Source organism: Bacillus sp. FSL R10-2201, from assembly GCF_038008665.1.
Classification (GTDB): Bacteria; Bacillota; Bacilli; order Bacillales; family Bacillaceae_G; genus Bacillus_A; species Bacillus_A mycoides.
The window spans coordinates 5,003,501-5,061,171 of record NZ_JBBOZP010000001.1; the positions used below are offsets into that span (position 1 = coordinate 5,003,501).

60 protein-coding genes (2 of these 60 running past the window's edge) are annotated in these 57,671 nt (G+C 37.3%); 4 read left to right on the plus strand and 56 right to left on the minus strand.

Features of this window, described 5'->3' with window-relative positions; translation table 11 throughout:
- On the plus strand, positions 1–437 hold the 3' portion of the coding sequence (locus tag NSQ69_RS26040; RefSeq protein ID WP_341099821.1) for a glycosyl transferase family 2. It extends 385 nt beyond the left edge of the window; only the last 437 of its 822 coding nucleotides appear in the window; the start codon falls outside the window, past its left edge; the stop codon is at positions 435–437.
- Positions 438–926: 489 nt separating this feature from the next.
- On the opposite strand, the gene NSQ69_RS26045 is transcribed toward NSQ69_RS26040, so the two are convergent.
- The 28 genes from NSQ69_RS26045 to nuoA form a co-directional block, all read right to left on the minus strand.
- A complete protein-coding gene (locus NSQ69_RS26045; protein WP_341099822.1) occupies positions 927–2,624 on the minus strand; it encodes a heparinase II/III domain-containing protein in 1,698 nt (565 codons plus the stop codon).
- Positions 2,625–2,678: 54 nt separating this feature from the next.
- On the minus strand, positions 2,679–5,435 hold the full coding sequence (locus NSQ69_RS26050) for a glycosyltransferase (protein WP_341099823.1): 2,757 nt from the start codon (positions 5,433–5,435) through the stop codon (positions 2,679–2,681).
- Positions 5,428–6,774, minus strand: a complete 1,347-nt coding sequence (locus tag NSQ69_RS26055; protein WP_341099824.1) for a class I SAM-dependent methyltransferase — start codon at positions 6,772–6,774, stop codon at positions 5,428–5,430. Before NSQ69_RS26055 ends, NSQ69_RS26050 begins: the two co-directional genes overlap by 8 nt.
- A 24-nt stretch (positions 6,775–6,798) precedes the next feature.
- The gene (locus tag NSQ69_RS26060) at positions 6,799–8,109 is read right to left on the minus strand and encodes a glycosyltransferase (RefSeq protein ID WP_341099825.1); all 1,311 of its coding nucleotides are present in this window, start codon (positions 8,107–8,109) and stop codon (positions 6,799–6,801) included.
- The gene (locus tag NSQ69_RS26065) at positions 8,060–9,301 is read right to left on the minus strand and encodes a glycosyltransferase family 4 protein (protein ID WP_341099826.1); all 1,242 of its coding nucleotides are present in this window, start codon (positions 9,299–9,301) and stop codon (positions 8,060–8,062) included. Before NSQ69_RS26065 ends, NSQ69_RS26060 begins: the two co-directional genes overlap by 50 nt.
- 286 nt (positions 9,302–9,587) lie before the next feature.
- Positions 9,588–10,589, minus strand: coding sequence for a rod shape-determining protein (locus NSQ69_RS26070; RefSeq protein ID WP_341099892.1), 1,002 nt, complete (start codon positions 10,587–10,589; stop codon positions 9,588–9,590).
- A 161-nt stretch (positions 10,590–10,750) separates the two neighbouring features.
- Positions 10,751–11,023, minus strand: a complete 273-nt coding sequence (spoIIID, locus tag NSQ69_RS26075) for a sporulation transcriptional regulator SpoIIID (RefSeq protein WP_002089714.1) — start codon at positions 11,021–11,023, stop codon at positions 10,751–10,753.
- Positions 11,024–11,496: 473 nt separating this feature from the next.
- Entirely contained in the window at positions 11,497–11,895 is a 399-nt protein-coding gene (locus NSQ69_RS26080; RefSeq protein ID WP_341099827.1) for a triple tyrosine motif-containing protein, read from the minus strand.
- Between the two features lie 179 nt (positions 11,896–12,074).
- The gene (locus NSQ69_RS26085) at positions 12,075–12,209 is read right to left on the minus strand and encodes a hypothetical protein (protein WP_002016211.1); all 135 of its coding nucleotides are present in this window, start codon (positions 12,207–12,209) and stop codon (positions 12,075–12,077) included.
- Positions 12,210–12,350: 141 nt separating this feature from the next.
- On the minus strand, positions 12,351–13,346 hold the full coding sequence (locus NSQ69_RS26090; RefSeq protein ID WP_341099828.1) for a peptidoglycan DD-metalloendopeptidase family protein: 996 nt from the start codon (positions 13,344–13,346) through the stop codon (positions 12,351–12,353).
- Between the two features lie 162 nt (positions 13,347–13,508).
- Complete coding sequence (locus NSQ69_RS26095; protein WP_033731102.1) at positions 13,509–14,213, minus strand: ABC transporter permease; 705 nt, start codon at positions 14,211–14,213, stop codon at positions 13,509–13,511.
- The gene (locus tag NSQ69_RS26100; protein WP_002167336.1) at positions 14,213–15,055 is read right to left on the minus strand and encodes an ABC transporter ATP-binding protein; all 843 of its coding nucleotides are present in this window, start codon (positions 15,053–15,055) and stop codon (positions 14,213–14,215) included. Before NSQ69_RS26100 ends, NSQ69_RS26095 begins: the two co-directional genes overlap by 1 nt.
- Before the next feature lie 179 nt (positions 15,056–15,234).
- Positions 15,235–16,242 carry a LytTR family transcriptional regulator DNA-binding domain-containing protein gene (locus NSQ69_RS26105; protein WP_341099829.1) on the minus strand — a complete coding sequence of 336 codons (1,008 nt, stop codon included), beginning with the start codon at positions 16,240–16,242 and terminating at the stop codon, positions 15,235–15,237.
- 102 nt (positions 16,243–16,344) lie between these two features.
- The gene (spoIID, locus tag NSQ69_RS26110; RefSeq protein WP_341099830.1) at positions 16,345–17,364 is read right to left on the minus strand and encodes a stage II sporulation protein D; all 1,020 of its coding nucleotides are present in this window, start codon (positions 17,362–17,364) and stop codon (positions 16,345–16,347) included.
- Positions 17,365–17,617: 253 nt separating this feature from the next.
- Entirely contained in the window at positions 17,618–18,922 is a 1,305-nt protein-coding gene (murA, locus tag NSQ69_RS26115; protein WP_002068497.1) for a UDP-N-acetylglucosamine 1-carboxyvinyltransferase, read from the minus strand.
- 39 nt (positions 18,923–18,961) lie between these two features.
- On the minus strand, positions 18,962–19,666 hold the full coding sequence (locus NSQ69_RS26120) for a YwmB family TATA-box binding protein (protein ID WP_002139032.1): 705 nt from the start codon (positions 19,664–19,666) through the stop codon (positions 18,962–18,964).
- Between the two features lie 51 nt (positions 19,667–19,717).
- On the minus strand, positions 19,718–19,954 hold the full coding sequence (locus NSQ69_RS26125) for a DUF1146 family protein (RefSeq protein ID WP_002016201.1): 237 nt from the start codon (positions 19,952–19,954) through the stop codon (positions 19,718–19,720).
- A 208-nt stretch (positions 19,955–20,162) separates the two neighbouring features.
- Positions 20,163–21,677: an NADH-quinone oxidoreductase subunit NuoN gene (gene nuoN, locus NSQ69_RS26130; RefSeq protein ID WP_341099893.1), complete on the minus strand. Its 1,515-nt coding sequence runs from the start codon at positions 21,675–21,677 to the stop codon at positions 20,163–20,165.
- Between the two features lie 7 nt (positions 21,678–21,684).
- Positions 21,685–23,187 carry an NADH-quinone oxidoreductase subunit M gene (locus NSQ69_RS26135; RefSeq protein ID WP_088293227.1) on the minus strand — a complete coding sequence of 501 codons (1,503 nt, stop codon included), beginning with the start codon at positions 23,185–23,187 and terminating at the stop codon, positions 21,685–21,687.
- On the minus strand, positions 23,184–25,046 hold the full coding sequence (gene nuoL / locus NSQ69_RS26140; RefSeq protein WP_341059355.1) for an NADH-quinone oxidoreductase subunit L: 1,863 nt from the start codon (positions 25,044–25,046) through the stop codon (positions 23,184–23,186). Before nuoL ends, NSQ69_RS26135 begins: the two co-directional genes overlap by 4 nt.
- A 29-nt stretch (positions 25,047–25,075) precedes the next feature.
- Positions 25,076–25,390: an NADH-quinone oxidoreductase subunit NuoK gene (gene nuoK / locus NSQ69_RS26145; protein ID WP_000100081.1), complete on the minus strand. Its 315-nt coding sequence runs from the start codon at positions 25,388–25,390 to the stop codon at positions 25,076–25,078.
- Positions 25,383–25,907, minus strand: coding sequence for an NADH-quinone oxidoreductase subunit J (locus tag NSQ69_RS26150; protein WP_001012819.1), 525 nt, complete (start codon positions 25,905–25,907; stop codon positions 25,383–25,385). Before NSQ69_RS26150 ends, nuoK begins: the two co-directional genes overlap by 8 nt.
- The gene (gene nuoI / locus NSQ69_RS26155; RefSeq protein WP_002016193.1) at positions 25,904–26,323 is read right to left on the minus strand and encodes an NADH-quinone oxidoreductase subunit NuoI; all 420 of its coding nucleotides are present in this window, start codon (positions 26,321–26,323) and stop codon (positions 25,904–25,906) included. The genes NSQ69_RS26150 and nuoI overlap by 4 nt, the downstream gene beginning before the upstream one ends.
- 25 nt (positions 26,324–26,348) lie before the next feature.
- A complete protein-coding gene (nuoH, locus tag NSQ69_RS26160; RefSeq protein ID WP_002068471.1) occupies positions 26,349–27,350 on the minus strand; it encodes an NADH-quinone oxidoreductase subunit NuoH in 1,002 nt (333 codons plus the stop codon).
- On the minus strand, positions 27,350–28,450 hold the full coding sequence (gene nuoD, locus NSQ69_RS26165) for an NADH-quinone oxidoreductase subunit NuoD (RefSeq protein WP_262449959.1): 1,101 nt from the start codon (positions 28,448–28,450) through the stop codon (positions 27,350–27,352). Before nuoD ends, nuoH begins: the two co-directional genes overlap by 1 nt.
- 3 nt (positions 28,451–28,453) lie before the next feature.
- A complete protein-coding gene (locus NSQ69_RS26170) occupies positions 28,454–30,019 on the minus strand; it encodes an NADH-quinone oxidoreductase subunit C (RefSeq protein ID WP_340897904.1) in 1,566 nt (521 codons plus the stop codon).
- Entirely contained in the window at positions 30,016–30,534 is a 519-nt protein-coding gene (gene nuoB, locus NSQ69_RS26175; protein WP_002089729.1) for an NADH-quinone oxidoreductase subunit NuoB, read from the minus strand. Before nuoB ends, NSQ69_RS26170 begins: the two co-directional genes overlap by 4 nt.
- Positions 30,525–30,893 carry an NADH-quinone oxidoreductase subunit NuoA gene (nuoA, locus tag NSQ69_RS26180; RefSeq protein ID WP_000179270.1) on the minus strand — a complete coding sequence of 123 codons (369 nt, stop codon included), beginning with the start codon at positions 30,891–30,893 and terminating at the stop codon, positions 30,525–30,527. The genes nuoB and nuoA overlap by 10 nt, the downstream gene beginning before the upstream one ends.
- Before the next feature lie 306 nt (positions 30,894–31,199).
- Here nuoA and NSQ69_RS26185 point away from each other — a divergent pair, with 306 nt between their 5' ends.
- A complete protein-coding gene (locus NSQ69_RS26185; protein WP_341099833.1) occupies positions 31,200–33,929 on the plus strand; it encodes a putative bifunctional diguanylate cyclase/phosphodiesterase in 2,730 nt (909 codons plus the stop codon).
- A gap of 17 nt (positions 33,930–33,946) precedes the next feature.
- Here NSQ69_RS26185 and NSQ69_RS26190 read toward each other — a convergent pair whose 3' ends face one another.
- The 19 genes from NSQ69_RS26190 to NSQ69_RS26280 all read right to left on the minus strand — a co-directional run bounded on the left by NSQ69_RS26190 (position 33,947) and on the right by NSQ69_RS26280 (position 48,628).
- Positions 33,947–34,600: a DUF975 family protein gene (locus NSQ69_RS26190; RefSeq protein WP_002016276.1), complete on the minus strand. Its 654-nt coding sequence runs from the start codon at positions 34,598–34,600 to the stop codon at positions 33,947–33,949.
- Between the two features lie 44 nt (positions 34,601–34,644).
- Positions 34,645–35,430, minus strand: a complete 786-nt coding sequence (locus NSQ69_RS26195) for a DUF975 family protein (protein WP_341099835.1) — start codon at positions 35,428–35,430, stop codon at positions 34,645–34,647.
- A gap of 317 nt (positions 35,431–35,747) precedes the next feature.
- Positions 35,748–36,149, minus strand: coding sequence for a F0F1 ATP synthase subunit epsilon (gene atpC / locus NSQ69_RS26200; protein WP_002016279.1), 402 nt, complete (start codon positions 36,147–36,149; stop codon positions 35,748–35,750).
- Positions 36,150–36,169: 20 nt separating this feature from the next.
- Positions 36,170–37,579 (minus strand): F0F1 ATP synthase subunit beta, encoded by a 1,410-nt coding sequence (atpD, locus tag NSQ69_RS26205; protein ID WP_002016281.1) that lies wholly within the window; start codon positions 37,577–37,579, stop codon positions 36,170–36,172.
- 245 nt (positions 37,580–37,824) lie between these two features.
- The gene (gene atpG, locus NSQ69_RS26210; RefSeq protein ID WP_002016283.1) at positions 37,825–38,685 is read right to left on the minus strand and encodes a F0F1 ATP synthase subunit gamma; all 861 of its coding nucleotides are present in this window, start codon (positions 38,683–38,685) and stop codon (positions 37,825–37,827) included.
- Positions 38,686–38,974: 289 nt separating this feature from the next.
- Entirely contained in the window at positions 38,975–40,483 is a 1,509-nt protein-coding gene (gene atpA, locus NSQ69_RS26215) for a F0F1 ATP synthase subunit alpha (RefSeq protein WP_002016284.1), read from the minus strand.
- 11 nt (positions 40,484–40,494) lie between these two features.
- Positions 40,495–41,037 (minus strand): F0F1 ATP synthase subunit delta, encoded by a 543-nt coding sequence (gene atpH / locus NSQ69_RS26220; RefSeq protein WP_002130060.1) that lies wholly within the window; start codon positions 41,035–41,037, stop codon positions 40,495–40,497.
- The gene (atpF, locus tag NSQ69_RS26225) at positions 41,034–41,540 is read right to left on the minus strand and encodes a F0F1 ATP synthase subunit B (RefSeq protein WP_002016287.1); all 507 of its coding nucleotides are present in this window, start codon (positions 41,538–41,540) and stop codon (positions 41,034–41,036) included. Before atpF ends, atpH begins: the two co-directional genes overlap by 4 nt.
- A gap of 129 nt (positions 41,541–41,669) precedes the next feature.
- Complete coding sequence (gene atpE, locus NSQ69_RS26230; RefSeq protein WP_000052064.1) at positions 41,670–41,888, minus strand: F0F1 ATP synthase subunit C; 219 nt, start codon at positions 41,886–41,888, stop codon at positions 41,670–41,672.
- A gap of 56 nt (positions 41,889–41,944) precedes the next feature.
- Positions 41,945–42,664, minus strand: coding sequence for a F0F1 ATP synthase subunit A (gene atpB / locus NSQ69_RS26235; RefSeq protein WP_000399874.1), 720 nt, complete (start codon positions 42,662–42,664; stop codon positions 41,945–41,947).
- A 7-nt stretch (positions 42,665–42,671) separates the two neighbouring features.
- The gene (locus tag NSQ69_RS26240; protein WP_002016288.1) at positions 42,672–43,064 is read right to left on the minus strand and encodes an ATP synthase subunit I; all 393 of its coding nucleotides are present in this window, start codon (positions 43,062–43,064) and stop codon (positions 42,672–42,674) included.
- Complete coding sequence (locus NSQ69_RS26245) at positions 43,064–43,288, minus strand: AtpZ/AtpI family protein (protein ID WP_002089742.1); 225 nt, start codon at positions 43,286–43,288, stop codon at positions 43,064–43,066. Before NSQ69_RS26245 ends, NSQ69_RS26240 begins: the two co-directional genes overlap by 1 nt.
- 26 nt (positions 43,289–43,314) lie before the next feature.
- Positions 43,315–43,428: a DUF4024 domain-containing protein gene (locus NSQ69_RS26250; RefSeq protein WP_000232963.1), complete on the minus strand. Its 114-nt coding sequence runs from the start codon at positions 43,426–43,428 to the stop codon at positions 43,315–43,317.
- 374 nt (positions 43,429–43,802) lie between these two features.
- Positions 43,803–44,432 carry a uracil phosphoribosyltransferase gene (gene upp / locus NSQ69_RS26255; RefSeq protein WP_002034907.1) on the minus strand — a complete coding sequence of 210 codons (630 nt, stop codon included), beginning with the start codon at positions 44,430–44,432 and terminating at the stop codon, positions 43,803–43,805.
- Between the two features lie 272 nt (positions 44,433–44,704).
- Positions 44,705–45,946: a serine hydroxymethyltransferase gene (gene glyA, locus NSQ69_RS26260; protein WP_002016291.1), complete on the minus strand. Its 1,242-nt coding sequence runs from the start codon at positions 45,944–45,946 to the stop codon at positions 44,705–44,707.
- A 253-nt stretch (positions 45,947–46,199) separates the two neighbouring features.
- Entirely contained in the window at positions 46,200–46,772 is a 573-nt protein-coding gene (locus NSQ69_RS26265; RefSeq protein ID WP_002130064.1) for a TIGR01440 family protein, read from the minus strand.
- Between the two features lie 66 nt (positions 46,773–46,838).
- On the minus strand, positions 46,839–47,282 hold the full coding sequence (gene rpiB, locus NSQ69_RS26270) for a ribose 5-phosphate isomerase B (RefSeq protein WP_000869917.1): 444 nt from the start codon (positions 47,280–47,282) through the stop codon (positions 46,839–46,841).
- Positions 47,283–47,378: 96 nt separating this feature from the next.
- Positions 47,379–47,819, minus strand: a complete 441-nt coding sequence (locus NSQ69_RS26275) for a low molecular weight protein arginine phosphatase (RefSeq protein WP_002130066.1) — start codon at positions 47,817–47,819, stop codon at positions 47,379–47,381.
- Between the two features lie 311 nt (positions 47,820–48,130).
- On the minus strand, positions 48,131–48,628 hold the full coding sequence (locus tag NSQ69_RS26280) for a PTS sugar transporter subunit IIA (RefSeq protein WP_002016294.1): 498 nt from the start codon (positions 48,626–48,628) through the stop codon (positions 48,131–48,133).
- 387 nt (positions 48,629–49,015) lie between these two features.
- Here NSQ69_RS26280 and NSQ69_RS26285 point away from each other — a divergent pair, with 387 nt between their 5' ends.
- Together NSQ69_RS26285 and NSQ69_RS26290 are read left to right on the plus strand one after the other, a co-directional pair.
- Positions 49,016–49,402 carry a DoxX family protein gene (locus NSQ69_RS26285; protein WP_002068579.1) on the plus strand — a complete coding sequence of 129 codons (387 nt, stop codon included), beginning with the start codon at positions 49,016–49,018 and terminating at the stop codon, positions 49,400–49,402.
- A gap of 167 nt (positions 49,403–49,569) precedes the next feature.
- Positions 49,570–50,181 (plus strand): flavin reductase family protein, encoded by a 612-nt coding sequence (locus NSQ69_RS26290; protein ID WP_002034901.1) that lies wholly within the window; start codon positions 49,570–49,572, stop codon positions 50,179–50,181.
- 550 nt (positions 50,182–50,731) lie between these two features.
- Here NSQ69_RS26290 and NSQ69_RS26295 read toward each other — a convergent pair.
- The 9 genes from NSQ69_RS26295 to NSQ69_RS26335 form a co-directional block, all read right to left on the minus strand.
- Complete coding sequence (locus tag NSQ69_RS26295) at positions 50,732–51,010, minus strand: DUF3935 domain-containing protein (RefSeq protein ID WP_002016297.1); 279 nt, start codon at positions 51,008–51,010, stop codon at positions 50,732–50,734.
- Between the two features lie 81 nt (positions 51,011–51,091).
- Positions 51,092–51,223, minus strand: a complete 132-nt coding sequence (locus NSQ69_RS26300; RefSeq protein WP_002139014.1) for a hypothetical protein — start codon at positions 51,221–51,223, stop codon at positions 51,092–51,094.
- Between the two features lie 19 nt (positions 51,224–51,242).
- On the minus strand, positions 51,243–51,791 hold the full coding sequence (locus NSQ69_RS26305; protein ID WP_002016298.1) for a manganese efflux pump MntP: 549 nt from the start codon (positions 51,789–51,791) through the stop codon (positions 51,243–51,245).
- Positions 51,792–51,868: 77 nt separating this feature from the next.
- A complete protein-coding gene (locus NSQ69_RS26310) occupies positions 51,869–52,909 on the minus strand; it encodes an L-threonylcarbamoyladenylate synthase (RefSeq protein ID WP_002016299.1) in 1,041 nt (346 codons plus the stop codon).
- A 108-nt stretch (positions 52,910–53,017) separates the two neighbouring features.
- Complete coding sequence (locus NSQ69_RS26315; protein WP_002016300.1) at positions 53,018–53,476, minus strand: mechanosensitive ion channel protein; 459 nt, start codon at positions 53,474–53,476, stop codon at positions 53,018–53,020.
- A 49-nt stretch (positions 53,477–53,525) separates the two neighbouring features.
- Positions 53,526–54,386 carry a stage II sporulation protein R gene (spoIIR, locus tag NSQ69_RS26320; protein ID WP_016093640.1) on the minus strand — a complete coding sequence of 287 codons (861 nt, stop codon included), beginning with the start codon at positions 54,384–54,386 and terminating at the stop codon, positions 53,526–53,528.
- A 244-nt stretch (positions 54,387–54,630) separates the two neighbouring features.
- A complete protein-coding gene (gene prmC, locus NSQ69_RS26325; protein WP_341099837.1) occupies positions 54,631–55,482 on the minus strand; it encodes a peptide chain release factor N(5)-glutamine methyltransferase in 852 nt (283 codons plus the stop codon).
- The gene (gene prfA / locus NSQ69_RS26330) at positions 55,482–56,549 is read right to left on the minus strand and encodes a peptide chain release factor 1 (protein ID WP_002113060.1); all 1,068 of its coding nucleotides are present in this window, start codon (positions 56,547–56,549) and stop codon (positions 55,482–55,484) included. The genes prmC and prfA overlap by 1 nt, the downstream gene beginning before the upstream one ends.
- Before the next feature lie 722 nt (positions 56,550–57,271).
- Positions 57,272–57,671, minus strand: partial view of a thymidine kinase gene (locus NSQ69_RS26335; protein ID WP_002016305.1) — the 3' portion only. 185 nt of this gene lie beyond the right edge of the window; the window shows 400 of its 585 coding nt (coding positions 186–585); its start codon lies off the right edge, out of view; it ends in the stop codon at positions 57,272–57,274.

The window sequence follows — 57,671 nt, forward strand, 5'->3', positions numbered from 1 at the left end:
TCTTGTTTTATGGAAGTTCTGGAGGTGGATTTATGTCTCTAGCACTAGGTGGATTTATACAAGGATCAAAAGTTCTTGTCAACAATCCTCAAACCATTGTAAATAATTATTATGAATCACATGTTGATCGTTTATTTAAATTTTCTCATCCACAATTAAACAAACAGGAAATTCTAAAGAAATTTCCAGAACGTTTAAATATTTTAGAGCTATACAAAAAAAAGAATTACGTTCCAGAAATTTATTATTTACAAAATATTTCTTGCGGACATGACATGAAAAATCACGTGACTCCTTTTGTTTCTGGATTAAAATCCTTAGGTGAAACTATTAAGTTTAATCAAGTACACTTTGATTTCTATTTTGATAAAGAATTAGACCATAATCCAGTAGATTTAGAAAAAACATTATACTATATATATAAAGTGAAATCTTGATTACTATAAATCACTTCAATATCTCATTTTTTCAATACAATTAACTCTACTTAGATTATTAAAATTAAGAAATAAATATGCATGCTTTGCTTTTTTAATGTTTATTCTCCCCTAAAAGATCCTTGTATAACAATCCTTTAGGGGGAATAAACATTAAAAAATATTACGCTAATTTAACAATATAGTAATGTGCCTTTTCCCTTCTCTTCTACAAATAAGCTTGACTTCAATCTATAAGAAAGAGCAGATCCCCCTCAAATATTAGTTTTATCCTTATACATTTCAATACTTAGTGAAAAAAGCATTTTTTCATTTCTTATAATTTATTAATTAGGTTTTAATACAATTATGAAAAAACTTTTCTCTTAAAGATTTTCTTCATAATTGTATAAGTTATTACAAAATGAGGTGTATACAACAAACATTATATTATTTGTTTCCATACAAATTAAAGGACAGATGGTATGCCCCTTCCTTTGATATCCTGCTTTAAACATAGAATCGAATAATCTTATTACCAACTTCAATAGAAATTAAGCGATTTACCTTATCAAAACTTGCAAAGTTAAAAGTATCAATAGCTTCTTCTCCAAGTTTAATAGCAGTAAGGAAATAATCAGAGTTAACATTCTTAGAAAATTCCAACTGATTTATTTCTGTTGTTTTTCCAAATTGTTCAGAGATAATAGCCTTAGGTGGATTAATTTGTCCCTTATGGATATTCACATTATCAATATCATTAATTTGCTCAAATTCTATAATTTCATTATCACTAGTCATTCTAATCTTCGAGTCCATAATCTCTTGTATTTCTATGTGTGGAGCCAAATTAAAGTATTGTGATACATCTACAAAGTTATCACTTAAAATTTCATCTAAAATAATTACTATATTAGGCTTTAGGAATATGACTGTTCTTTTAAACAATACATCTTCATAACCACCATTTATCCCTTGAACCATATCCATTTTATGTGTCGAAACGAATGAAGTAGTTTTGATTTTCCGACTTGCGCCTTGGAATTTATCAAATGTATATCTTTCATTAGGAAAAGCAATAGTATTATGCGCCTGAGGTGAAATAACATAACTCCTTACTGGCGAGCGACCATAACTATATTTTCCAGGGTCAACTAGAATGTCACGCCCTTTATAAAAAATATTTACTGATAAGTCATCATAATGCTTATGTGTAGTAGTACCATAACCACAAACAAATGATAGCCATGTAGAATCTTCAGGATTATTATCATCTTTTGATTGCATGACGGTAATTCCAGCTACTTGATCATGAAAACTCTCATAAATTTTATTTTGTGCACCTATTGGAAGTAATCCAGAATCCCCAATAGCAGGTGTCAATCCATTAGGTTTTACAATATACTTAAAGTATTCATCTGACATTTCCATTCTTCGGACTACATCTTCCCCTAAAGTTAAACCATTTTTATTCAAGAAATTTTCAATAGACTTGTATAAGTTTCTTACAATTCTATGATACTCTGGAGAATTTTCTAGATGCACACCTTGTTGACTATAACTAAAATAGAATGTATCTTTTAAACGCCAAATACCTTTTTCAATCCACCTATCCGATTCTGGATGATCTAAAATAATCCCTAACATGATTAAGGCACGATCCATCATAATTCCATGGTTGTTTTTATGGTAATTATTATCATCAAAAAGATATTTACCATGTGTAACTAGCAATTCAATATACTCTTCTTCTTTAATAGGTAGTTTTTCTTTCGCTATTAATGCTAGATAAACCAAATTATGTGTCCGATAAGCAGTAGGATGATCATACCAAAGCATTTTATTATTCGGTTTCGTTTTTTCGTAATTCATCCAAGATAAGAAAATTTCTTTTGCCTTTTCTATATATTTCTCGTCATTTGTCTGCTCATACGCGTTTAATAAGTGACATAGAACATTTAAAGCATGCATATATAATTGGTATGTATCTGGTGCTGTATGATGGCGGTAATTCCAATCTATCCCTTCCTTAAAATCAATTACATCCAAACTATTAAAAAAGTGAAATTTATTATTTAAAATAAGATTAGCAACCCGTAAAGTATCTTTAGACGTTTTGTAAATTTTAATAATCTGATTTGTTTTCAAATTCTTCAAATGTACTTTATATTCCACAAGCACTCTTCCTCTCATGTAAATCATTATCATCGTAATTAGTAACAAAGATATAAGTTAGTAAACTTATATCTTTGTATAACAATCCTATAAAACCATATATTCTTCTTTTATTGATGTATAATCTTTATTCTCATGCCACTTAGCAAAGCGAATAAGCTCGGGATCCTTCAATTTTACATCTTTCTTATACAAATCAAAGATTTCAGCAATAATTTTGATTGATTCTAGTGCTTCATCCTTTTTAACTTTTTGCAGTTTAGCTAAATACCAATTTTTAAAGTAATATTCGAATCTTCTTTCTAGATAGTCCTCTAAAATACCATGTCTTCTGAGTGCCTCTACCCTACGTTTTTCTAAAGCATGATATTTTTCATAAAACCTTTTTGAAATACTATTTACTGTTGATCCAGAAACAGCTGCATAATAAACATGTACATCTAAGTTAACAGCCTTCACTTTATCTGAATGTAGCATTAGTTCATGGAAGAATAATGTATCTTGTCCAGCTGCTCCTACAACCATACGTAATGAATTATTATCAATAACCTCTCTTCTAGCTACTAGCGCTTGAATGCTTGCTGCTTTGAACTTACTGCTAATTAGCAACTCTTTTGTCTTTCCCTCTACTATATCCTGTTTATTATGCTGTACAACCGTTCTATAATAATTTAAACGCATAGCTTTATCTGATAAGCGGAATATATTTCCTACGACGAAATCATAATCATTATTATTAATTTCATCATAAAGCTTCCGATAAGCATCATTTACTGCTTCATTGTCGGGATCTAAATAAGTAATATATGGTGCTGTTGATAATTCAAACCCCTTATTACGTGGACGTGAAGCACTAGCACTTCCTCCATCATTAAAGAAATAAGAACTTACATTACAATAATCTTCAGCCAATCGGCTTACAATTCGAGGTGTATAATTATCAGTGGACCCATCATCGACAATAATAATTTCCATATCCTCAAACATACTACTACGCTTCAAGCTGCCAAAACATTTATTTAGTAAATAATCACCATTATTGTATGTTGGTATAATTACAGACAATTTATAATCTTTCGGTTTTTTCACCTGTTCTTTTAAAGAACGATTATTAAACTCAAAACAATCTATACTATAGCCATTTGGAAGCTCTACAGCTCCTGTCATTCTTAATAGATCTTTTGTAGCATACGATTCTGTCCAAAATACTGTTCTGTGCTTATCATACATCGTTGTAACATAATCATGTTGCACACCAGAAACAAGTATATCTTTTTCGTAATAAGCTTCTTTTGTAACATAATCGCAATTCGTGTACTTAAATGCATTAATCATGTCTTCAAGATAAAATTCTCGATATTCTTTATCCTCACTAAAGAATGCCACAAAATCATACTGTTTTTTTGAATGTTCATTAAATTCATTTTCTAACATTAAATCTTTGTTTGGATATGTTTGTTTTTCAAACATTTGCTGAATATGCTCAGATTTATCTTTAACAACTACAGCCACTCTTCTTTGAATCTTTTGAGATGAATAACCTATAGTGTCTAGCAATTGCTCTAAACGATGAAATGTTGTTTCACTCGTCATTACTTTACGAACACCATACATTTGATGCTTATACTTTTCTTCCTCTGTAAAACCATTTAATATATCTTGAACCTCATTTTTATCATGAACTAAAAATACATTAGGAAATTTATTATTAATAGCTGTACTATAATTAGATAAAAGAATGTTCCCTAATGCTTGCAACTCATATACACGATTTGCAAACATGGTTTCACTATATTTTACAGAATTTAAGTTAATGGCCCAATCGTATAGCTTATGTAATTTTTGTAAATACCCATGCTCTACAGAAGGCGAAACATACTTTGTATACTCTTTAGGGAAGAAGTACTGAGCATTATTTAATTCATAGTTTCTATCAATAATTTTCAGGCCTGCTTCTCCATCAAGAATACCATCGAATATCATTCTTGTATCTTCTTGTCTATGCGGATATTTATCATACCAAGAACCTGCAAATAAAACTTCTTTTTGTTTAGTAAACTTTTTAATTCCTATGGGGTTATGGTAAATAGGATTTACTCCAAAGTTTAAGACATTTACATTTTCATTTTGACAGTCTTTTTTATAATCCTTTACAACTTCTTCAGCAGTAGTAAAAATATAATCACATTTTTTTGCTAATTCAATAAAGCGTTCGTAGTTAACAGGATCTTCCTTGGAATAAAAAACAACTTTTACGCCTTTTTCCTTATATATTTTAATGATTTCAAATAGCTGTTCACGACGTTTGCGAGACTTTGGATTTCCCAGACCTCTCCATTCTAGATTCAGACCTTTCCAAGTCGTTGCAATAAAAAAGACATCCAATTTATTTGCATACTCTCGATAATTTTCAGGTGTAATATAAATAAAATTAGCAATACCATTAAATGAATTATATAAAAATTCATCCGCAATGATACCAATCTTCACCTTTGCCTTTGGATAAAATTTACTCCCATTACTTTCTGGAAGTTCTTCCAACATATATTTAATTCTATTAAAATATTCCTTATCACAATTTCTATTGCGATGATCAATGTATTCGGCTTCGATATTTTTTCCCTCTACTTTTAGCTTTGGAGCTTCAATGGTTTGAATGCTAGAAACAGGCGTCTTCTCAATACGTCTTGTATTTTTCTCTTTTATCGGTATTTCCTGCTTAAATAATTTTAATTCTTCTTTTTCTATTTCTATTAATTTCACTTCGGATATAATATCCTGTCGAAGTGAAATTTTTCGTTTTTTAATGTTATTTAATCTCTGATTTATCGAATCATTATTCAAATTTTTCCCCTCCAAAACTTTTTTTACGCCATTGCCAATAAGATAATGTGACTTTTCCAAGTTTTGAATGACTTAAAGCATCATGTCTGTTTGAGATTTTTTTATGTTCGTTCAATAATTTCTGATAACTTTTCAGCAATTTCTCTTCTTTTTTATAAGCTTCTAATAGCTCTTCTTGTATTTTTACAGTTTGCTCACGGGATTCAATAGTTGCTTCTTTTTTCTCTAATATAATATCCCTGTATTGCTCTAGCCCTCTATTTGCTTCAACAAACTTTTCATTTAAGGCTTTATGTTGTAATCCCTGACCTTTTATCGCCTGTTGAAAAGCACGATTTTCCTTTCCTTTCTCAACCACAGTCTTATTTAGGGCTGTCACTATAATATCCTTATGTACTAACTGCTTTTTAATCTCTATTAAGCTAGCATCTTTTTCGAGGAGTTTTTCATCTTGTTTCTGTAATATTTCATTTAATTCATTAATCTTATTAATCTTTTCTTCTAATGAACTGCTAAATGTTTTATGGAAATCCCTTTGTTGCCCCAATTGTTTCCGTAGCATCTGATTTTCTTTTTGAAGATCATCATTTAAAGATTTAAAATCCCTAAGTTCTTTTTGAACGTTGTCAAAACCGTTGCGCTCTTTTTCTATTTTCTCAATATATTGTTGCTTTGTTATTAATTTTTCTGTATAACTACATTCCATATTATAAAAATTCTCTTCTAATTTTATAATTAACTCTTTGTTTAATGATAACTCATACTCTGCTTCACTAGCCTTTTTAATAACCACTCCGAGGGAATCACCGATAAATTCTATTTCCGTGATTACTGCCCCTTCTACAGGTAATTTAAATACATCCATTAGATAATATGCTTCTTCATTGTTTAGTGAACCGTTTACTCCAAATGGAACTGTAATAATGATTCTGCCTTGATTATTTAATAAACGCAGAGCTTTTTTTATAAATTTATGTGGATCCATTCCATTTTTAAAAATTCGATTCATAATAATGCAATCATATTTCCGTTTATTAAAGCGATAATCTAGAAATTTAACCACTTTAAATTCCACATGTTTCTTAGTACGATTAGATTCTTTCTGAAGTATTTTCCTCGCAGAATTAATTGCCTCCCGTGAAACATCTATCCCAAGGACCTGTTTCCCTTCTCTACCAAGTAGCGTTGAAACAATTCCTTGAGAGCAATCTATATCTAGCACTTTCCCACCGATGGCATTTTTGTATATCCAACTTATACGATTATCAAATTCATCAATTTTTTTTTCTTCCTTCTCTTCATCATTTACCTCTGTCATATAAGTTAAAGCTTTTCCCATGGAATCTCACCTCTTCTTTATTAATTAAATCTTTTTTCCAAGCACTTCTTTATAAAGTTGTAAAAAGACTTTCTTCTCCAATTCCCAATTATATATCTCTCTTGCCTGAAAACAATTTCTTGTCATTTCTTCTCTCTTTTCCGGATTATCTAGTAAATTATTGACTCCTTTTGCAATTGAAGCTGGATCATGAGAATCAACGCAAACCCCTATATTTTCTTTTTCAACTACCCCTTGTATTTCAGGGAAACTACAGGCAACGACCGGTACACCACTCATCATATATTCGAATAACTTATTGGAAGAAGCGGAATAATGATTAAAACAAACATTATTTAGTAATTGAAATCCTAAATAAGCATTTTTTGTATAGTGGCTCAACTCCTGCACCGGTACTTTTTCCACAAACTTTACTCGATCCTCTAACTCCATATCTTTTACCATTTGTTGTAACTCCGGTTTAATACGTCCATCCCCGATAAATACTACGACCCCTCTTTTAAATAGAGGAACTGCCTGCACCAATTTATCAAGACCACGTCCAATTTGAATCCCGCCTTGATATAGAAGAATTGGCTCATTTTTTGAAATGTTTAATATCCCATGTAAATCTATTGAATTACTCATTTCCGGGAGCGAAACAAATGGATAGTTATGAATTACTTTTGGATAAAACCCATATAACTCTTCTGTATACTTTGCTCTTGTATGATTTTCCATAATCATCACATCACAAAATTTAATAAAAAACTTCTCCATAATCCCATAAATATTACTATTGTATCCTGTCCTACTCGTCTGTACTTCATGCGAGTCATAAATAAGCTTTTTTCTGTTCAATATTTTCGCACATATAACCCCTTGTAGTAGCGTATTTAAATCATTCGAATGGTATATATCATACTTTTTTTTAAAACCTGCTCGAATCATTCTAAGCAATATCGTCCCTCTCACAAAAAAAGTTGCTATCTTTCTCTGCGAGAGTAAAAAGGTCAATAATAGTAAACTAACTGTTGCTATCGGAAACTTCCAAATTCCTAACATTACGAAAAGGCCAAATGCCGCAATTATAGCGGAATTTTTCATCGCTACCCTTTTAACACGTTTGGCCAATCCAAATACTTTCTGTAATGTTGGAACTCTATTTTTTACACGAGTTACCGTAAATCCTTTTTGGTGCTGTTCCCACATAGGAAGATCAACTTGCTTCCAATCATGAATACAAATTAAATCCACTTCATATCCAGATTCAGATAAAGCCGTACATTCTCTTAATACACGTGCATCATTTGTGAAGTGATTCCATACAAACATGCAAACTTTCTTCTGTGACATCTCTTTCCTCCAATATATGTACTAAAGTTTCAATATTGGTTTTCCAACGTAATGTTAGGAAAGCATATTGATATCCATTCTCCCCTAGTTGATTCTGCAACTGTTTATCCTGTGCCAATTTGATAATATAATCCGCTAATTCAGCAACCGTTCTTTTTTCAGTAACAAAACCACACTGTGCTTCTTCAATGACCTTTTTTGCATAGCCATCAACATCTGCAACAATTGGTTTTCTCATACCCATGTAATCCATAATTTTCCCAGGGAAAACTTTTTTAAATACTTCTTTTTCTACTAAACTTACATAAGCTATATCTGCAGCAGCAATTTCAGCAAGAGCACCTTTACGATTTTTCGGTTTAATCAATTGAATATTGGAAAGCTGCCTTGCTTCAATGCTCTCTCCAATATCCTTTCTTTGATAGCCATATCCAATAATTTTAAACGAAATATTTTTATACTCTTTCAAATACTCTGCAACCGAAATTAATTTTTTAATATCTTGTGCCAATCCTATATTACCAGTATAAATAACGGTTAATTGATTACTACTTCTCTCCTTTGAAACGATAGATAGTTCCTCTTCTGTCAAAGAGTTAGGTATAAACGAAATACGCTTTGGCGAAATACCTTTAGAAGTAATATACGGAATAAAACCTCTACTATTAACAACAATTTCATCGGCTGCATGATATATTTTATACTCTAATTTATATGCAAATTTCAATATCCATTTTTTATCAAAAAACCCTATCCCAATTAAAGATTCCGGCCATAAATCTCGTACATCTAAAATTAATTTCGCTTTCATTTTTCTTTTCGCAAACATACCTGCTACAGCGATAAAAATGGATGGCGTGGAAACAAATACATAATCATATTTCTTTTTCTCTTTACATATTGCCAAAATCAATCTAATAGCAACTTCTATGTATAGCAGCAATCTTCGGAAGAGGTTCCGTGTATATTTCCGTGTTTTCGGATGAATGCGTACTGTATCTTGTTCTATATTCTCATCATACCAATAATTTGAATCTTTATATAAATTACGATTTGGATAGCTAGGATCAGAAGTCAATACCGTGACATCATAACCTCTTTCCTTTAATTCTAAGTATATATTTTTTTGCCTATTAGCCGCGCTACCTATTTCTGGATAAAAGTTTTGTGTTACTATTAAAATTTTTTTCATACTAAACTAATCTCCGCCCACCTATGATGTTAACATCACTTTAATAACCCAAATTATTTACAATCTAAAAGTGAATATCTTTAAAAAATTATATAAAAAGTAAGATTTATACGTCTCTAAGAATACTATGAAACATGCATGAGTTAAATACCTTTTTGTAAATTTACACATAGACATTTAACGATATTAACCCCTCGAGTGAATGTATGTGTAATATTAGAACATAATAAAATACCTATACAAAACTGAAATATATATTCAAGTTTTGCATAGATATTATCGAATTTTATTTCAACATACGTTTTGGTAGTTTATCAATATTCTCTAACATAATACCTGTACCAATAGCAACACATTGCATTGGGTTTTCAGCGATTAATACTGGTACCTTTAATTCTTCTGCTAGAAGCATGTCGATACCGTGTAATAAAGCTCCTCCGCCTGTTAGAATAACACCGCGGTCGATAATGTCCGCAGATAGTTCTGGTGGTGTGCGCTCTAGTACGCCTTTTGCAGCTTGTACAATGATAGCTGCGTCTTCTTTTAGTGCTTCTGTAATCTCTTCAGAGCATACTGTAATTGTACGTGGTAAACCTGTTACCATGTCACGTCCGCGAATTTCAAGCTCTTCACTACGTGCACCTGGGAATACTGTACCAACTTTAATTTTAATATTTTCTGAAGTACGTTCTCCAATTAATAGCTTATACTTACGTTTAACGTAGTTTAAGATTTCCATATCAAACTTATCGCCAGCCATTTTGATAGAGGAAGAGGTAACAATATCACCCATAGAAAGTACGGCAATATCTGTTGTACCTCCACCAATATCAACAACCATGTTTCCGCTTGGCTGGAAGATTTCCATACCAGCACCAACTGCGGCTACTTTTGGTTCTTCTTCTAAAAATACTGTTTTACCACCTGAACGTTCAGCAGCCTCACGAATTGCTTTTTGTTCTACAGATGTGATATTTGTTGGACAGCAAATTAAAATACGAGGTTTTGAAAAGAAGCTCTTCACGTCCAATTTGTTAATGAAATACTTTAACATTGCTTCTGTAATTTCGAAATCTGCGATTACACCATCTTTAAGTGGACGAATTGCTACAATATTACCAGGTGTACGTCCCACCATACTTCTTGCTTCTTCACCTACTGCTAATACTTTTCCACTATTACGATCAATTGCCACAACAGATGGCTCATTTAATACAATACCCTTACCTTTAACATGAATTAATACGTTAGCCGTACCTAGGTCAATTCCGATATCTCGCGCAAACATTCCCGTCATTTCCTCCTCGATATTCAAAATCAGGTTACACCCGAATTCTTTTACACCTAATTTCTGATTTTATCATAAATTTAACAGAAACGTAATATTCGCAAAAAGAATTCTTCTGAAAAATATTACCGAATTCACAAGGAATGTTTGCTATTTTAGATTTATTGGCGCACAGGGTTTTCTGTATCTTCTTTTCGGTACTTTTGCTTTGTTGCTTCTCCACCTCTTAAATGACGAATAGACTTATGATAATCAAGAATTTCTTTCACTTCATTTGCCAGCTCTGGATTAATTTCTGGCAAACGTTCTGTTAAATCTTTATGGACTGTACTCTTTGATACCCCAAACTCCTTTGCGATTACACGCACTGTCTTTCTTGTCTCCACGATATACTTGCCAATCTTGATAGTTCTCTCTTTGATGTAATCGTGCACACCACTCGCCTCCCTAAATTGGATGTGAGAAGTGTGAAATGAGACTCGCTGCATACGACTATGAAGTAAATGTGAGTGCTGTTTGTAAGCGTTAAACATTCTTGGATTTATAATGAAATGATTCACGATTTCTCACCTCAAACACTCTCTTTGCATTGGTTTATACCATTGTATTGCCCGCACTACTGATATATGCTACAAGTTGAGTATTTTTAAGGATGAAAATAAATAAACCCAAATATAGACCATCTACTTAGGATTTTTTTCTTAGACTATCTTAGTTATTATCATTCATAAACTTTCAAAATAATTATACAAACTAGCAAACAAGTATTCATCATTTATTACTTTTAGCTAAACATAAAAAAGGATTGACTTTTACTAAAAAGCCAATCCTTTTCTAATATATTCTTAAGCCTAGATAAGTGTACTACGCTACATTTGTTAAGCTTAATTCGAAAAACACATGAAAATTATTTTTCCACCTTTATTTCTTCTGTAAATCTTGAATTCATTTTTCCGTTCTTATCCCTCACATACACTTTGACCCTATATGTACCAGATCCCTCTATATCATATGTTAAAGAAGGGTTTGATTGGTAACCAATCTTTTTGATAACTTCTTCACCCTTATGGATATAATAAGCGTACTCTACACCCTCTCCCTCTACTTTTGTATCAACTTTTAATGTCTTCTCATTCACTTTATTAATCTTCACTTCATTAATTACTAAAGGCTTAGCTTCTTTATTCTTTTCGCCCTTTTTATTTTGCTCTACTTTGTCCTTCGTATTTCCTTTAGCAGGTTCATTTCCACATCCAGAAATCAACAGTGCTGTAGCAAATAATGGAACAATTGCTTTTTTAAACATTCTTACTCCTCCTTAAATCCATTACAACTTACAACAAATTATAACAAAAGACACTCGATACTTACATTATTAAAAAACTAATTTCATTAATTTTTTAATAATTTTTTTATAAAACAGCAACCACAACAAACGCATCTAGTATAATAGCAAACAAAAAAACAACGCCTTCATAAAAGGCGTCACTCTTCTCGCTCATACTCTTCTTCTAACAACTGATGGTGGGGGACTTCTTTCTTACCGGCAATATAATAATATAAAGCGAATAAAACAAACAATAAAATGATAGCAATCGACAGAACAGATAAAAATGACACAGTATCCCCTCCCTTTTGTAATATATATTCGAGAATCTCGTCATTTTTCCTTGTTATTGCAACTTTTTTCTCGAAATTGATTATTTTTATATAAAAATAAAAAAATCAGCTCTCCTAATGAGAACTGATTTTTTCACTTTATTATTCTTGTGAAGAAGAACCGTTAGATGATTCTGTAGAACCATTCGTTGATTTTTCTTCTTTTTGAGATTTGTCATCTTGTTTGCCGTTCGTCTCTTTATCACTAGTCGAACCGCTTGTTGATTTCTCTTCTTTTTGAGATTTCTCATCTTGTTTACCGTTCGTCTCTTTATCACTAGTCGAACCGCTTGTCGATTTCTCTTCTTTTTGAGACTTATCTTCTGTTTTACTTTCTGGTTTCGTGCTTGTTGACTTTTCTTCTTTTTGAGATTTGTCATCAGCTTTTTTACCAGAAGCATTTGTCGCCTTTGCAGCACCTGCATCAGCTTTAATTTCTGCTACTGATTTATTTAAATAACGCTCAGGGTTCACAGCCACATTGTCTTTACGTACTTCAAAGTGAACGTAAGAACCTGCATCTTTATTCATTGCATTTAGACCTGATTTTCCTAACACTTCACCTTGCGCGACTCTTGCACCTTTTTCTACTTTCACACTGCCTAAGCTTTGATAAGATGCTGCTACACCATTTCCACTATCTACTGTTACAACATAACCAAGAAGTGAATCTTTTTCAGCTTTCGTTACTGTACCACTTAAAGCAGCTGTAACATCAAATTCTTTTCCGTTTTTCGCAGCAATGTCAATTCCTTTATTCGGGGAATATGTGTTGTTATAAAAGACAAGTGCTTTTTCTTGTTCCGCCTCTGATGCTGCATCTTCATAGAATTTCTTCTGTACTACTACTTCTGCATTTACTGCAGCTGGTATTTTCACTACTTCTGAAGATTTTGTTACTGGTACTGCCGGATCTTCCGTTTGTGTATACGGTGTTGCTTGATCTTGGTTCGGAGCTTTCTTTGGATTAGCTCCCTGGAACCATAGCGCAACCATTAAGATTACCGCTGCACAAGCAATGTATAGTGCCGGAAACACCCATCTTTTTTGAAATAAATGTACTACTTTTTGCGACTTTTTACTATTTCTTCCTCGCATTCCATCATCACCTCAGCAATCATTTTGAACAATATTCACTCATCCTATACAACCTATAACTAATTACTTTTCGACAAAATCTGTAAAAATATGTATAGGAATTGCAAAATTTCCGAGGAAATGATAGAAAAAGGAAAAAACTGAGCACTTTTGGCTCAGTTTTTAGTCTAATTGTTTCTTTTTATATACGATTAAACATACAATAAGCGAAATGATAAGCCAAACTGCAATATTTAATACATGCCCACCAATACTACTAAATCCTGCCCCACCTACTAAGCTGTTAATTGCTTTTACAATATGAGATGTTGGAAGATATTCAATCATCGTCTTAATTGTTTTATTTTCAACTAGTGACTCAAATTGTACAGCTAAATACATCGTCATTAAAATAGGCATTCCAATTAATGATGTTTGTGGTACAGAAGATGCAAGTAATCCGATCATTGTTCCAAGCACGATAAATAAAATAGTTCCACATAGGAATATCAATCCTACCAATGGAAGATTGATATTTAACTGATCTAAAATGAATAAATTTGCAATACAAATGACCATCGTCAGACCCGCTGTTAATAAACTCTTTCCAAGAAGAACTTCAACAGATGATGCTGGTGATAACATTAACACACGTAGTGTATGTTTTTCTTTTTCTTCTGCGATTACCATAGATTGAACAAAGCCTGCGACAAATAGGAAGGCCGTTATAGTAGTAGTGCCTAACATTTCCTTTCCCGCTCCAAATCTGCTAAATAAAAATGAAAATATAATTGGTAAAAATGCCATTAACAACACTTGTGAATTCGTCTTAAAATCTTGTACTTCTTTTCTAAAAATAGCTGATACACGTCTCATTGAAAATGTCATTATAATCCCCTCCCAGTAACTTCAATAAAGATATCACCTAAAGTTGGTTCGTGTGAATGAATGGATAGTAATTCTCCTTTGTTCATCCATTCTGAAATACGTTTTGCACCTAATTCGTCTTTTTTCACTGTTTCTTTTTGTTTATCTTTTAACACAACTTGTATTTGATCTTTCGCGTATTTTAATCGCAAGTTTTCTGGTGTATCAAGCGCTACAATTTCTCCGCCGCATAGAAAGGCAATACGGTTACAAAGCGTTTCTGCTTCATCCATGTTGTGCGTCGTTAAGAAAATCGTTGTTCCTTCTTTATTTAAGTCTTTTAAGATTTTATGAATGTTTTGTACGTTTACTGGATCAAGTGCAGATGTTGGTTCATCTAAGAAGAGGATATCTGGTTTGTGAAGGATCGCTCTCGCTAGTGTGACACGCTGCTTCATTCCTTTTGACAATTTTTTTACTTGTGTTTTTTTATCATCCAATAAGTTCACTTGTGCTAGTATTTCATCGATTCGTTCTTTTTTACAATCGTATAAGTCACAAAATAATAGTAAGTTATCATAAATGCTAAGTCTTTCGTATAAGCCGCTATTGTCTGTTAAAATACCGATTCGTTTGTAATCGATGCTGCTTGGTCCTGTAATGTCTTTCCCCAACACTCGTACCGTTCCAATGCTATGAAGCAATTGAGATGTTAATATTTTTACGGTTGTCGTTTTTCCAGATCCACTCGGTCCGAGGAATCCAAAGATTTCTCCTTGCTTTACCTCAATATTTACATTTCGAAGGGCCGTTTTTCCATCGAAACTTTTCATTACATCTTTCATTTCAATTGCCAATGTCATTTCGTCATCCCCTTTGTTTTTCTTTTTATAGATGAAAGCCGCTTTAGCGCTTTTCGTTTGTTTGTTTCGCTTTTCTTGACTCAATCATATGAAAAACAAAGGGTAGGCGCAGTAAAATACCGGTAAAAGGAGTATTTTTACCGGTGAATGAATCCTATTTTAAGCTTATCGGAGCATTTTCATAGCCCAATTACACCTTTTAATTCATCCATTCGTCCTTTTGAAAGCGGGATTGAACTTTTTCTTTCGTCATCCAAAATTAAACTAAAACTATTACGTGTCCACGTAATGACTTCTCGTACTCTTTGTAAATTAACGAGGTACGAGCGATGACATCTGAAGAACCCGAATCCTGTTAATCTCGTTTCTAATTCACTTAATGTTAATGCACATACGAAATCCCCTTCACGCACATGAATATGTGTCACTCCACTTTGCGTTTCAATGAAATGGATCTCCATCGGATCCAGTAAAATGATTTTATCATTCACTTTCGCTGGTATTCTTTCCAGTTTCATTTGCGGAATCATTTGAACTACTTTTTCTTCATCGACTTCTTCAACTTCCTCTTGCTCTATTTCTATCTTTTTCACACCATCGTTGTTTAATATGTACACATCTTCTGTCAGCGAAAGGGCATCTGATAAAAAGGAGGACGTAATAAAGATTGCCTTTCCTTGCTCTTTCATTTTCATAATCGCTTTTCGAATAATGATCGTACTCTCTGTATCGACATTTTGCTCTGGCTCTTCTAAAATAACTAAATCCGGATTATGAATCATAACTCGCCCAAGATGAAGACGGCGTTTCTCTGAAAATGATAGTTTTTCTATTTTAACGTTCAACTTATCTAGGAGACCGACATATTGTACTACTTCTTCCATACTCATGTTAGATTCATAAAGCCCTAATATAAACTTGAAGTACTCCCTAACTTTCAAACGATCGTATGCTTCATCTTTCAAAAAACAAAAGCCGATGCGGGAATAATTCTTCTTTCCAATCGCTGTGCCTTCAAATAGTACATTGCCAGTTGAAGCTTCTTCTTCACCGATAATGATGCGGTGCAACACTTTAGCTGTATGATTATTGCATTGCAAAACAACACATTGTCCTTTTTCAACCTCCAGTTCAATTGCCGGTAACTGGTTCGTCTTCCCTACCTGTTTCAACTCCAGTAGCGCCATTCTGTCTCCCCCAAATGTTTTTCCCTAATTATACCAAATGATTAATGGAAGATTATGATATTTTAAACAAAAAAGAAATAGGTATCAGGAAACCCCTGACACCTACTTCTTCACCATCAATTTTCCTTCATAATCATTCATCGTCTTTATTTCAATGCCTTTATAGTAATGAGCGACTATCTCTGTATATTTCTTACCTTCCGCTGCCATACCATTCGCACCGTACTGGCTCATACCGACGCCGTGACCGAATCCTTTCGTTGTAACGGTGATGTTATCCCCTTCTTGTTTCCACGTAAAGTCTGAGGAGCGTAAATCTAACTTTTCACGAACTTGTTTTCCTGTTAATATTTTCCCTTGGAACTCTACATCCTTTACTCGCTTTCCTTCCGTCAGGTCTTTAATATTACCAACCTTTCCGTTTGCTAGTACTTTCACACCGAGACGTTTTTGAAAATCCGCTACTGTGAATTTTTGCTCACTCGTAAATTTTGGAGAGGCTTGATCCCACGGACTATCTACACTCTTTAAGTACGGATAATCATTCCCCCAATAATCAGCTGCATTTTCTGTTCGTCCGTTACTCGTTGAGAAGAAGGATGCTGAAATTGGTTTTCCATCATACGTTAAAACTTGTCCTGCGGTTTTCGAAACGGCTTCCTCAATTTTCTTTAAATTATTTTCGTAGTTATTACCCCATTGTTTCTTCAATTCCTCTTTGCTTTTGTACACTTGATCTTTCACCGTATCTGTCACGTCCGCATTGTTTTTCTTACCTCCGCTTAGCATGCGCTGCACTACAAATGTTCTTGCTGCTAATGCCTGCGCCTTTAGCGCCTCTATTTCAAAGCTGGCATTCATCTCAGAAGCTACTACACCGGCCACATACTCCTCCATAGGTAATGTCTCTACCTTCTTCTGCTGATCACGATATACAGCAACTTGAACCGCTGTATCCACTTTCCCTGGAGCTGGTATACTTTCTATCGCTGGAGGAGTTTTAGAAGCTGCTTCTTCCCCTACTTTTGCTTTCGCAAACGGAATAACAAGAGCAGCAGGTACAATGATAACGAGCGCTATTAAGAGCGCTACTGTAATGAAAAGTGGCTTTGAAAATTTCATCCTATTCCCCCAATATAAAGTTGGATTCCTTTCATTCTTATGGAAATACGGGATCTTTTAGAACATACTTGGGGGTATCGGTATAAAGTGAAACTATAATCAGTGGGGTTTTACTGACCGCAAATAGTGGAATAAAACAAAAATTTTCTAAATATTTTCACTGAGACGTGCATAAGTATGGAATTTATTGACTATAACAGTAATAACCCAAAAAAAATAGCCCCTATGTCAAAAGACATAGAGACTACTTCAATTAAGCGTGAAGATCAGAAACTTCTTGTTCTTTCACTTCTTCTACTTTTTCGTTTACACGTTCAATAGTTGCACCTAATGCAGCTAATTTCTTATGGAAGTCTACATAACCGCGGTCAAGATGTTTTAACTCTGTTACACGAGTATAACCTTCTGATACTAAACCAGCTAAGATTAATGCTGCTGCAGCACGTAAATCAGTTGCGCCAACTTCAGCTCCTTGCAAGCTACTTGGACCGTTCATAATTACAGAACGACCTTCGATTTTAATATCAGCATTCATACGACGGAATTCTTCAACGTGCATAAAGCGGTTTTCGAATACCGTTTCTGTAATCATACTTGTTCCATCAGCATGTAGTAATAATGCCATCATTTGTGATTGCATGTCTGTTGGGAAACCTGGATGAGGCATAGTTTTAATATCAACCGCTTTTAACTTATCTGGGCCGATAACACGTACACCTTCATTTTCCTCAATAATTTTAACACCCATTTCTTCCATTTTCGCTGTAATTGAGCGTAAATGTTCAGGCACAGCATTTTCAATTAAGATGTCTCCACCTGTAATTGCCGCTGCAACCATGAATGTTCCTGCTTCAATACGGTCAGGAATAATAGGGTGGTTTGCACCATATAATTTTTCAACGCCTTCAATACGAATCGTTCCAGTTCCAGCTCCGCGTACTTTCGCTCCCATTGCATTTAAGAAGTTAGCTAAGTCAACGATTTCTGGCTCTTTCGCTGCGTTTTCAAGGACTGTTGTCCCTTTTGCTAATGTAGCTGCAGACATAATGTTTTCTGTCGCGCCTACGCTTGGGAAGTCTAAATAAATTTTAGCTCCTTTTAGTTCGCCCTCTACGTGTGCCTCAACAAATCCGTTACCAACTTTTACTTTCGCTCCCATTGCTTCGAAGCCTTTTAAATGTTGGTCAATTGGACGTGAACCAATTGCACATCCACCAGGAAGTGCAATACGAGCACGACCGTTACGTGCTAATAATGGTCCCATTACTTGAACAGATGCACGCATCTTACGTACATACTCAAATGGTGCTTCAATGTTTAATTCTTTAGAAGAATCGATTGTTACTTGGTTATTTTCAAATACGACTTCAGCATTTAAATGACGTAATACCTCGTTAATTGTGTATACATCAGATAATACTGGTACTTCAGATAGTACATTCTTTCCGTCACTCGCTAATAGGGCTGCAGCGATTATAGGTAATACAGCATTTTTTGCGCCCTCAACACGCACTGTGCCGCTTAACCGCTTTCCGCCACGGACGATGATCTTTTCCAAATTATTCCCCTCCGTGTCCTTTTTTCAGTATCTATTCACTCAATACTCAGAAGTTATGATCGGTGTGCCAACCACAATTGTATCTTTGTTGTTTGTAGAACGTATTGCTATTTGCACATTTATTTTCTCTCTATTTGTTGAAAGAGCGTCATTCCACTTTTTATTATATGCGGAGACTGATACAAATGCTCTTTCTTCTATCTGTTCGATCGCTCTTGCTGAAAGATCTTTCAAAACCTGATTGGTTTTATTTTGCAAAACACCTTCAATCTTATCATTCAGTACACCTTGAACACAAGTGTAAATTATAGGTTTTTCACTAAAAATTTTATCCATGTTCTGAACGTACTTCGGGTCCCATTTCGCCCCGCTCACTTCAAAAATAATAAAAGTGTTTTCTTTAGTATTTTCCTTACTCCAAGTTACTACTATTCGTTCTTCATGTGAAGAAGATTTTTTATAGGATGTAGCTTTATATCCATCTGGAGATTGTTCTAATTCCCAACTTTCGATGTTTGCCTCTTCTTTCACATCGTTTAACAATTTTTGAAACGTATGTATATTAGAAATTGTTTTCGTTTCTCGTGCTAACCATGACCACCGCTCTACTTTTGCATCGTTCTTCTCTAAAGCTGCAATCATGCTCTCCATTTTCTGTTCATCGCTTATAGGTTTCATCTCTTTATATCCAACCAAAAATAAAACAACACTTACGATAACAATAAGAATGGCTTTAAACTTCAATTTCATCCCCTCCTATCCCCATTGTTAACGGAGATATGAGGTTCTATACACTTACTTTACTAAATACGTTAAACTCTTTGAATAGCCTAAATAATCAAGGAAAAAGTTACTTACAGATGTCCCAATTGCAATTGTAATTAGGATAAGTAATACCCTCGTCTGCATCACTTTTCCAGACTTCATTAAGCGCTCAATGTGAATACCTTGTAAGGCCCACCACGTAATGGTAATAAACAATAAATGCGAAACAATGGCAATCAGTGCTTGTTGCCCTAAAAGATGTGCCAAAAAATCGACCCCTTTTTTTGCTTGGCTACTACTTACGCAAAATGTAAAAAACGATACCATAAATAAGTAGGAGCCACACTTTTTCAAACGAAAATAAGCATCTTACATCGTGATTTTCTCTCGGAAAACATATGCCTATAGACGTTTTCATTTGCTGTTACTCCAAAATAAAAAGCGTAGAGTACGGACTCTACACCTTTTATTTCCACTATTGTACCACGTTCCCCAAGAAGAAGAAATCCTTCATTAATGGAAAATGTTCATAAAAGAAATTGTAACCAATCATCGGCATAATCCCTAGTATTACAATTGAAATTGCGCAAAGACTCATGACAATCTTTATATTTAACGGTAATCGGAGCTTTTCTTCTGTCTCTCCCTTGCGGAAAAACATTTGCTGTAATATTTGGAAATAATATATGAATGAAATAACCGTCGTCCCCATCATAATAGAAGCTAATACGTAATGAGCAGGTTCAACATGAAGTGCCCCTAAAAAAATGTTAATTTTCCCGATGAAACCTGCTGTCCCCGGTATTCCAGCTAACGATAAAATAAAGACCGTCATCACTATAGCTGTAAAGGGGGCTCGCTTATATAACCCTGTAAAAATCGTCATGTTTTCCTTATCATTTTGTAAGATTAATCCGTGGATGATTGCAAATGCTCCTATATTCATAAGCATATATGCAAGCATATAAAACCACATACTATCCATCGTAAACTGTGATAGCGCTACAAGAGGGACTAGCAAATACCCAGCATGCGCGATACCTGAATAGGCAAATAGACGTTTTACGTTGTATTGCTTTAATGCTACTACGTTCCCAACAATCATCGTAATACTAGCTAGTACCGCAATGTATATACTCATACGCCCGTACAAAGATTGTGCGTCTCCTTGGATTGCCACACCTGCAAACACCATAAGAAACAAACGCGTAATGAGTAGAAAACCAGCAATTTTAGAAATCGTTCCGAGAAAAGCAGTGACAGGTGTAGCGGCTCCCTCATACACATCTGGTGCCCACATATGAAATGGCACTGTTGCAATTTTGAATGAGAGTCCAACGAGCAAAAGTAGAAATGCGAGAGCTAACAATAACTGAATGCCCCCAGCCAATCCTTGCGTAAATACCTTTTGCATTTCCACTATGTTGGTCGACCCTGTAATACCGTATAAATAACTCATTCCAAAGAGTGTAATTGCTGTTCCAATTCCTCCGTTAATGACATATTTCATTGCAGCCTCATTCGATGCGCGGTTTCTTTTTCGGATTCCTACTAAAATATAGGAAGAAAGCGAAAGCAACTCTAAACCAACGAACAATGTGATGAAATCAACGCTAGACGCCATGAACATCGCTCCAAGAAGCGCCATTAAAAACAAATAATAGTATTCTCCTTTATCTTGAATAGGCTCCTTCTTGTCATCGCTTATTGCCATACATAAAATGAGAGCTGCTCCGCCTAATAACAACGTTTTAAATCCTTTTGAAAATCCATCTAGTACAAACGATCCATTTAAAATATCTCCTGCCGGTTCGCTGTATAGCGAAATTAATGACACGATTGCTAACAGGGCAGCGGCAATTGCACTAATCGCTACGTACCTATGGTTCAGCTTAAAAAATAAATCACATATGGAAAGAAGGATGGCAGCCCCTAGAATAATGAATTCTGGTACCATGAGATGCCATGATAAGCTAAGTAACGTGTTCATATCCATCCTACTTCACCCCCAATGTTTTCAATGTAGTTTGAAGTGGATCCCCTAGTAGTTCTGGCATTACCCCAATTGCAATAATACAAACGATAAGCACTATAACAGGAACGTACTCCCATCCGTGTATATCAAATTTCGCTTCCCATTCTTTCTTACCAAATATCACTTGAAGTGTCGCTCTTAATACGTATACAGCGGTTAAAATAATTCCAATTACACCGACGGCGGCGATAACAGGTTTCCCTTGGAATAAACCGAGAAAGGCAAGGAATTCGCTAATAAATCCGGACATCCCTGGCATTCCAAGCGATGCCATACCGCCCGCTAGGAAGAAACCGCTAAGCACCGGAACACTTTTGGCAAGTCCACCAAGTGCTGTAATATCCGAAGTCCCGAAACGCTCTTCAATAATGCCAAGCAAGAAGAAGAGTAAGGCCGCAATTAAACCGTGAGACACAACTTGGAACAATGCCCCTTGTATACCTGGTGCATTTAACGCCGCCAGCCCCATTAATACAATGCCCATATGCGAAATACTAGAGTAAGCAAGTACCTTTCTAAAGTCCGTTTGGATGAGTGCTAGAAAGGCCCCATACAATAAATTAATTACCCCTAAAACCGCAATTAGCGTTGCAAAATCACGAAAATATTCTGGGAATAATCCTTTCCCGAAGCGAACAATACCGTACGCGCCAATCTTCAGCAAAACCCCCGCGTGAAGCATAACTACAGCAGGATGCGCTTCTATGTGTACATTGACCATCCAGCGATGCAAAGGGAAAACAGGGAGTTTAATCGCAAAAGCAATCATTATGGCAAGAAACAAGCCGAACTGTACGCTACTTGAGACGGCCATTCCTCCCCCAGCACCTACACTCGTTAATATTTCTTTAAGCTCCGCAATATTTGTTGTACCTGTTTTCGCAAATAAAACCGAGAAAACGATAAGTAAAATAGCTGATCCAATACCGTTATATATTAAATAACTATATGCAGCCTTTTCACTCGACAATTTCCCCCACTTGCCAATTAATAAAAACATTGGTGGCAACGTAATCTCAAAGAACATGAAGAACAACATTAAATTTTGAGCAGCGAAGACACCGAGCATACCTATTTCTAGCATGAGTAACAGCATGTAGAATGCTTTCAAATTTCTTTTAATAGAAAATGCCGCAATAGCTGCAAGCATCGCTAGAAGGGCTGTGAGCACCATCATTACAAGCGATAAACCATCAATGCCGAGCTCGTAATAAATTGAAAACCACCTTTTGTCCACTGCTGTGAAATCCCCAAATTGAATCCATTTCACCTTTTCATCAAATATCGATAAGCTCTTTCCTGAAGCGTATGTACAAGCAAGGACGATAGCAATTCCAAATGGAAGCGCCGTTCCGAATAAACCAAGCGCCTGCACTGTACGCGATTCTCGTTTCGGCGTTAATAAAAGCAAGAGAATTCCTAAAAGCGGGGAAAAAATGAAGAACGTTAATAGCAATCCATTCACCGTAAATCCCCTCCCGTATATAACAAAATAATTAGGAGCACTGCGAGCGAAACTGCTGTTACAGTTCCATACACTTGTACATTCCCGTTTTGAAGCCGCGATCCTAGTCCACTCATACCTTTAACGAGTCCAGCAATTAAAACTGCGATTCCTTCTACAACGTATACTTCAAATAAGCGAAGCACATGAGCGATTCCTTTCGTAATAGGAAGTACTGCCGCATTGTATAGTTCATCCACATAATATTTTTCTTTCAAAAGGTTATAAAAAGACGTCCCTTCTCCGCCGGCCCAATCTCTAGAGATAGATTTCTTGCCATATATGAAATATGCGAGGGCAATTCCCGCAAATGAAACGAGCGTCGCAACAACCATAATCCAAACAGGTCCATGCACTTCCTTCACCTGGAATCCTATATCTTTCGTAAGCCAATCCCCAAGAAACATTCCGAACCACGGTGTATTTATATAACCTGCCACTACCGCAAGGACACCAAGGACAATCATCGGATACGTCATGGTGCGAGGCGATTCATGCACCTCTTCCTTCGTCTTCGTTTCCCCCGTAAAGACAAGAAAATATAGACGGAACATATAAAATGCTGTTAGAAATGCCGCAATTACTGCTAAAACGAATAGAAAGTAATTGCCATTCATCCAAGCCGCCGCTAAAATTTCATCTTTACTAAAAAATCCAGAAAGAAGGGGAACACCACTAATTGCAAGTGTGCCTATTAAAAATAGTGCACCGGTTACTTTCATCTTTTTCTGTAAACCGCCCATTTTATTAATGTTTTGCGTATGGACTGCATGAATTACACTTCCTGCTGCCAGGAACAATAATGCTTTAAAAAAGGCGTGTGTCGTTAAGTGAAAGATACCAGCTACATAACCAGCCGAGCCTAGCGCAAGCATCATATACCCGAGCTGACTAACTGTAGAGTAAGCAAGAACCCTCTTAATATCAGTTTGCACTAGACCGATAGAGGCCGCAAAGATTGCGGTGAAAGCCCCAACGATTGCCACAGTTTGCATCGCTACCGCACTTGCTGAAAATAGCGGGAACATCGTCGCTACTAAATATACGCCGGCTGCAACCATCGTTGCCGCGTGAATAAGCGCCGAAACAGGCGTCGGTCCTTCCATTGCATCTGGCAACCATGTATGAAGCGGGAACTGACCCGATTTCCCCATCGCACCGATAAAAATTAATATCGCCGTTATTGTAATCATAGAAGGAGAGAGGTCGCCCGTATGAATCGCTTTAAAAATCGCGTCATATTCAAAACTACCTGCGTGCCAAAAAATTAATATCATCCCAATAAATAGCCCAACATCCCCAATGCGTGTCATAATAAAAGCCTTTTTCGCAGCAGCCTTCGCTTCTTCTTTAAAGAAATAAAAACCGATAAGTAAAAACGAACCAAGGCCGACTAACTCCCAAAATATATAAAGCTGTAATAAATTCGTCGATATAACTAGCCCAAGCATCGCAAAGGTAAAGAGCCCTAAATATGCATAAAAGGTTGGTAATCTGGTGTCACCTTTCATATAACCTTTTGAGTACACATGTACAAGAAAACTCACAAGTGTAACGATAAACAACATTAAAGCCCCTAATGCGGTAACTTCAAAACCAAATGATATATCTATATCTCCTACCCTAAGCCATACCCACTTATGCTTCACTGCCTCGGATGAAAATCGTTCTATTAGTACCACTACCGCGGATATAAAGGAGAGAAAGGTAAAGAAAATACCTAGTACACTACTTCCCTCTCTAATTTTCTTCCCGAACACAATAAGTAACAAAAACGAAACAAGCGGGAAAAGCGGTATGAGCCATGCATAATCGATCATTGTTTCCTTCCCCCTTTTCGGTCACAATGCTATCCTTTGAGCGTATCCATCTCATCTACATGAACTGTCGGGCGATTACGGTACAAAGCAATCAAAATTGCAAGACCTACCGCTGCCTCCGCTGCCGCTACAGACATCGTAAACAGCGAAAAAATTTGTCCTGTTAAATTCGGAAACAAGCCTAATTTACTAAACGCTACTAGATTTAAATTGGCGGCGTTTAACATCAATTCGATACAAACTAGTACAATTACTGTATTTCGCTTTGTTAAAGCTCCAAATAAGCCGATGCAAAACAAAATAATCGCAAGTGTTAAATACGCAGAAGCCGGAACGCTACTCATGGGAATCCTCCTCTCCCTCATCCTTCTTCGCAAGGATAATCGCTCCTACAAGTGCTACAAGTAAAATAACTGAGGTTAATTCGAATGGAATAATATATTTTGAATAGAGAAGTGTACCGATTTGAAGTGTGTTATTTTCATGGAGAGGTAAACTTCCTTGTGTGCTTTGATTTGAAAAATCGATACTATTAACAGCGAAATACATAACTGCTCCAAATGCTACAACCGCAAAGAAGATAATCCATTTTCGAAGAGTAAGGCGCGATTCATTTTCCGCGTTATGTTTCGTTAACATAATGCCAAAAATCATAATAATAGTGATTGCACCAGAGTAAAGTAAAATTTGTGCCACTCCGATAAATTCGGCTGATAAGAGAAAGTACAAACCCGCAATGCTAAGGAACGTAAGCACAAGGGCCAGCATCATATGCATTACTTTCGTTAAATTCAGCATAAGAACGCCGCCGATAATCGCAGACAAGGATAATATAAAGAAAGCTACAAACTCGCCGTTCATGCTTTATTCTCCTTCCTGATGTTCTCGTCGTTCTCGTCAAGCCACTGCAAATTTTTAAATAAATCATCACGTGAATACTCTGCAAGTTCAAAGTTATTTGTCATTACAATCGCCTCTGTCGGGCAAACTTCTGTACATAAATCGCAAAGAATACAAATTTCAAAATTAATATCATACGTGTCGATAATTTTCCCTTTTTTCGTAGGATCAGGATGTTTTTTTCCTGTTAATTGAATGCAATCTGTCGGACAAATGTTGGAACACTGATTACAAACAATACATTTCTCTGGATAAAACTTTTGAATACCTCGAAATCGGTCTGGTAATGGCAACGGTTGATTTGGATAATCATACGTCACCTTTTTCTTACTCAAATTACTAAGCGTATATTTTAACCCTTTAAATAGTCCTTTCATCTCTTACTGGCACCCCCTTTATAGATTAGAAGAATAGCTCCTTAATCAATGCCGTTAAGAAAATATTTGCAAGTGCGATTGGTAATAATACTTTCCAACCAAACTCCATTAACTGGTCACCTCTTATGCGCGGGAACGTAACGCGGAACCAAATCAATAGAAAGACCACACTGCTGAATTTCAAAGCAAACCATACGGCTCCTGGAATAAACCCAAGGAACATAACTGGATTCCAGCCTCCTAAAAAGAGTACTGTAATTAAAGATGACATCCCGAAGAAATACACATACTCTGAAAGCATGAAAAACGCCCATCGAAAACCTGAGTATTCCGTATGGTATCCTGAAACAAGTTCTGACTCCGCTTCGGGTAAATCAAACGGTGTCCTATTTAACTCTGCAACTGCCGCGATTAAGAAAATGACGAAACCGATTGGCTGTGCGAAAATGTACCATACCTTTTCCTGCGCCGCTACAATTTCATTCAAGTTAAGACTACCAGCTAACAAAACGACGCCAATTACACTCATCACAAGTGGAATCTCATAAGAAATCATTTGCGCTGCCGCACGCATCCCTCCTAAAAGGGAATATTTATTATTTGATGCCCATCCCCCAGTTACAACTCCGATCGTCGTAATCCCAGAAACAGCAATGTAATACAGTAATCCTACACCAATATCCGCGAACTGAAATTTATCAGTAAACGGGATAACCGCGAGCACCATAAATGCTGGTGCGAATGCAATAACAGGTGCTAATATAAACAACGGTTTATCAGCAGCTTTCGGAATGCTATCTTCTTTTAATAATAGTTTCAAAACATCAGCTACCGTTTGGAGTAAACCGAACCGGCCCCCAACTTGGTTTGGTCCAATCCGCCCTTGCATAAATCCCATCACTTTCCGTTCTGCCAAAATACCGTATGTAACGAAGCCAAGGACTGCAAATAATAGAAGCACCGCTAATCCGAAAAAAATGAAGAAATTCGTCCAGCTTGAAGGTGATTGTAAGAGCGTCTCAATCATTAGCCGTCAACCTCCCCAAGTACAATATCAACCCCACCTAAAATCGTAATTAAATTGGCGATGTTTTCACCTTTCAATAACTTCGGTAAGATTTGCAAATTATAAAAAGACGGTCTACGAAATTTCAAGCGGTACGGCTCTTTCTTTCCATCACTAGCAATATAACAGCCAATCTCTCCCCGCGGTGACTCTATACGGACGAACGCTTCTCCCTTAGGTGCTTTAATAATTTTCGGCACTTTCGCCAGCACAGCGCCGTCTTTCGGGAACTGCTCGGCTGCTTGCTCAATAATTTTCAATGACTCCTCAATTTCCTCCATCCGGCAAACGTAGCGATCCCAAGCATCTCCCGAGATCCCAACAGGAACATCAAAGTCAAAACGATCATAAATAGAATACGGCTCATCTTTGCGAAGATCAAAGCGGACTCCCGTGCACCGCAAATTTGCGCCGCTTAAAGAATACGAGATCGCCTCTTCCGCGCTATATACGCCAACGCCTTTCACACGATTTAAGAAAATTTCATTTCCGCTAACGAGGTCGTGGTAACCTGCCAATTGCTCTCTCATATACGGAACAAACTCTTTCACCTTTTCAATCCAGCCGTCTGGCGCATCCCACTTCACGCCGCCGACTCTCATATAGTTGAAAGTAAGCCTTGCACCGCACAATTCACTTAATAAATTTATAATCATCTCTCGTTCACGAAAGGCATATAAAAATGGACTAACCGCTCCTATATCAAGCAGGTTCGTTCCCCACCAGACGAGATGGCTCGCAACTCTCCCAAGCTCCATCGCAAGCACCCGTAAATATTCAGCACGCTCTGGAATCTCAAGATCCATCATCGTCTCTACAGCGTGGCAAAGGACGTAATTATTCGTCATTGCTGATAAATAGTCCATTCGATCTGTATACGGGATAATTTGTGTATATTGCAAGCTCTCAGCTATCTTTTCTGTTCCGCGATGCAAATATCCGATAACCGGTGTAGCCTCTTTAATAATTTCTCCGTCAATCTTAATCACAAGCCGAAACACACCATGTGTACTCGGATGCTGCGGCCCTACATTTAAGAGCATCTCTTCCGTACGGATCACAAGCTACACCTCCACATCATACGGTTCATAATCCTTCCTAAGCGGATACCCCACCCAATCATCCGGCATTAAAATGCGGGATAAATTAGGATGACCTTCAAATACAATACCGAGCAAATCATACGTTTCACGCTCCGGCCAATCTGCCCCTTTCCAAAGCGGCGTCACCGATTTTACTTGCGGCGCTTCCCTATCGAGCTTTACCTTCACTGCTACTGACTGTTTCTTTCCATATGAAAATAAATGAACGTATACTTCCATATGTGTCACAAAATCTGTCGCATGTAGCTCTGACATATAATCAAAAGCAAGCCCCTCATGGAATCGCATTAATTCCATCACTTCATAATATTTCGAAGGCTCCGCCACAAGCGTTGGAACATCTTTTGAAAGCTTATTAATATAGGAATCTACTAATGCATATTCTCCTATCCTCTCCTTAACAATCTCCACATAGCGATTTAAATATGGTTGGTTAACTGATGGTTCTTCCTGCTGCAGTTCGTCTTCTATCTTATTTACAGATCCCTTTGCCCTTGCCGCAGCAGCGGCTTTCGCTTTCGCGGCTGCAATTGCCTTTGCTTTCTCATCTCCAGAATCCCCCTCACCTTGTGAGGCTTTCTGCTTCACTAACGCTGCTGCTTTTGCTTTTGCAGCTGCTACAGCCTTTGCCTTCGCTTTAGCTTTTTCTTCGTCCGTTACTTCTTCTGATCCTTCTCGCTTTTGCTTCGCTAATACCGCTGCTTTTGCTTTTGCAGCTGCTGCGGCTTTCGCCTTCGCTTTGGCTTTTTCTTCGTCCGTTACTTCTTCTGATCCTTCTCGCTTTTGCTTCGCTAATACCGCTGCTTTTGCTTTTGCGGCTGCTGCGGCTTTCGCCTTTGCTTTAACTTTTTCCTCGTCCGTTACTTCTTCTGATCCTTCTCGCTTTTGTTTCGCTAATACCGCTGCTTTTGCTTTTGCGGCTGCTGCGGCCATTGCCTTCGCTTTGGCTTTTTCTTCGTCCGTTACTTCTTCTGATCCTTCTCGCTTTTGCTTCGCTAATGCCGCTGCTTTTGCTTTTGCAGCTGCTGCGGCTTTCGCCTTCGCTTTGGCTTTTTCTTCATCCGTTACTTCTTCTGATCCTTCTCGCTTTTGCTTCGCTAATGCCGCTGCTTTTGCTTTTGCAGCTGCTGCGGCTTTCGCCTTCGCTTTGGCTTTTTCTTCATCCGTTACTTCTTCTGATCCTTCTCGCTTTTGCTTCGCTAATACCGCTGCTTTTGCTTTTGCAGCTGCTGCGGCTTTCGCCTTTGCTTTGGCTTTTTCTTCGTCCGTTACTTCCTCTGATCCTTCTCGCTTTTGCTTCGCTAATACCGCTGCTTTTGCTTTTGCAGCTGCTGCGGCCTCCACCTTCGCTTCTTCTACATTAATCTCCTTATCTTTTGGTAGCGCTTTCTCTTTTTCTCGATGTTCTCCTTCAAGTTTAGACATTTCCGCCCCATGTTTCGCAGCAAGACGTTTTCGCGCTTCCTCTTTCGCATGACGGGCTGCTTCTCTTTTCATACTTTCTAAGTCTTTATTTGGATCACTCATTTATTCGTCACCTGCTTCCCGGTCCTCGCCTCGTAACGAATTTTTTCTTTTAATTTATTAATTCCATAAATTAAAGCAGCAGGATTTGGAGGGCATCCAGGAATATACACATCAACTGGTACAATTTGATCTACACCTTTCACAACAGCATACGAATTCACATACGGACCACCGGCCGTTGCACAAGATCCCATCGCAATTACCCACTTCGGTTCAGGCATTTGATCATATAGGCGCCGAACAATAGGTGCCATTTTCTTCGTTACCGTTCCTGACACAATCATGACGTCCGATTGTCTTGGTGAAGTCCGAAAAAATGACCCAAATCGATCTAAATCGTAATGTGATGAGCCTACTCCCATCATTTCAATCGCACAGCATGCCAGTCCAAATGTCATCGGCCATAAAGAGTTGCTCCGCGCCCATCCCTTCAACTGTTCCAATGTAGAAAAAAAGATATTCCTTTCTAATTCCGCTCGCTCCTGTGGGTGTAATTCCTCAAAATTTATAACCATTGTAACACCTTCTTTTTCCAAGCATACGCTAATCCAACTAGCAACATCACAACAAAAATGAGCATTTCAATCAGTGCAAATAAACCAAGCTTGTCATATGCAACAGCCCATGGGTATAAAAATAAAGTTTCTACATCAAAGATGACGAACAATAAAGCGAAAATGTAATAACGAGCATGAAACCGAATATTTGCATCATGAAAAGGCTCAATTCCACTCTCATACGTCGTCGCTTTCGCTGCACTCGGTTTGTTTGGACGCAGCATTTTCCCTAATGTAAGAGCCACTACCGGCAGCAATATACCTAATAGCAAGAAAATCAAAACGATCATATAACTATTTTCATATACACTTGCCATTGTGAAACCCTCCCCCCTGAATTAAGAACAAGTTCACATAGTAAACAATATGTCTTACTTGCATTATTTATTATTTTTAAATTTTTCTAAATAATGCAACTATTTAATTCATTATAGCAAACTTCAAATTCCTATGTCGATATATTGGGAACAGAAACAACAATTAATACTTGCTGAGCAAATCTATTTTTACAACTCATTATAAATGTGTAAAATAAATATAGAAATTCTATATGTTTTCAAGCAATCATAAAAAACATAAACTACAAAAAGGTGGTTCTTATGTATATACAGTGGGTGATATAAATGAAAAAACAAACACATGTAAGTATTCTTATAAGCATTTCATTATTGTATATAGCTATTCATTACGTATCAATGTCCGTTTTATATGAGTACGCACTCCCATTTCAAATATTAACTGGAATAAGTACCATATTAATTGATATTACAATTTGCAGTTATATATTTTATTTTTCAAATATAAAACAAGGGTTATCTCGTTCGTTTTGGATAACATTAACTATCGGATCCTTCTCTTATTTCATCGGCGATATAGTAGTTGCTTATCAACGCTTAATTCTGCATGACTACTATACATTCGTTGATCCATCAGACTTTTTTTACTTATTATTTTTAATTAGCTTTGCATTTGCCTTTCTATATGAAATTATTTATGGCCGAGATTTATTGGAACAGCTTTTTACGATATGTGATATTTGTATTATTGTTACTGCTCAATTTACTTTAAGCTACTATTTACTTATTGAAAGAACCATTCATATTTTTACAACATCATATATCGACATGTTTGTTCAACTCACGTATCCAATGGCTGATCTACTCTTTCTTTTAATAGGAATCAACCTTTTATTCAGACCATTATCCTTACTACCAAAGCAAGTTGGTGCTCTTCTTGGCAGTGCTTTAATTTTGTATGCTACTACGGATTCTATTTATGCTTATATAAAATACTTCCAGCCTGAGCACTCTATGTTCACAGTTGCTCCATTATATCAAGTAACCTTATTATTGGTAGCAATCGCTTGTATACTTCACACAAAAGAGCCCGAAAAACAAGAACAAATATTACTAACGCCTCAATTTGGTGAATCAATCCGATTATCATTACCGTATATTTCTGTCGTGATGCTTATTGTTTTTATATTGGTCGAAAATGTTTTTGCACCTATCGTAGTAATTGGACTTATGGTAACTTTCGCCTTCGTTCTCATACGCCATACGTTAGTTCGAAGACAAAATAAAATATTATTGCTAGCACAAATGCAATTCAGTTTAGAACTCGAGAAACAAATCGAACTACGTACAGAAGATTTAGTAGAACAAAAAAATGAGTTATATCATAACCAACAAATGTTTAAATCTTTATATGAGCATCATCCAGATCCAATTTTCACATTAGATTTGTACGGTAATTTTCTCAATGTGAACAACGCTGGAACTACTTTACTCGGTTATCAAACGAATGAATTATTAAACCAACCATACTATTCACTTATGTATGAACAAGATTTGGAAGAAATCATTAATGCCTTTCATCACGTGAAAAAAGGGAAATCTATTTCTTTAGAAATACGGGCATATCATAAAAATAGAGATATTTACTACTTACATGTTACAGCTGTTCCCATCTTTTTAAAGGAACATATTTCTGGGGCCTATTTAATGATTAAAGATATTACAGAAAGCAAGCAGCAACAAGAGCAAATTAATTTCCTAGCATATCACGATACTTTAACGGAACTTGCGAATCGCCGTTCATTTCATCAACACTTAGAAAAGGCAATTGCACGAGCAAAAATATCAAAAAGACCTTTTGCTGTTATGTTTCTCGATTTAGACCGTTTTAAAGTTATTAACGATACTCTCGGTCACCGGGTAGGAGATCTTCTTTTAATTGCTGTAGCAAAAAGACTAGAACGAATATCGACGTCAAATATGAAACTTGCTCGGTTAGCTGGGGATGAATTCACAATTCTTATAGAAGATTATAAAGAAGATAGAGATGTACAAAAAATAGCTGATATGATTGTACTATCTATGAATGAGCCATTCGAAATTGAAAATCAACATTTACAAATCTCGCCAAGTATCGGGATTGCAATATACCCAGAAGCAGGCGAAGATCCGTTATCTATTTTACAACATGCTGATATGGCCATGTACGAAACCAAAAATAAAGGAAAGAATGGTAGCTCACTTTATACGAAAGAGTTATATAAAAAAATGGAGCGAAAAGCTCGAATTGAAAAAGATTTACCACTTGCTTTAGTAAATAAAGAATTCTTTCTCGTCTATCAACCACAAGTTGACATTACAACGAATAAAATCATCGGTGCCGAAGCTTTAATCCGTTGGAAACATCCACTATTAGGTGACATTTCACCATGTGAGTTCATTCCAATTGTGGAAGAGACTCCGCAGGTCATCCCACTTGGGCATTGGGTGCTACGAGAGTCTTGTCGTCAACTAAAAATATGGCAAAGTTTTGGATACACAAACTTAAAAATGAGTGTCAATTTATCAGCGAAAGAATTTCAACAAAATCAATTAATCGAAAATATTTCACAAATACTAAAGGACGTTAAAATTGACCCGAAAGATGTAACACTTGAACTAACAGAACGAATTGCGATGATTGATGAAAAAGAAACATTATCGAGACTAAAGCAATTAAAAGAATATGGTATTCAAACGTCCATTGATGACTTCGGTACCGGCTACTCTTCTCTTGCTTATTTATCAATTTTCCCTATCGATACATTAAAAGTACCAAAAGAATTTACACAACTAGCCGATCATCGGCCTGAAGAAAGAGCCATCGTTTCCACTATCCTTTCCCTTGCAAATACTTTAAATCTCTCTGTCGTTGCTGAAGGAATTGAAACAGAAAAACAGCTTAAGTTTCTGCAAAAAAACAACTGTAAATACATGCAAGGTTACTATTTCAGTAAACCTCTAACAAGTAAACAGTTTATAAAATTCCTACAAAAAACACCCAGTATGAACCAATAGTTCACACTGGGTGTTTTTTAAAGTGTCGGAATTCTTTTTTCGTAATATTCTTCTGCAATCTCTTCGTAAAAAGCTGCTGTCGTTGTATAAAAATATGGAATCAGCCATAAAAATCCAATCCCTAATGTAATACAACTTAATATAAACCAACCAATAAAACTTAAACATAAAATGAAATACTCCATCTTATGTCCAGCCATCATACGACGACTTTCTGTAATAGCTTGATTTATTGAATACTCAGGATGATCATTTATAATAAAATACGTCATCGCATAAGAAAATGATTTAATAATGCCCGGAATAATAAATAGTAAGCACCATAAGAAAATATAAATGTTTACTACTATATATAATAAAAATGACTTTATAAACTTACTTCCTTCCGTAAACCATCTGAATATATGCCCAATACGCGCTTCTTTTTCACGAATTATATATAGTGCTAAACAATAACCACCTAGCGTTAATGGACCTACCATCAATATTGTAATAACATCTACTGAAAGTGAGTTATCTACTTCTTTCCAATCCCAAACCTGAGAGAAAATGAAATCAACACTAAAACTAAAAGCTGAAATAAGAATCGAAATAAGTAATGTTGCCCCAACAGCTAAGCCCCATTTTCCTTCTAGTGAATCTAGTGCTTCTCCTTTTAAATCACTAATCATAATTAGCCTCCAATACGTAATAATTCTATTAGTATAGCATGTTCCTACTGCAATTCACCTTTTGCAATATAGCGATAAAAATGTGCTGTCGTTGTACCTACATATGGACTAAGCCAAAGAACTCCTATTCCAAGAGTAAGAATTGCTAAAATAGCCCATCCTATGAAGCTAAGCCATAAAAGAAATAAATCTAGTTTATGCCCCTTCATAAAGTTCTTACTTTCTTTCATCACCTGTGAAACGCTATAATCTGGATTTTCAACCATAACATAATACGTCATCGCATAAGAAAAATACATCACAATCATTACAACAATCGAAATAGCTAATAGTACAAAGAAAGCAATTGTTAACGATACATTCCCTTCCTCACCAAAGAACGCGAATACACCTAGTAACAACATCGGAATCCACGTACCTGTATATAACAAAATCGCAAGCATAGCCCACATTGTTTTCATCATTCTTTTAAAGCCACGAAATCCTTCAAATAAATAATCTACTCTAGCATCTTCTCGTTTACTAATTTGTAGCAACACATTCGTATAACCGTATGATGTAATACCATAAGATGCATTACTCAAAATGATCATTATGCAATAAAAAATTCCAAATGTAATACCTGCCCCGACTGATATCGCTTCCTCTTCAATTGAACCTGCTAAACCAACAACTAAGAAAAATATAATAATTCCTGGAATTAAAAGTATAAGCATTGCAGCCATTGAAACAACATAACTTAAAATAATATGTAAAATCGTTGATCCAACACCTAGTCCCCATTTTCCCTTTAAAGAGTACAATGCTTCTCGTTTCATTTCACCGATCATTTGTTCATCTCCTTTATGAAATATAAATTGTTATATATTTTCTACTTATACAAACAACAATATAATTATACCAATTTTGTCAGTTTATTCTATCTATTAAATTGAGTTTCAGTTTCGACATTTAAATAAAACACATCTATGCATAACAAAAAACGAACCTGCAGTTCTTTTTATTTCTTGATTTTCACTTGGCATCGGGCAAAAAAAGGCTCTGACGGCTAAATGCTCTCTCCTACCTAAAGAGAGGCATTTTTTTCCCCTTTTTATTTATATCCATAACAAAAAATCCGTAAAGGCAAGAGCCCTTACGGATTTTTTTACTTCATATCTGAAACGTTTAAACGGTTCACAGCACGCTGCAAAGCCATTTCTGCACGTCTAAAGTCAACATGCGCTTGTTTATCTTGCATACGTTGCTCAGCGCGACGTTTCGATTCATTTGCACGATGGATATCGATATGGTTTGCTTCTTCAGCAGATGATGATAACACAGTTACTTTATCTGGACGAACTTCGATAAAGCCACCGCTTACTGCTACATAATCAGTGTGCCCACCATTTTTCAGACGGACCGCACTAATTTTTAAAGGTGCAACAGTTGGAATGTGACCTGGTAAGATCCCCATTTCCCCACTCTCTGCTTTTACGCTTACCATTTCTACTTCTTTTTCGTAAACCGGTCCATCAGGAGTTACAATACTGACTGGAAATGTCTTCATAATTCGTCCCTCCTAAGGCCTTACGCCATCATTTTCTTCGCGTTTTCAATAACTTCTTCAATGCTACCAACAAGACGGAACGCATCTTCTGGAAGGTCATCATATTTTCCTTCTAGAATTTCTTTGAAACCACTAACTGTATTTTTTACAGGTACGTAAGAACCTTTTTGACCTGTAAACTGTTCAGCTACGTGGAAGTTTTGTGATAAGAAGAATTGAATACGACGAGCACGATGTACAACTAACTTATCTTCTTCAGATAACTCATCCATACCTAAGATAGCGATGATATCTTGAAGCTCTTTATAACGCTGTAAAGTTTGCTGTACTTGACGAGCTACTCCATAATGCTCTTCTCCTACGATTTCTGGAGAAAGCGCACGAGATGTAGATGCTAATGGATCTACGGCTGGGTAAATACCCATTTGTGTTAAACGACGCTCTAAGTTTGTTGTTGCATCTAAGTGAGCGAACGTTGTAGCTGGTGCTGGATCCGTATAGTCATCGGCTGGTACGTATACCGCTTGGATAGACGTGATAGATCCTTTATTTGTAGATGTAATACGCTCTTGTAATTGACCCATTTCTGTTGCAAGTGTTGGCTGGTAACCTACCGCAGATGGCATACGACCAAGAAGGGCAGATACTTCAGAACCCGCTTGCGTGAAACGGAAGATGTTATCGATGAACAATAGTACGTCTTGTCCTTGCTCATCACGGAAATGTTCAGCCATTGTTAAACCTGTTAATGCAACACGTTGACGTGCTCCAGGTGGCTCGTTCATTTGTCCGAATACCATCGCAGTTTTCTTAATTACGCCAGAATCGCTCATTTCGTGGTATAAGTCGTTACCTTCACGAGTACGCTCACCTACACCAGCGAATACAGAGATACCACCGTGCTCTTGTGCGATGTTGTTAATTAATTCCTGAATTAATACTGTTTTACCTACACCGGCACCACCGAATAGACCGATCTTACCACCCTTAATGTAAGGAGCAAGTAAGTCTACTACTTTAATACCAGTTTCAAGAATTTCTACTTTAGTAGATAACTCTTCGAACGCAGGCGCTTGACGGTGAATTGGATCACGACGTACATCCGCAGGAACATCACCATCTAAGTCAATTGCATCACCTAATACGTTAAATACACGACCAAGTGTTACATCACCAACTGGTACAGAGATTGCTTTACCAGTATCTTCTACTTCTGTGCCACGAACAAGTCCATCTGTGGAAGACATTGCAACTGTACGAACTGTGTCATCACCTAAATGAAGTGCAACTTCAAATGTTAAGTTAATGCTTGCTCCGTTTTCGTTGCTTTGTTTTACCGTAAGGGCGTTGTAGATTTCTGGTAGCTTTCCGCCATCAAACTTAACGTCTACAACCGGACCCATGATTTGCGTAACGCGCCCTTTATTCATCGGGTTCCCTCCTAGCTTTCTTTTAATTAGCCAGCTTTCTAAGAGAAGTCGGCTTTTAATTTTTATTAGTTTATAGCTTACGCGACTCTCCTGTTCTGGACGAACCGCTTCCGCTTTTTATTGAATCTAGTTCCGGTGGCTAGAAGGGTCGGTCATTTCACCCCTTCCTACGAGGCAAAGAACGCCTCTTTGTCAGGAGTTCCAATACCCTCCCCTTCTGAGCAAGCCACCTACGCTTTTTAATACTATTCTAACGCTGCTACTCCACCAACGATTTCCGTAATTTCTTGCGTAATCGCTGCTTGACGCGCACGGTTGAATGAAAGTGTAAGTGAATCGATAACTTCCATTGCGTTGTCTGTAGCACTCTTCATTGCTGTCATACGCGCCGCGTGCTCACTTGCTTTACCGTCTAGTAATGCACCGTACACTAAGCTTTCTGCGTATTGTGGCAATAATACTTTTAAAATTTCTTCTTCAGAAGGTTCGAATTCATAAGCTGTCGTCGGTTTATCAGACGCCACATCCGTAAGCGGTAAAATTTTATTTTCCGTTACTTCTTGTGAAATTTTACTTACATAATGATTGTAGTAAATATACAGCTCATCATAAGCACCATCTGCGAACATCGCAATTGCTCGAGAAGCAATATCTTTAATATCAGTAAATGATGGGTGGTCAGATAATCCAACTACTTCATCAATAATGTTAAAGCCGCGACGTTTTAAATAATCACGTCCTAGTCGTCCAAGCACAATAATTGAATATTGGTTTGAATCCATATTATGACGTTCACGAATTACGTTACTTACTGTACGTAATACGTTACTGTTATAACCACCTGCTAGTCCGCGATCAGATGTAATAACGATGTACCCTGTACGCTTTACAGGACGCGCATTTAGCATTGGATGATTAATCCCTTTACTTCCTTGCGCAATGCTCGCTACTACTTCTTGAATCTTTTCCATATACGGAACGAAAGATTTAGCATTTTGTTCTGCACGGTTTAACTTAGATGCAGATACCATCTCCATCGCTTTCGTAATTTGACTCGTTTTCTTTGTCGAGTTAATCTTCGCTTTTATATCGCGTAAAGATGCCACAGGTTTTCACCACCTTTTTTCCGGAAGTTGGCACGATTAGTAAGAATCCTCTTCCTAATCTACGTTGCAAGATATTCTTGCTCATGATTGAAGGAAAAGAATAGGTGCACCTACTCTTTTCCTTTACATAACCGTCAGCAATCTCAAAGTTTGAGATGCCTTTATATTATCTAGCTCCAGCGGCTTGAATGCTCGGTGACTTCACTTCTTCCTACGAGGCAAAGACCGCCTCTTCGTCAGAAGCTCCATCCCCCTCACATTCAGAACGAGCCGCTTCCGCTTTTATTTATTATTCAGAAGCTACGAATACTTTTTTAAATCCGTTAATTGCTGCTGCAAATTTGTCGTCATCCGCAAGTTTCTTAGTTGTGCGAATTTCGCTTAATAAGTCAGTTGCATTTGAATCTAACCAAGCATGGAATTCTTCTTCGAAACGAGTGATATCTACTACTGGTATATCATCTAGGAATCCACGTGTTAAAGCGTAAAGAATGATAACTTGTTTCTCTACACGTAACGGTTTGTGTAATCCTTGTTTTAATACCTCAACTGTACGAGCACCACGGTTTAATTTCGCTTGTGTTGCTTTATCAAGGTCAGAACCGAACTGAGCGAACGCTTCTAACTCACGATAAGATGCAAGGTCAAGACGAAGTGTACCTGATACTTTACTCATCGCTTTAATCTGAGCTGATCCACCTACACGAGATACAGAAGTACCCGCATCGATTGCTGGACGTACGCCAGAGAAGAATAGGTCAGATTGTAAGAAGATTTGTCCATCCGTAATAGAAATTACGTTTGTTGGGATGTAAGCTGATACGTCCCCTGCTTGTGTTTCGATGAAAGGTAGTGCAGTTAAAGAACCGCCGCCTCTTGCATCACTTAATTTTGCTGCACGCTCTAATAAGCGAGAATGTAAGTAGAATACATCCCCTGGATATGCTTCACGACCTGGAGGACGACGTAATAGTAATGAAAGCTCACGGTAAGCCGCTGCTTGTTTTGATAAGTCATCATATACTACTAATACGTGTTTACCATTGTACATGAACTCTTCACCCATTGTTACACCAGCGTAAGGAGCTAGGTATAATAATGGAGCTGGTTGAGAAGCTGATGCAGTTACAACGATTGTGTAATCTAATGCACCGTGCTTACGTAGTGTTTCTACTACGTTACGTACTGTTGATTCTTTTTGTCCGATAGCTACATAGATACAAATCATATCTTCATCTTTTTGGTTAATGATCGTATCAAGTGCAACTGCTGTTTTACCTGTTTGGCGGTCACCGATGATTAACTCACGTTGACCACGGCCAATTGGTACAAGAGCATCGATCGCTTTAATACCTGTTTGAAGTGGCTCATGAACAGATTTACGATCCATTACACCTGGTGCTGGACTTTCGATTGGACGAGTGTTTGTTGTATTGATTGGGCCTAAACCATCAACTGGTTGACCTAATGGGTTTACAACACGACCGATTAGTTCTTTTCCTACTGGTACTTGCATGATGCGACCAGTACGACGAACTTCGTCACCTTCACGGATTTCTGTGTAAGGTCCTAAAATAATGATACCTACGTTGTTTTCCTCTAAGTTTTGTGCTAGTCCCATAACGCCATTAGAGAACTCTACAAGTTCACCAGCCATAACGTTATCAAGACCATGAGCACGCGCAATACCGTCACCAACTTGGATAACTGTACCAACATCACTAACTTCGATTTCAGACTGATAGTTCTCGATTTGTTGCTTTATCAGTGCGCTAATTTCTTCAGCTCTGATGCTCATGTGCTTCACCCCTATCTATTCTTCATTAATTCACGCTGAATACGTGCTAATTTTCCTTGTAAGCTTCCGTCGTAAATGCGATTTCCAATACGTACTTTAATGCCGCCTAGTAAATCTTCATCCACAACATTTTTCACGCGAATTGCATCTTTTCCTGTTTTTTTTGCAAATGCTTCTGCAATGTTAAGTTTTTCTTCTTCCGATAGAAGACGAATAGAATATACAGTTGCATCCGCTACGTTACGTTCTTCATTAGCAAGAACAACATATTCATTTGCAATTTCAGGTAGGATATCAATACGCTTGTTATCAATTAAAATATATAACGTATTTAAAATAGATTCAGAAACAGATGCGAATACGTTTGCAAGAAACGTTTTCTTCTGCTCTTTTGAAATGTTCGGTTGCGTTAAAAAGCTATGTAGTTCTCCGTTCTTTGTAAAAACGTTTTGTACAAGGCGTAATTCCTCTTCAAACATTTCTAATACGTGTTTTTCTTTTGCAATTTTGAAAAGAGCGACAGCATAACGTTTTGCTACAATCCCATTGCTCATCGCGCTTCTCCTACTTCTTTAATATAATCGCGAATTAACTTCACTTGATCTTCTTCTTTTAATTCTTTTTCAATTACTTTAGAAGCAATATGAACAGATAAAGAAGCAACTTGTTCTTGTAAAGCAGCAATCGCTTGCTCTTTTTCGCGTTGAATTTCTTGTACAGCAGATGTTTTAATTGATTCTGCTTCTTCTTTCGCAGCAGCAACAATAACATCCTTTTGATCTACAGCTTGTTTCTTCGCTCTTTCGATTAACTCTTGTGCTTCAACACGCGATTGTTTTAACATTTCACGTTGTTCTTCTACTAATTTCTTCGCTTCAGCATTACTTCTTTCTGCAGCGTCGATTTCATTAGTAACATGCTCTTCACGTTCTTTCATAATTCCCATTAAAGGACCCCACGCGAATTTGCGTAGCATTACTAATAGAAGTAAGAAAATGAACAATGTATAAGCAATCGTTCCAAATGGAATGGAAGCCCCTAATAATAAAGTTGGCACAAGGATTCACTCCCTTCAAAATATCTAAATTGATCATATGAAAAAAAAAGACATACGTTTCGTTCATAAAGCAATGGCGAAGAAAGTTCGGAAAAACACTCTTCGCCATCTATGTAAGGGGAGTCTCCCTTATTTGTTCATTACGATGAAAGCAATAACTACACCGATAATTGGAAGTGCCTCAACTAATGCAACCCCGATGAACATAATTGTTTGAAGTGCGCCTTTTAATTCTGGTTGACGAGCAACACCTTCGATTGTACGTGATACGATAAGACCGTTACCAATACCTGCACCTAATGCTGATAAACCAATTGCAATTGCAGCTGCGATTACACCTAAACTCATTTAATTTGTCCTCCTTTGTATTATAAAAAAATAAATTTTTTCTTACTTAAATTATATTAATGGTCATGGCTTACTTTATGAGCCATATAAACCATCGTTAACATTACGAAAATAAATGACTGGATTGAACCAACGAATACGCTGAATCCCATCCATGCTAACATCGGTACAAGTGCACCTAATGCTCCTAAGAATGATGCCCCGCCTAACTTAGCAAGTAATCCTAATAAGATTTCACCTGCGTAAATGTTACCAAATAAACGAAGACCTAACGTTAATGTGTTAGCAAACTCCTCAATAACCTTTAATGGGAATAAGAATTTCATAGGTTGGAAATAACCTTTAACATATTCTTTCGTACCCTTCATCTTAATTCCATAATAATGGGTGAGGGTAACTACCATCACGGCTAATGTTAATGCAACTGCTGGATCAGACGTTGGTGATCTCCACCATGCAATATGTTCGCCAGCCTCAACTGTTGAATACATGAATGGTAAACCAAGGAAGTTCGATACGATGATAAACATGATAAGCGTAACGCCAAGCGTTAAGAAACGTCCACCTGTTTTCCAATCCATCGTACTATTGATAATCCCTTTCACGAAGTCAAACACCCATTCCATGAAATTTTGCATCCCGGTTGGGCGAAGCGCTAAGCTGCGAGTTCCGATAACAGCGATTAAGAAAACAATAACTGCTGCTACAGTAACCATCATAACTGATGACAAATCGAACGTTAAACCTAGAAATTCAACTAATTTACCGTGTTCCACTAGTAATTCACCTCTCTTCCCTGCTCGTATACTCTAAATAAAGAAAATCTATGATCATGACAAGGTATCCTGTCAGCAATCCTACACCTAAGCCCCACATCGCAATTAACTCTTGATATTTGGCTGCAAATAAAATTAATAACCCAATCGTGGCGAATCTTGAATATGTACTTACCGCTGTCGCCTTAAACTTCACGTTTTCTCCATTTGTTACGCGATCTAATAGCTTGTCTGTTCTACGTGCAATGATGCGCAAACTAAGAAAACTGAAAATCGTTCCGATAATCAGCCCAAGAAATACATCCTTGTAAGAGGTAATTCCCCATCCTAGCACTAGAAGCGCAAGCAAGTAGTACATATATTTCTTTTGTCGTTGGACAAGTCCATGTACGTCTATCATCATTGCTCTCCCGAATAGTAATGTTGAATGAGTCGAATCATTGCGTATACCCCTGTTCCTAACCCGAGTAATAACCCTATAATAAGAAACAACGGAAACGTTCCAACCTTATTATCAATCCATTGCCCACCAAAGATTCCGATAAGAATAGAACCAACTAACTGAGCAAGTATTCCTGACATTAAAGCATACGCTTTTATATGGCTGCGATCGTTTTTTTGCAAGGATTCATCCCTCCAATATGTAACCCTCATTCACGATGTGTTAATAATAACTCATTTTTCTGCATAAATTCTATACAAAATAAAAAGTTTACATTTTCGTCACGGAATAGATGCATTTTTGTCACTGAAAGCCCTACCATCTATCCCCGTTGTTAGCATACAATAGGGTATTAACAGTGTCAACGAGAAATCGTAAAAAATCAAAAAATTTGAGTATTAGGCATTTCCTCCCAAAAATGAAAACGTTCCCCTTCTAAATACTGGTTAGAGATATGCAATTTCTAACAGTTTTCTCTTTATAATAGAAGAAAATGTTCACAAGTTTGTCACTATTATATTTTTAAGATATAGCGCTTTTCTTCCATAATATAGTGTCCCCGAGACGTAAGACTTCTATATTATATGTGATGTGTATATAACTTATGTTGTATATACCCTGTATATTTATCTCCCCCTCCCCCGTGCGCTGAGGGCGAAAAAAAACGAGCGGGGAATCCCCCTCTCGTCTGTTGTCTTACTTCGTTCCGAATAAACGGTCACCAGCATCACCAAGACCTGGAACTACATAACCATGGTCATTTAACTTCTCATCTAATGCCGCTACATAAATATCAACATCAGGATGCTCTTCCTGCACTACTTTTACTCCTTCTGGAGCAGCTACGATACACATTAATTTAATTTGCTTTGCACCGCGCTTTTTCAGAGAATTAATTGCTTCAGCCGCAGAACCACCTGTTGCTAGCATCGGATCTAGTACGATAAAGTCACGCTCTTCTACATCCGTTGGAAGTTTCACATAGTATTCTACCGGTTGCAATGTTTCAGGGTCACGGTATAAACCAACGTGTCCTACTTTTGCTGCTGGAATTAATTTCAGAATTCCATCAACCATTCCTAAACCTGCACGTAAAATCGGAATTAAACCAAGTTTTTTACCAGCGATCACTTTTGTTGTCGCTTTGCTTACAGGCGTTTCAATTTCAATGTCTTCAAGTGGAAGGTCACGAGTAATCTCGAAAGCCATTAAGCTTGCTACTTCGTCCACTAATTCACGAAAATCTTTCGTACCTGTATTCTTATCGCGAATATATGTAATCTTATGTTGAATTAACGGGTGATCAAATACATACAGTTTTCCCATGTGAATCTCTCCTTTAGATGATATTCATGCGTTTACACGCTTCTTTACACTATTTACGATTGTAAAGAAAACGCTACTAATATTCAAGGGCAAATTTGGCAAAATCATGATTTTGCGATGAATCTATCTAGTATCTTTACCAATTATGGGAGCTGTATCCTTCATTATATCGCCAAAATTTATTCATCATTTGTATACATACTTTTAAAATAATATATGTCCACAAAAAAGACTGCCAAAACAATTACGTTTCAGCAGTCTTTTTCAATCTATTATAGATCTGTATACATTGGGAATTTGCTCGTTAACGCTTCTACACGCTTACTTGCTTCTTCTAATGCAACTTCATTCTCATGATTTTTTAATGTATAAGCAATAAGTGCCGCAATTTCATCCATTTCTTCTAAACCGAAACCACGAGATGTTACAGCTGCTGTACCGATACGTACGCCGCTTGTTACAAATGGGCTTGCTGTTTCAAATGGAATTGTATTTTTGTTCACTGTAATACCAACTTCATCTAATACGTGCTCTGCTACTTTACCTGTAATTTCTAAGTTACGAACATCAATCAAGATTAAATGATTGTCTGTTCCACCAGAAACAAGTGTAAGTCCTTCTTTTTGAAGACCTTCAGCTAAGCGGTTCGCATTATTAATGATATGTTGTGCATATGTTTTAAACTCATCTTGTAGTGTCTCACCAAATGCAACAGCTTTTGCAGCAATTACGTGCATAAGTGGGCCACCTTGAATACCAGGGAAGATTGATTTATCAATTTGTTTTGCAAATTGCTCTTCACATAAAATCATACCGCCACGTGGACCACGTAATGTTTTATGTGTTGTCGTTGTAACGAAATGTGCATGTGGTACTGGGTTTGGATGTAAACCAGCAGCTACTAAACCAGCGATATGTGCCATATCAACCATAAAGTATGCACCCACTTCATCTGCAATCTCACGGAATCGTTTGAAATCGATAACACGAGGATATGCACTTGCACCTGCAACGATTAATTTTGGTTTATGTTCTTTCGCTTTTGCTAATACATCATCATAATTAATACGGTGAGATTCAGCATCCACGCCATATTCTACGAAATTATATTGTACTCCACTGAAGTTAACAGGGCTTCCGTGTGTTAAGTGACCACCATGAGATAAATTCATACCAAGTACTGTATCGCCTTGCTCTAAAATCGTAAAGTATACTGCCATGTTCGCTTGTGCACCAGAATGTGGTTGAACATTTACATGCTCTGCGCCAAAAATTTCTTTCGCGCGATCACGTGCGATATCTTCTACTACGTCTACGTGTTCACAACCACCATAGTAACGTTTTCCAGGATATCCTTCAGCATACTTATTCGTTAAAACAGAACCTTGCGCCTCCATTACTGCTTCACTTACGAAGTTTTCCGAAGCAATTAACTCGATCTTTGAACGCTGTCTTCCTAGTTCTGCCTCAATTGCAGCAAATACCTTTTCATCTTGACGTTTTAAATGATTCACCAAAATCCCCCTTTTCTGAACGAATTACATCAATTCCCAATAGTTTTTTCTCATTTATTCAGAAAAAACGAAAATTCAGGTTGTAATTCTTTCGAACCTTCATGTTTTCAACTACATTCTAACATGACTTTCTATATCATAAAAGAAAAAAAAAGACCAAAATTGGTCTTTTCTTTCTTCTATTATAAAGTCAGACCACATACCTTTTACCTTTCGATATACAGCTGTTATAAGACTTTATAATTTTTCATGTTTAACGGCAAGGAATAGCTTCTTCATTTGCCGCATAAACGGCACGTGCTCCACCTATTAGTTTCCCACGTGTTTTCGCCATCGTTACATGCGCACTTCCTATTTCCTTCACACTTGTACGAACCGGTACAGCTACATGCTTTAAATGCATACCGATAAATGTATCGCCGATATCCATTCCTGCATCTGCTTTAATAAACTCAATTACTACCGGATCTTTAAAATTGTGATACGCATACGTCGCTAATGCACCACCTGCTGATCTAACAGGCGTAACTGTTACAATTTCAAATTGATATTTCATCGCTACATCTCTCTCAACTACTAAAGCACGATTTAAATGCTCACAACATTGAAACGCCAATTCAATACCTGTTCTCTCTTGAAATTGTTTTAACTCAGAAAAAATCGCCTCTGCCACTTCCATCGTTCCTGATGTTCCAATTCTTTCACCTAGCACTTCGCTCGTGCTACACCCCACTACAAAAATTTGACCACTTTGCAGCGTGGCTTGTTCTTGGAAATCAGAAAGCGACATTTGTAGCTGTTCTCTTACCTTTACGATTTCTGTCATTACGCCTCTTCCTTTCACAGGTTGGTTCACCAAATTATATTTCATACTACTTATAGTTAGAATCTATTACTTTGTTTCGTACGTTTTAATTTTTCCTACTCGGTTTTCGTGACGGCCACCTTCATAGTCAGTTGTTAGCCAAATTTTCGCGATATCACGCGCTAGACCAGCTCCAATTACACGCTCGCCCATCGCTAACATGTTAGTGTCATTATGCTCTCTCGTCGCTTTCGCACTGAAAGTATCATGAACTAATGCACAACGAATACCATTTACTTTGTTTGCTGCGATTGACATACCAATGCCTGTCCCGCAAACTAAAATACCACGATCCACTTCACCATTCGCGACCATTTCTGCTGCTGGAAACGCAAAATCAGGGTAATCAACAGAACCAGCTTCACATTCACAACCTAAATCAATATATTCAATATTTAACTCTTCTAATAAACTTACAAGTTCTTTACGGATATTCATACCGCCGTGATCAGATGCTACTACTACTTTCATTTTTACCCCTCCGAAGTTTCAATCAATTATCTTCATTTCACACTCGCTACCTTAATGGAACAAAGTGATCTCCAATATCGTATTATACACGAAACATCAACCTTCTGAATGTTTTTTCAGTAAAGTTTGTACAAGTTTTTCCATCTCTTCTAACGTTTCTTTATAAATAGAAAGCGATCCGCCAAATGGATCTGAAATATCCTTACTTACACCCTCAGTTAATCCATATAATGTATCCAATTTCTTTTCCACGCTCGGATAATACCCAAGTACAATTTGCTTATGGTTTTCCGTCATTGTTACTACAATATCCGCCCAATCAACCAAAGTATCGTTTACCTGCTGCGCGGCATGATCGATTACAATTCCTTTTTCAGCTAAAGCTTCCTTTGCATGTATCGACACATCGCTTCCAGGATAGGCGAAAACACCAGCAGATTGCACTTCAAATTTACCTTCTCCATAATGACGAAGCAAAGCCTCAGCCATCGGACTACGGCATGTATTTCCAGTGCAAACAAATAACACCCGTTTCATCTAAACCCACCCCTTTTTTTCTGTTTCCTACATTTATCCCGATTGGTGAAGGCTAATAATCAGCGGGGGATGAACACCCTCCACTCATTAAAGTTTCACTTTATCATAGCGTACATTAGAATAGAACAAAAGGAATGTGAATATACGAAAGGCGCATTTCTCTTATATTTTTTCTAAGAAAAATGCGCCTTATCCACATATATGAAACCCTATTTCCAAGTGCCCAAAGTATTTTACCATACATAATGAACACACTACGAAACAAAATAAGGAATCCATTTCATATGAAACGGATTCCTTCTATCAAATAATTATTTCATTGTAACTTTCATTACTTCTGTTGAACCTTTTGTAGCTGTTACACCTACAGTTGTCTTAATAGACTCAGCTGCATCTGTGTTTGTAATAACGATTGGAGTAATTGTGCTTTTCGCTTTTTCACGAATTAATTCTAAGTCGAATGAGATTAATTTATCTCCAGCTTTTACAGCTTGTCCTTCAGAAACGTGAGCTTCGAAACCTTCACCTTCCATTTTTACAGTTTCTAATCCAACGTGGATTAAAATTTCTGTACCGTTTTTCGCTTTAATTCCAATAGCATGTTTCGTGTGGAATAATTGTACGATTTCACCATCAACTGGAGATACAACTACACCTTCAGTAGGATCGATCGCAACACCGTCACCCATCATACGACCAGCGAATACTGGATCTGGTACTTCTTCAATATTTTTCACTGCTCCAGTTAATGGAGCTACGATTGTTTCTTCATTTGTTTTTGAACCAAAACCGAATAATTTTTTAAACATAGGATAGTCCTCCTTATAATTTACCTAAAAGTTTATAGGGCAATCTCTATTCAAGATCGAAATACACGTAAGACTTCATACTTCGAATGTTATACTGTAAAAACTCTTTCGAAATAAATCATGTCATTACTACTAGACTCTTATTGTAGCGCTTCACAAAATTCCAGTCAATTCTGATTGTCTGAATAACAATGAGAAGTTAACTTCTACTTATATTTTCTCTTTTTTTCACTTACTTGTCTAGAGGTCTTTACTACATTTTATTTTTTGTTGTTAATTTGTAAAATTCCTTTCAAATTTTTGTTAAAATCCACTTGACTAAAGTAAGTAACTATTTTATTATTACTTACATAAGATAAGTTAATAACTTTTAGGAGGTTTTTTAAAATGATGGATATCGGTCTTCTTATTATTCGTCTTATTATAGGAATTACATTCATGGGTCATGGTGCTCAAAAATTATTTGGTTGGTTCGGCGGTTACGGCTTAAAGGGAACTGGCGGCTGGATGGAGTCAATCGGCTTACGTCCTGGTGTATTTATGGCATTTATGGCTGGCGCAACTGAACTATTAGGTGGTTTCTTATTCGCAGCAGGTATTTTCACTGTAGTTGGTTCTTTATTTATCGTAGGAACAATGTTAGTAGCAATTTTCACAGTTCACGGAAAAAATGGTTACTGGGTAACACAAAACGGATTCGAATATAATTTAATGTTAATCGCTGTCGCTATCGGTGTAGCTTTAATTGGACCTGGCGCTTACGTTTTACTTTAATATTTATCTCTATTTCAAGATATTTACCAAAAAAGAGATTACTTCAGTACAATCGAGGTAATCTCTTTTTTTTACATCATCAAAAAAATATTATTTTCAGCAGGAGATTCCCATTGATATCTTGTAAAGGAACAATAAGTATTCATATTTAGAAAGGGGATTACAACATGTTATCCATTAATCCAAACGAACAAACCGAAAAAGATAATTACAAATTACTAACAGGAAGTATCATTCCACGTCCTGTTGCATTCGTTACTTCTGTAACTAAAGATGGCGTATTGAACGGTGCGCCATATAGTTATTTCAATATCGTCGCTGCCAATCCACCACTTATCTCAGTTTCAGTACAACGCAAAGAAGGAAAACCGAAAGACACTTCCAGAAACGCAATAGAAAAAGGGGAATTTGTCGTACATATTTCTGATGAATCTTACGTAGAAGCGATCAACGAAACAGCAGCGAACCTACCTCCTAATGAAAGTGAAATCGAATTAGCAAAACTAACACCGATTGACAGTGATGTCATTTCAGTACCAGGGGTTAAAGAAGCAAACATTCGAATGGAGTGCATATTAGAACGCGCTATCCCACTCGGCGGAACCGAAGACTCGCCAGCTTGTGACCTACTAATCGGCCGCGTCGTTCGCTTTCACGTCGCTGAACACTTATACGAAAACGGTCGAATTCACGCCGAAGAACTAAAACCAATAAGCCGCCTAGCAGGACACAACTACGCAAAACTAGGAGAACAATTTGAATTAGTGAGGCCTATCTAAAAGTGGAGGCGACTCGTTCAGCTCTGACCAGCTAAGGTTCTTTCGTCCTAAAGGCGCTTTTTGCCTTTAGGGCGGAAGGTTCTTAGATGCGAAGAGCTAGTCGCCGGAACTGGATATCACACCCTAAAGGCGGAAGCGGCTCGCTCAGAATGAGAGGGGGATGGAGCTTCTGACGTAGAGGCGCTTTTTGCCTCGCAGGAAGACGCGAAGCCACCGACCATTCTAGCCGCTGGAGCTGGATACATTTAAAGGCGGAAGCGGCTCGCTCAGAATGAGAGGGGGATGGAGCTTCTGACGTAGAGGCGCTTTTTGCCTCGCAAGAAGGCGCGAAGCCACCGACCATTCTAGCCGCTGGAGCTGGATACATTTAAAAGCGGAACCGACTGCCCAGGCCCGGTGGCTAAGGTTCTTCCTCACAGAAGATGCTTTTTATCTTCTCGTGGGGAAGGTTCTTAGCTGGCCACTGGAACTGGATATATCCCCTAAAAGCGCAAGGGGCCCGTTCACTTCCATAACCTAAACATAACCCCCGCTGAAAGCGGGGAATTTTTTATCGTAATTCTTCGTTCTTCTCCTCTAATGACGGGAATTTCTCTTTTTTAGATCTACTAAGCTTTATTACAAAGAAATATAAGGAAAGTAACGTAATAAGGAAAACAATTAAAAACGGATACGGAGAATAAAAAGTACGCGCCGCCTCCGATTTTCCTGCAACAAACTTCAATGACTCAATATCTAAAAACTCAGCAAACATTTGTACACCGAGCATACTGAACCAAAAAACAAAAAAACTAATAATAATACCAAAAACTTGCTTTAATCTCGTCATTCATCTCATCCTTTCTATATTTGTAATTTTTTAGTGTGATCAATATAGTACAAACGAAACTATGCACAGAAAGGAACTATCTCACCATTCACGAATTAACTTAATCCAACCTAACATCGAAATTTGCAAAATAACACCCAATATTATAAGTCTTCTTAGCCATCGAGGAAAGAAGGTTAAAAGCTTAACATACCATTCCAATAGCTTGTTCATAATTCCCTCCTACATAAAATTATATAGGAAAAAGGAGATACAATCCAAACCCAACAAGAATAATACCACCTACTATTTCACCGTATGTGCCAAGTATATTTTTGGCATGGCTACCAAGCAATAAACCCATCCAAGCCAGTAACATACTTATTAGTCCGAACAATAATATCGTAATAATTGTCTCTGCTCCGTAAATTCCAAGACTAAGACCTACTGAAAAACTATCTATACTGACACCAAATGCAAATACAAATAAACTAATTCCAATTGGAGCAGTTCTAGTCTCTTCCCCTTCTAAAATAGACGAATATACGATATAGAACCCTAGCCCAATTAATAAAATAGCTCCTGCAAAATTTGCGACATCCCCATACCTCTCTGATAGAAAACGTCCTAGTACCATTCCGATAAATGGCATAATAATATGAAATATCCCAATCGTCATACCTATATAAAGGATTTGTCTTAACTTTAATGTTACCATCCCCATACCGAGGCTCACTGAAAATGCATCCATCCCCAGGGCAAATGCCATAATTATTAAAGGTATTAATTGTTCAAGTGTCATTCATATCCCCCCTCGGACGTGCTACTTCACAATATGCTTATCCGAGGAGAAATATTCTGTTTGCTAAAGGTACATTATCATTCAATAATAATCTGATGTCCCGCAGCTTTTGTTAAACGATTCATAATTGCATTTCCTATGCCTTCATTCGGGAATGATTCACTAAAAATAACATCTACTTCACTTGCATCAAACGTTCTAAGCACATCATATAACTTAGTCGCAACGCTGGCTAAATCGCTTCGCACACCACAAGACAATACAACATCTGCACTATACACATGCTGATACTCTTCTGTCGTTAATACACCTACTTTAAATCCTTCTTTCTTTTTCTCATCCACAATACGTTGAATAAACTCACGGGACCCTTCAACAATACTAAGTGGCGCTTTCGGTGCATAATGTGTATATTTCATTCCAGGTGATTTTGGTTTTTCTTTCTCATCCTTTAAAGCTGGATCTAAAGAAACATTTCCTATCACGGCCTCTAATTGCTCCTTCGTAATCCCACCTGGACGTAAAATCGTCGGAACCTCGCTCGTACAATCAATTACAGTTGATTCAACGCCTACTCCTGTTGCCCCGCCATCAACAATACCAGCAATTTTCCCATTTAAATCTTCATACACATGAGAAGCTAACGTTGGACTTGGGCGTCCTGAACGATTCGCACTCGGTGCCGCAACAGGCACGTTTGCCTCTTCAATAAGGGCGAGCGCTACTGGATGATCCGGCATCCTCACTCCGACTGTATTAAGTCCTGCCGTAACCCTCTCTGAAATCCCTTTTTTTCTCGGTAAAATGATTGTTAATGGTCCTGGCCAAAAATGCTCCATTAACTTTTCTGCAACCGGCGGAATTTCTCTTACGATACCATCTAACTGAGATTTTGTTCCTATGTGGACAATCAGTGGATTATCGCTCGGTCTCCCTTTCGCTTCAAAAATTTTCGCTATCGCTTCATCATCCATTGCGTTTGCTCCTAACCCATATACCGTTTCCGTTGGGAAGGCTACCGCTTCATTTTCTCTTAATAATCTTGCTGCTTCTTTTAATTGTGGATAATATTTTTTTCTTTCCACAACATTATCCACAACCCACATATTTGTATGCATTTTTTCCCACGTCCTTTTCTACCATGAAATACTTGTCTATTTTTAGTTTACTATGAGATTTATCCAAAAGACAAACAAGGTTTATCCACAAAATGTGGATAAACCTTGTTAATCCGTGGATAACTTTGTGAATAGCTGACAATTTAGTATTATTGCATTTAGCTCTTTTATATTTTTACAAAAGTGTTCTAACTGTCGAATTTCCTCTGGCACTTCCTCTTTCTCTATAATGACAAAGTTAAAAAACTGAAAGATGGTCACAGATTGTGGATGATTTGTGAGTAAGTACAATTGTCGAATATCTTTTTCTTTCATATACTGCAAAAACATCTCGAAAAAATATAAGAAAGTCTGTTTATCCACATTAGGTGTGAATAAACAAGAACGGATAAGTGCATTTTCTCCACTTTGTTCATATCCAATTACCGCTCGTATTTCTCCCGCCTCTTCCAAGATCATAAATTGTGCGTACAACTCATTTATTTTATCATCTTTTTTATTAGCTTGTCCGAAAAAAGAATGTAATCTTTCTACATCTGCTTTCGTAGCAAAATACACGTTCTTCATAGTAAATCCCTCCTCATTGATATATATGAGGAAGGATTTATTAATAGCACTATTTAGAGAATAAAGATGTAAAAGCTTCGACGATAAATAATTTAACCTCTGGTTTCTCTTCCTCTTCTACTGTTACGTATTCATTTTGCTTTTCTTGTTTTTGCTCCACAGGTTTCTCCACTTTTTCCACAGTTTTTGTTTCTACTTTTTTTACAGGCTGTTCTTCTACTTGTGTTTCGTGTTTTACTACTTTCTTTTCCTGTGCTGTTACTTTTTCAGCTTTTTCCGGCTTTACTACTTTCTTTTCTTTCACCTTATCCTCTTTCTTCTCCGGTACATCCACCACTTCCTCATCTGATTGTCTCACCTGCTCCTCTTCAGGAGATTCAGCTTTCACAACATGTTCTTCTTTCCTTACAGCTGTACCACTTGAAAAATCTAAGAAACACATCGGTGGAAATAATACACACCACCAGTTTGCACCTTCACCTTTTCCAATTGTAATAAGTACCGCTTCATATTCTCCTGCCGGATAAATAAAATTCCCATATACCTTTGTAGGAAACTTCACATTCTTACCGAATTTCACTTGAAACGCCTCTTTACTTCCTTCTCTTTTCAGTGTATTTGCCACTGTCTTTTCAATTTCAGGAATATGATTTTGAATTACTTTTCGAGCTTCTTCAAATGACGTTAAATCCGCTACCCATCCATCAATTTGCGCTTTTACTTCATCGCGTACTTTACGCTTTAACGCCTGATCTTTATCGGAATCACTATTAGCTAAAATACGTAATCGAACGGCCTCTTTCGGAATAACAGTAGGCCCTTTTGCATCAGCTTTCATATATCCAAACTGCACAAGTAACTGTGCACCAATTAATAATAAAAGAAAGTAAGCAATAACTTGTTTTTTCATTTCCTCCACCGTCCCCTCTAGAAACAGTGTGGACAGACTTTCATCTTTCTAAACTATTAAATTCAAAATCTATATAAAAAACCGATAGAAAAGCATTTTTTTAATTGGCGAGAGGAACTGGCTATGTATAGGTAATAAGGTGCGTATTTTCGCTGAAATAATTCCCCTTACCAAAATTCTAAATAAAATGTATGGCTGAGTAGTTGCGAATTTTTCATACAAAAAATAGAGTAAGGCTTATGCCTTACTCCATCTCTGCAAATACCATGCGATCTTTTCCATTAATATCAAATACAACTTCAACTTGAGCGCGCGGGAAAGTTTGCTGTAATAATGCTTTCACATCTTCACCTTGCCCTACACCAATTTCAAACGCCACAATCGCCTTGTTCTGTAATACATTCGGCAATTCCTCCATAAAACGACGATAGAAATCTAGTCCATCTTCCCCACCAACAAGCGCACGCTTCGGCTCATGCTCCTTCACAACAGTAGAAAGACCACGCCAATCTTCCTCTGGTATGTACGGAGGATTGGAAACAACAACATCTAACTTCTGACCTGTTTCATAAAACGGAGACAGTAAATCGCCGTGATAGAATGTTACATCCGCCCCTAAAGTTTTTGCATTTTCTTTTGCAACTTCAATCGACTCCTGTGCGATATCTACTGTATACACATGAAGATTTTTATTTTCTAAAGCGAGCGTAATAGAAATCGCTCCACTACCTGTTCCAATATCCGCTATGTGAAGCTCCTCATTACCGAAATAGCGCTCAATTCTCTCTAGTACTCCAACTATAAGTTCCTCTGTTTCCGGTCTTGGTATCAATACCTCTTCATTTACAAAGAATGATCGGCCATAAAACATTTCATAACCGAGCATATATTGGATCGGAATACCTTCTACATGCTTGTGGATAAATTCTGCAAAACTTTCCTCTTGTTCCGCAGTTATTTCTTCACGCATATTCATGAGCATTCCGGTTCTGTTCGTCTTTAATACATGACAAAGGACAATTTCTCCCGCATTTTCATCTCGTCCATTTTCCTGTAAAAAAGAAGAAGCCCATTTCAGGGCTTCATAGACACGCATTACTCAGCTGCCTCCATCTTTTGCGCCTGATCTTCCATCACTAAGGCATTGATGAAATCATCTAACTTACCTTGTAGGATTTGATCTAGCTTTTGAATCGTTAAACCGATTCGATGGTCTGTAACACGGTTTTGCGGGAAGTTATACGTACGAATACGCTCTGAACGATCTCCCGTACCAACAGCTTGTTTACGGTTTTGATCATACTCAGCTTGCGCTTCTTGTCTAAATTTATCATAAACACGTGCGCGTAATACTTTCATCGCTTTTTCTTTATTCTTAATTTGTGATTTCTCATCCTGACAAGATACAACTACACCAGTCGGTAAATGCGTTAAACGTACCGCTGACATCGTTGTATTAACGCTTTGTCCACCAGGACCACTAGAAGCAAACGTATCAACACGAACATCTTTTTCATGAATATTAATTTCTACTTCTTCTGCCTCTGGTAGTACAGCTACAGTTGCTGTAGATGTATGAATACGTCCGCCAGATTCCGTTTCAGGAACACGTTGTACACGGTGAGCACCATTCTCGAATTTCAGCTTCGCGAAAGCACCTTTACCGTTAATCATAAAGATAATCTCTTTATATCCGCCTAACTCTGTATAGCTCGCTTCGATAATTTCAGTTTTCCAACCTTGCACCTCAGCATAACGGCTATACATACGATATAAATCACCAGCAAATAAAGCTGCCTCGTCACCACCAGCAGCGCCACGAACCTCAACGATAACGTTTTTATCATCATTAGGGTCTTTTGGAACAAGTAAAATTTTCAGACGTTCTGATAATGTTTTCTCTTGTCCTTCTAATTCAGAAACCTCTTCTTTTACCATATCACGCATATCAGCGTCTAACTTATCTTCTAACATTGCTTTTGCATCTCGTAATTGCTCACGAACATCTTTATACTCACGGTACACCTCTACCGTGTCCTGAATATCAGATTGCTCTTTTGAATACTCACGAAGCTTATTTGTATCGCTAATAACCTCTGGGTCACTTAACAACTCATTCAACTTCTCATAACGATCTTCTACAGCTTGCAAACGATCTAACACACCATTCACCTCTACATCCTAGTATCTAATACAAATAGTATATGGTACTTAATCAAAAAAACGCAAATTATATTTAAAAGCGTAAGCGGCTTGCTCAGGATCGCAGGACATTGGAACTCTCGACCTTGAAGCGCTTTTTGCTTCGAGCGAGAGAGTGAAATGGCCGGAGATTCTAGCCGCTGAAGCTAGATAATATTTAAAGCGCAAGCGGCTCGCTCAGAATGGGAGGAGGTTGGAGCTTCTGACAGAGAGGCGCTCTTTGCCTCGCAGGAAGAAGCGAAACCACCGACCATTCTAGCCGCTGGAGCTAGATAATATTTAAAAGCGCAAGCGGCTCGCTCAGAATGGGAGGAGGTTGGAGCTTCTGACAGAGAGGCGCTCTTTGCCTCGCAGGAAGAAGCGAAACCACCGACCATTCTAGCCGCTGGAGCTAGATAATATTTAAAAGCGCAAGCGGCTCGCTCAGAATGGGAGGAGGTTGGAGCTTCTGACAGAGAGGCGCTCTTTGCCTCGCAGGAAGAAGCGAAACCACCGACCATTCTAGCCGCTGGAGCTAGATAATATTTAAAAGCGCAAGCGGCTCGCTCAGCTCTGACTGGCTAAGGTTCTCTCGCACAAAAGGTGCTTTTCACCTTGAGTAGCGGCGGTTCTTAGACACGAAGAGCTTGCCACCAATCTTCATCTATTTTCGAAAAAAACCCGCTCTACATAGCGAGTTTCACTTATCTTTGTTTTGTAGGTACTGCATGACAATGACGACAACGTGGTTCATACGATTCTGAAGCCCCAACTAAAATAATTGGATCATCAAATGCCGCTGGTTCTCCATCGATTAAACGTTGCGTACGACTTGCAGGAGATCCACATTCAGAACAAACTGCCTGCAATTTAGTTACATGTTCAGCAATCGCCATCAGCTGAGGAACTTGTCCAAATGGTAGACCACGGAAATCTTGGTCTAATCCAGCTACAATGACACGATAGCCACGATTTGCCAATACTTGCACCACTTCCACAATGTCCCCATCAAAAAATTGTACCTCATCGATTGCAATAACATCCATTTCTTCTGTTACATGGTTAAATATATCTTTTGAAGCTGAAACAGGAACTGCTTTAACC

Bases quoted from the DNA above. Each gene is read 5' to 3' on its own strand.
- nuoI (WP_002016193.1), bottom strand. From the start codon at position 26,323: ATGAAAGGACTATTTAAAGGGTTAAAATATACGCTTAGTAATTTGAGT.
- NSQ69_RS26045 (WP_341099822.1), bottom strand. From the start codon at position 2,624: ATGATAATGATTTACATGAGAGGAAGAGTGCTTGTGGAATATAAAGTA.
- NSQ69_RS26195 (WP_341099835.1), bottom strand. From the start codon at position 35,430: ATGATCGGTGAAATGAAACGAGAAGCATTGTACTCTTTAAAGGGAAAA.
- prmC (WP_341099837.1), bottom strand. From the start codon at position 55,482: ATGCGTGTCTATGAAGCCCTGAAATGGGCTTCTTCTTTTTTACAGGAA.
- NSQ69_RS26280 (WP_002016294.1), bottom strand. From the start codon at position 48,628: ATGTTTAAAAAATTATTCGGTTTTGGTTCAAAAACAAATGAAGAAACA.
- nuoH (WP_002068471.1), bottom strand. From the start codon at position 27,350: ATGATTGAGACGCTCTTACAATCACCTTCAAGCTGGACGAATTTCTTC.
- NSQ69_RS26290 (WP_002034901.1), top strand. From the start codon at position 49,570: ATGTTATCCATTAATCCAAACGAACAAACCGAAAAAGATAATTACAAA.
- atpD (WP_002016281.1), bottom strand. From the start codon at position 37,579: ATGAATAAAGGGCGCGTTACGCAAATCATGGGTCCGGTTGTAGACGTT.
- NSQ69_RS26065 (WP_341099826.1), bottom strand. From the start codon at position 9,301: ATGAAAAAAATTTTAATAGTAACACAAAACTTTTATCCAGAAATAGGT.
- NSQ69_RS26250 (WP_000232963.1), bottom strand. From the start codon at position 43,428: ATGGTAGGGCTTTCAGTGACAAAAATGCATCTATTCCGTGACGAAAAT.
- nuoL (WP_341059355.1), bottom strand. From the start codon at position 25,046: ATGATCGATTATGCATGGCTCATACCGCTTTTCCCGCTTGTTTCGTTT.
- rpiB (WP_000869917.1), bottom strand. From the start codon at position 47,282: ATGAAAGTAGTAGTAGCATCTGATCACGGCGGTATGAATATCCGTAAA.
- NSQ69_RS26185 (WP_341099833.1), top strand. From the start codon at position 31,200: ATGAAAAAACAAACACATGTAAGTATTCTTATAAGCATTTCATTATTG.
- upp (WP_002034907.1), bottom strand. From the start codon at position 44,432: ATGGGAAAACTGTATGTATTTGATCACCCGTTAATTCAACATAAGATT.
- NSQ69_RS26305 (WP_002016298.1), bottom strand. From the start codon at position 51,791: ATGACACTTGAACAATTAATACCTTTAATAATTATGGCATTTGCCCTG.
- nuoK (WP_000100081.1), bottom strand. From the start codon at position 25,390: ATGAGTAGCGTTCCGGCTTCTGCGTATTTAACACTTGCGATTATTTTG.
- nuoN (WP_341099893.1), bottom strand. From the start codon at position 21,677: ATGAACACGTTACTTAGCTTATCATGGCATCTCATGGTACCAGAATTC.
- NSQ69_RS26265 (WP_002130064.1), bottom strand. From the start codon at position 46,772: ATGACAGAAATCGTAAAGGTAAGAGAACAGCTACAAATGTCGCTTTCT.
- nuoA (WP_000179270.1), bottom strand. From the start codon at position 30,893: ATGGCAAGTGTATATGAAAATAGTTATATGATCGTTTTGATTTTCTTG.
- NSQ69_RS26090 (WP_341099828.1), bottom strand. From the start codon at position 13,346: ATGCGAGGAAGAAATAGTAAAAAGTCGCAAAAAGTAGTACATTTATTT.
- NSQ69_RS26100 (WP_002167336.1), bottom strand. From the start codon at position 15,055: ATGACATTGGCAATTGAAATGAAAGATGTAATGAAAAGTTTCGATGGA.
- NSQ69_RS26055 (WP_341099824.1), bottom strand. From the start codon at position 6,774: ATGGGAAAAGCTTTAACTTATATGACAGAGGTAAATGATGAAGAGAAG.
- NSQ69_RS26285 (WP_002068579.1), top strand. From the start codon at position 49,016: ATGATGGATATCGGTCTTCTTATTATTCGTCTTATTATAGGAATTACA.
- NSQ69_RS26095 (WP_033731102.1), bottom strand. From the start codon at position 14,213: ATGACATTTTCAATGAGACGTGTATCAGCTATTTTTAGAAAAGAAGTA.
- NSQ69_RS26190 (WP_002016276.1), bottom strand. From the start codon at position 34,600: ATGATTAGTGATTTAAAAGGAGAAGCACTAGATTCACTAGAAGGAAAA.
- NSQ69_RS26150 (WP_001012819.1), bottom strand. From the start codon at position 25,907: ATGAACGGCGAGTTTGTAGCTTTCTTTATATTATCCTTGTCTGCGATT.
- NSQ69_RS26295 (WP_002016297.1), bottom strand. From the start codon at position 51,010: ATGACGAGATTAAAGCAAGTTTTTGGTATTATTATTAGTTTTTTTGTT.
- atpE (WP_000052064.1), bottom strand. From the start codon at position 41,888: ATGAGTTTAGGTGTAATCGCAGCTGCAATTGCAATTGGTTTATCAGCA.
- NSQ69_RS26315 (WP_002016300.1), bottom strand. From the start codon at position 53,476: ATGAAGAACGTGTATTTTGCTACGAAAGCAGATGTAGAAAGATTACAT.
- NSQ69_RS26275 (WP_002130066.1), bottom strand. From the start codon at position 47,819: ATGAAACGGGTGTTATTTGTTTGCACTGGAAATACATGCCGTAGTCCG.
- atpC (WP_002016279.1), bottom strand. From the start codon at position 36,149: ATGAAGACATTTCCAGTCAGTATTGTAACTCCTGATGGACCGGTTTAC.
- nuoB (WP_002089729.1), bottom strand. From the start codon at position 30,534: ATGGTTATAAATTTTGAGGAATTACACCCACAGGAGCGAGCGGAATTA.
- atpH (WP_002130060.1), bottom strand. From the start codon at position 41,037: ATGAGCAATGGGATTGTAGCAAAACGTTATGCTGTCGCTCTTTTCAAA.
- NSQ69_RS26240 (WP_002016288.1), bottom strand. From the start codon at position 43,064: ATGATAGACGTACATGGACTTGTCCAACGACAAAAGAAATATATGTAC.
- NSQ69_RS26170 (WP_340897904.1), bottom strand. From the start codon at position 30,019: ATGAGTGATCCAAATAAAGACTTAGAAAGTATGAAAAGAGAAGCAGCC.
- NSQ69_RS26310 (WP_002016299.1), bottom strand. From the start codon at position 52,909: ATGCATACAAATATGTGGGTTGTGGATAATGTTGTGGAAAGAAAAAAA.
- NSQ69_RS26080 (WP_341099827.1), bottom strand. From the start codon at position 11,895: ATGTTTAAAAAAGCAATTGTTCCATTATTTGCTACAGCACTGTTGATT.
- spoIID (WP_341099830.1), bottom strand. From the start codon at position 17,364: ATGAAATTTTCAAAGCCACTTTTCATTACAGTAGCGCTCTTAATAGCG.
- NSQ69_RS26060 (WP_341099825.1), bottom strand. From the start codon at position 8,109: ATGTCACAGAAGAAAGTTTGCATGTTTGTATGGAATCACTTCACAAAT.
- NSQ69_RS26070 (WP_341099892.1), bottom strand. From the start codon at position 10,589: ATGTTTGCGCGAGATATCGGAATTGACCTAGGTACGGCTAACGTATTA.
- NSQ69_RS26300 (WP_002139014.1), bottom strand. From the start codon at position 51,223: ATGAACAAGCTATTGGAATGGTATGTTAAGCTTTTAACCTTCTTTCCT.
- atpA (WP_002016284.1), bottom strand. From the start codon at position 40,483: ATGAGCATCAGAGCTGAAGAAATTAGCGCACTGATAAAGCAACAAATC.
- NSQ69_RS26105 (WP_341099829.1), bottom strand. From the start codon at position 16,242: ATGGCGCTACTGGAGTTGAAACAGGTAGGGAAGACGAACCAGTTACCG.
- spoIIR (WP_016093640.1), bottom strand. From the start codon at position 54,386: ATGAAAAAACAAGTTATTGCTTACTTTCTTTTATTATTAATTGGTGCA.